At 62.4% G+C, this 56929-nt stretch carries 53 protein-coding genes and 2 pseudogenes (2 of these 55 running past the window's edge); 34 read left to right on the top strand and 21 right to left on the bottom strand.

All coding sequences use genetic code 11. The annotated features are described in order from the left end of the window. Both ACZ5J0_RS14765 and ACZ5J0_RS14760 read left to right on the top strand, forming a co-directional pair. A protein-coding gene (locus tag ACZ5J0_RS14765) for a S8 family serine peptidase (RefSeq protein ID WP_464093376.1) crosses the window boundary here: on the top strand, positions 1-1669 show its 3' portion. The gene continues 1115 nt to the left of window position 1, outside the view; the window shows 1669 of its 2784 coding nt (coding positions 1116-2784); its start codon lies beyond the left edge, outside the window; the stop codon is at positions 1667-1669. Between the two features lie 202 nt (positions 1670-1871). Continuing rightward, complete coding sequence (locus ACZ5J0_RS14760; RefSeq protein ID WP_464093375.1) at positions 1872-4679, top strand: S8 family serine peptidase; 2808 nt, start codon at positions 1872-1874, stop codon at positions 4677-4679. 91 nt (positions 4680-4770) lie between these two features. On the opposite strand, the gene ACZ5J0_RS14755 is transcribed toward ACZ5J0_RS14760, so the two are convergent. After that, positions 4771-6147 (bottom strand): acyltransferase family protein, encoded by a 1377-nt coding sequence (locus tag ACZ5J0_RS14755; protein ID WP_464093374.1) that lies wholly within the window; start codon positions 6145-6147, stop codon positions 4771-4773. A gap of 219 nt (positions 6148-6366) precedes the next feature. Here ACZ5J0_RS14755 and ACZ5J0_RS14750 point away from each other — a divergent pair, with 219 nt between their 5' ends. Continuing rightward, positions 6367-6636: a hypothetical protein gene (locus tag ACZ5J0_RS14750; protein WP_464093373.1), complete on the top strand. Its 270-nt coding sequence runs from the start codon at positions 6367-6369 to the stop codon at positions 6634-6636. Between the two features lie 48 nt (positions 6637-6684). Here the strand turns inward: ACZ5J0_RS14750 and ACZ5J0_RS14745 are convergent, their stop codons facing one another. After that, a complete protein-coding gene (locus ACZ5J0_RS14745) occupies positions 6685-7596 on the bottom strand; it encodes a phosphatase PAP2 family protein (protein WP_464093372.1) in 912 nt (303 codons plus the stop codon). A 155-nt stretch (positions 7597-7751) separates the two neighbouring features. Between ACZ5J0_RS14745 and ACZ5J0_RS14740 the strand changes: the two genes are divergently transcribed. The 4 genes from ACZ5J0_RS14740 to ACZ5J0_RS14725 are packed head-to-tail and all read left to right on the top strand — an operon-like array spanning position 7752 to position 12420. Next, on the top strand, positions 7752-9170 hold the full coding sequence (locus tag ACZ5J0_RS14740; protein WP_464093371.1) for an ABC transporter substrate-binding protein: 1419 nt from the start codon (positions 7752-7754) through the stop codon (positions 9168-9170). Continuing rightward, positions 9167-10129 (top strand): carbohydrate ABC transporter permease, encoded by a 963-nt coding sequence (locus tag ACZ5J0_RS14735; protein WP_464093370.1) that lies wholly within the window; start codon positions 9167-9169, stop codon positions 10127-10129. Before ACZ5J0_RS14740 ends, ACZ5J0_RS14735 begins: the two co-directional genes overlap by 4 nt. A gap of 8 nt (positions 10130-10137) precedes the next feature. Then, complete coding sequence (locus ACZ5J0_RS14730; protein ID WP_142938230.1) at positions 10138-11010, top strand: carbohydrate ABC transporter permease; 873 nt, start codon at positions 10138-10140, stop codon at positions 11008-11010. A gap of 27 nt (positions 11011-11037) precedes the next feature. Continuing rightward, complete coding sequence (locus ACZ5J0_RS14725) at positions 11038-12420, top strand: glycoside hydrolase family 32 protein (RefSeq protein WP_464093369.1); 1383 nt, start codon at positions 11038-11040, stop codon at positions 12418-12420. A 167-nt stretch (positions 12421-12587) separates the two neighbouring features. Here the strand turns inward: ACZ5J0_RS14725 and ACZ5J0_RS14720 are convergent, their stop codons facing one another. The 4 genes and pseudogenes from ACZ5J0_RS14720 to ACZ5J0_RS14705 all read right to left on the bottom strand — a co-directional run bounded on the left by ACZ5J0_RS14720 (position 12588) and on the right by ACZ5J0_RS14705 (position 14957). Beyond that, entirely contained in the window at positions 12588-13670 is a 1083-nt protein-coding gene (locus ACZ5J0_RS14720; RefSeq protein WP_142938232.1) for a LacI family DNA-binding transcriptional regulator, read from the bottom strand. Between the two features lie 61 nt (positions 13671-13731). Further along, positions 13732-14172, bottom strand: a complete 441-nt coding sequence (locus tag ACZ5J0_RS14715) for a DUF2510 domain-containing protein (RefSeq protein ID WP_464094732.1) — start codon at positions 14170-14172, stop codon at positions 13732-13734. A gap of 87 nt (positions 14173-14259) precedes the next feature. Continuing rightward, positions 14260-14319 (bottom strand): annotated as a pseudogene (locus ACZ5J0_RS14710) (hypothetical protein); the annotation flags it as partial. Continuing rightward, the gene (locus ACZ5J0_RS14705; protein ID WP_166841676.1) at positions 14316-14957 is read right to left on the bottom strand and encodes a DUF2510 domain-containing protein; all 642 of its coding nucleotides are present in this window, start codon (positions 14955-14957) and stop codon (positions 14316-14318) included. The gene ACZ5J0_RS14705 and the pseudogene ACZ5J0_RS14710, both read right to left, overlap by 4 nt. A gap of 101 nt (positions 14958-15058) precedes the next feature. On the opposite strand from ACZ5J0_RS14705, the gene ACZ5J0_RS14700 reads away from it, so the two are divergent. From ACZ5J0_RS14700 to menD, 6 genes are all read left to right on the top strand, one after another. Beyond that, entirely contained in the window at positions 15059-15661 is a 603-nt protein-coding gene (locus ACZ5J0_RS14700) for a hypothetical protein (protein WP_464093368.1), read from the top strand. Between the two features lie 61 nt (positions 15662-15722). Then, positions 15723-16739: an o-succinylbenzoate synthase gene (locus ACZ5J0_RS14695; RefSeq protein ID WP_464093367.1), complete on the top strand. Its 1017-nt coding sequence runs from the start codon at positions 15723-15725 to the stop codon at positions 16737-16739. A gap of 80 nt (positions 16740-16819) precedes the next feature. Next, positions 16820-18907, top strand: coding sequence for a PhoX family protein (locus tag ACZ5J0_RS14690; RefSeq protein WP_464093366.1), 2088 nt, complete (start codon positions 16820-16822; stop codon positions 18905-18907). Between the two features lie 156 nt (positions 18908-19063). Continuing rightward, positions 19064-20280, top strand: a protein-coding gene (locus ACZ5J0_RS14685; protein WP_464094185.1) for an IS3 family transposase whose coding sequence is annotated in 2 segments (ribosomal slippage) — positions 19064-19328 and positions 19328-20280 — 1218 coding nt in all. Because the reading frame shifts where the segments join, the coding sequence is not laid out codon by codon here. Between the two features lie 143 nt (positions 20281-20423). Then, positions 20424-20999: an SOUL family heme-binding protein gene (locus ACZ5J0_RS14680; protein ID WP_464093365.1), complete on the top strand. Its 576-nt coding sequence runs from the start codon at positions 20424-20426 to the stop codon at positions 20997-20999. A 149-nt stretch (positions 21000-21148) separates the two neighbouring features. Further along, the gene (gene menD, locus ACZ5J0_RS14675; RefSeq protein ID WP_464093364.1) at positions 21149-22858 is read left to right on the top strand and encodes a 2-succinyl-5-enolpyruvyl-6-hydroxy-3-cyclohexene-1-carboxylic-acid synthase; all 1710 of its coding nucleotides are present in this window, start codon (positions 21149-21151) and stop codon (positions 22856-22858) included. Between the two features lie 244 nt (positions 22859-23102). On the opposite strand, the gene ACZ5J0_RS14670 is transcribed toward menD, so the two are convergent. From ACZ5J0_RS14670 to ACZ5J0_RS14655, 4 genes are all read right to left on the bottom strand, one after another. Beyond that, positions 23103-23897: an amino acid ABC transporter ATP-binding protein gene (locus tag ACZ5J0_RS14670; protein ID WP_464093363.1), complete on the bottom strand. Its 795-nt coding sequence runs from the start codon at positions 23895-23897 to the stop codon at positions 23103-23105. Between the two features lie 11 nt (positions 23898-23908). Beyond that, positions 23909-24700, bottom strand: coding sequence for an amino acid ABC transporter permease (locus ACZ5J0_RS14665; RefSeq protein ID WP_142938240.1), 792 nt, complete (start codon positions 24698-24700; stop codon positions 23909-23911). 93 nt (positions 24701-24793) lie between these two features. Then, positions 24794-25591 (bottom strand): ABC transporter substrate-binding protein, encoded by a 798-nt coding sequence (locus ACZ5J0_RS14660; RefSeq protein WP_250820072.1) that lies wholly within the window; start codon positions 25589-25591, stop codon positions 24794-24796. A gap of 158 nt (positions 25592-25749) precedes the next feature. Then, positions 25750-27105 carry an isochorismate synthase gene (locus ACZ5J0_RS14655; RefSeq protein WP_464093362.1) on the bottom strand — a complete coding sequence of 452 codons (1356 nt, stop codon included), beginning with the start codon at positions 27103-27105 and terminating at the stop codon, positions 25750-25752. Between the two features lie 91 nt (positions 27106-27196). On the opposite strand from ACZ5J0_RS14655, the gene ACZ5J0_RS14650 reads away from it, so the two are divergent. The 5 genes and pseudogenes from ACZ5J0_RS14650 to ACZ5J0_RS14630 all read left to right on the top strand — a co-directional run bounded on the left by ACZ5J0_RS14650 (position 27197) and on the right by ACZ5J0_RS14630 (position 31863). Next, positions 27197-27958 (top strand): demethylmenaquinone methyltransferase, encoded by a 762-nt coding sequence (locus ACZ5J0_RS14650; protein WP_464093361.1) that lies wholly within the window; start codon positions 27197-27199, stop codon positions 27956-27958. Between the two features lie 27 nt (positions 27959-27985). Next, positions 27986-29329: a geranylgeranyl reductase family protein gene (locus ACZ5J0_RS14645; protein ID WP_464093360.1), complete on the top strand. Its 1344-nt coding sequence runs from the start codon at positions 27986-27988 to the stop codon at positions 29327-29329. Between the two features lie 9 nt (positions 29330-29338). Next, complete coding sequence (locus ACZ5J0_RS14640; RefSeq protein ID WP_250820073.1) at positions 29339-30442, top strand: polyprenyl synthetase family protein; 1104 nt, start codon at positions 29339-29341, stop codon at positions 30440-30442. Between the two features lie 554 nt (positions 30443-30996). Next, a pseudogene (locus tag ACZ5J0_RS14635) lies at positions 30997-31077 on the top strand (hypothetical protein); the annotation flags it as partial. Positions 31078-31401: 324 nt separating this feature from the next. Further along, positions 31402-31863, top strand: coding sequence for an endonuclease domain-containing protein (locus ACZ5J0_RS14630; RefSeq protein WP_464094759.1), 462 nt, complete (start codon positions 31402-31404; stop codon positions 31861-31863). A gap of 183 nt (positions 31864-32046) precedes the next feature. On the opposite strand, the gene ACZ5J0_RS14625 is transcribed toward ACZ5J0_RS14630, so the two are convergent. Both ACZ5J0_RS14625 and ACZ5J0_RS14620 read right to left on the bottom strand, forming a co-directional pair. Continuing rightward, entirely contained in the window at positions 32047-32472 is a 426-nt protein-coding gene (locus ACZ5J0_RS14625) for a hypothetical protein (RefSeq protein WP_062073394.1), read from the bottom strand. A gap of 13 nt (positions 32473-32485) precedes the next feature. After that, on the bottom strand, positions 32486-33157 hold the full coding sequence (locus ACZ5J0_RS14620) for a trimeric intracellular cation channel family protein (RefSeq protein WP_024817735.1): 672 nt from the start codon (positions 33155-33157) through the stop codon (positions 32486-32488). Here ACZ5J0_RS14620 and ACZ5J0_RS14615 point away from each other — a divergent pair, their 5' ends adjacent. Then, positions 33158-33922, top strand: coding sequence for a sirohydrochlorin chelatase (locus ACZ5J0_RS14615; RefSeq protein ID WP_464093359.1), 765 nt, complete (start codon positions 33158-33160; stop codon positions 33920-33922). On the opposite strand, the gene ACZ5J0_RS14610 is transcribed toward ACZ5J0_RS14615, so the two are convergent. From ACZ5J0_RS14610 to ACZ5J0_RS14590, 5 genes are all read right to left on the bottom strand, one after another. After that, positions 33912-34337, bottom strand: coding sequence for a hypothetical protein (locus ACZ5J0_RS14610; RefSeq protein ID WP_464093358.1), 426 nt, complete (start codon positions 34335-34337; stop codon positions 33912-33914). The genes ACZ5J0_RS14615 and ACZ5J0_RS14610 overlap by 11 nt on opposite strands. A 36-nt stretch (positions 34338-34373) precedes the next feature. After that, complete coding sequence (locus ACZ5J0_RS14605; protein ID WP_464093357.1) at positions 34374-35078, bottom strand: hypothetical protein; 705 nt, start codon at positions 35076-35078, stop codon at positions 34374-34376. Positions 35079-35199: 121 nt separating this feature from the next. Continuing rightward, the gene (locus ACZ5J0_RS14600) at positions 35200-35484 is read right to left on the bottom strand and encodes a hypothetical protein (protein WP_250820078.1); all 285 of its coding nucleotides are present in this window, start codon (positions 35482-35484) and stop codon (positions 35200-35202) included. A 163-nt stretch (positions 35485-35647) separates the two neighbouring features. Then, on the bottom strand, positions 35648-36205 hold the full coding sequence (locus tag ACZ5J0_RS14595; RefSeq protein ID WP_464093356.1) for a hypothetical protein: 558 nt from the start codon (positions 36203-36205) through the stop codon (positions 35648-35650). A gap of 7 nt (positions 36206-36212) precedes the next feature. Then, on the bottom strand, positions 36213-36617 hold the full coding sequence (locus ACZ5J0_RS14590; RefSeq protein ID WP_464093355.1) for a DUF6507 family protein: 405 nt from the start codon (positions 36615-36617) through the stop codon (positions 36213-36215). Positions 36618-36876: 259 nt separating this feature from the next. On the opposite strand from ACZ5J0_RS14590, the gene ACZ5J0_RS14585 reads away from it, so the two are divergent. The 9 genes from ACZ5J0_RS14585 to ACZ5J0_RS14545 all read left to right on the top strand — a co-directional run bounded on the left by ACZ5J0_RS14585 (position 36877) and on the right by ACZ5J0_RS14545 (position 46535). Then, positions 36877-38613, top strand: coding sequence for a nitrite/sulfite reductase (locus tag ACZ5J0_RS14585; RefSeq protein ID WP_464093354.1), 1737 nt, complete (start codon positions 36877-36879; stop codon positions 38611-38613). Then, a complete protein-coding gene (locus ACZ5J0_RS14580; protein ID WP_142938254.1) occupies positions 38610-39362 on the top strand; it encodes a phosphoadenylyl-sulfate reductase in 753 nt (250 codons plus the stop codon). Before ACZ5J0_RS14585 ends, ACZ5J0_RS14580 begins: the two co-directional genes overlap by 4 nt. Continuing rightward, positions 39359-40318: a sulfate adenylyltransferase subunit CysD gene (gene cysD / locus ACZ5J0_RS14575; protein WP_464093353.1), complete on the top strand. Its 960-nt coding sequence runs from the start codon at positions 39359-39361 to the stop codon at positions 40316-40318. The genes ACZ5J0_RS14580 and cysD overlap by 4 nt, the downstream gene beginning before the upstream one ends. Continuing rightward, positions 40319-41722, top strand: a complete 1404-nt coding sequence (locus tag ACZ5J0_RS14570; protein WP_464093352.1) for a sulfate adenylyltransferase subunit 1 — start codon at positions 40319-40321, stop codon at positions 41720-41722. Between the two features lie 98 nt (positions 41723-41820). Next, complete coding sequence (mmuM, locus tag ACZ5J0_RS14565) at positions 41821-42774, top strand: homocysteine S-methyltransferase (RefSeq protein ID WP_464093351.1); 954 nt, start codon at positions 41821-41823, stop codon at positions 42772-42774. A gap of 155 nt (positions 42775-42929) precedes the next feature. Then, positions 42930-44075, top strand: coding sequence for an ABC transporter substrate-binding protein (locus ACZ5J0_RS14560; RefSeq protein WP_142938258.1), 1146 nt, complete (start codon positions 42930-42932; stop codon positions 44073-44075). A gap of 93 nt (positions 44076-44168) precedes the next feature. Beyond that, positions 44169-44900 (top strand): ABC transporter ATP-binding protein, encoded by a 732-nt coding sequence (locus tag ACZ5J0_RS14555; RefSeq protein WP_166839796.1) that lies wholly within the window; start codon positions 44169-44171, stop codon positions 44898-44900. Next, positions 44890-45834 (top strand): ABC transporter permease, encoded by a 945-nt coding sequence (locus ACZ5J0_RS14550; protein WP_011775722.1) that lies wholly within the window; start codon positions 44890-44892, stop codon positions 45832-45834. Before ACZ5J0_RS14555 ends, ACZ5J0_RS14550 begins: the two co-directional genes overlap by 11 nt. Before the next feature lie 143 nt (positions 45835-45977). Beyond that, positions 45978-46535, top strand: a complete 558-nt coding sequence (locus ACZ5J0_RS14545) for a dihydrofolate reductase family protein (RefSeq protein ID WP_464093350.1) — start codon at positions 45978-45980, stop codon at positions 46533-46535. 213 nt (positions 46536-46748) lie between these two features. Here ACZ5J0_RS14545 and ACZ5J0_RS14540 read toward each other — a convergent pair whose 3' ends face one another. Then, complete coding sequence (locus ACZ5J0_RS14540) at positions 46749-47360, bottom strand: DUF305 domain-containing protein (protein ID WP_464093349.1); 612 nt, start codon at positions 47358-47360, stop codon at positions 46749-46751. Between the two features lie 716 nt (positions 47361-48076). Between ACZ5J0_RS14540 and ACZ5J0_RS14535 the strand changes: the two genes are divergently transcribed. The 6 genes from ACZ5J0_RS14535 to ACZ5J0_RS14510 all read left to right on the top strand — a co-directional run bounded on the left by ACZ5J0_RS14535 (position 48077) and on the right by ACZ5J0_RS14510 (position 55371). Beyond that, entirely contained in the window at positions 48077-49120 is a 1044-nt protein-coding gene (locus ACZ5J0_RS14535) for an LLM class flavin-dependent oxidoreductase (RefSeq protein WP_464094731.1), read from the top strand. A 163-nt stretch (positions 49121-49283) separates the two neighbouring features. Then, a complete protein-coding gene (locus ACZ5J0_RS14530) occupies positions 49284-50195 on the top strand; it encodes a glutaminase (RefSeq protein ID WP_166839800.1) in 912 nt (303 codons plus the stop codon). A gap of 15 nt (positions 50196-50210) precedes the next feature. Then, entirely contained in the window at positions 50211-51062 is an 852-nt protein-coding gene (locus ACZ5J0_RS14525) for a DNA alkylation repair protein (protein WP_464093348.1), read from the top strand. A gap of 90 nt (positions 51063-51152) precedes the next feature. Further along, entirely contained in the window at positions 51153-52430 is a 1278-nt protein-coding gene (gene cobA, locus ACZ5J0_RS14520) for a uroporphyrinogen-III C-methyltransferase (protein ID WP_166839802.1), read from the top strand. Between the two features lie 20 nt (positions 52431-52450). Then, the gene (locus ACZ5J0_RS14515) at positions 52451-53917 is read left to right on the top strand and encodes an FAD-dependent oxidoreductase (RefSeq protein ID WP_464093347.1); all 1467 of its coding nucleotides are present in this window, start codon (positions 52451-52453) and stop codon (positions 53915-53917) included. Between the two features lie 89 nt (positions 53918-54006). Next, positions 54007-55371 (top strand): MBL fold metallo-hydrolase, encoded by a 1365-nt coding sequence (locus ACZ5J0_RS14510; protein ID WP_464093346.1) that lies wholly within the window; start codon positions 54007-54009, stop codon positions 55369-55371. Positions 55372-55468: 97 nt separating this feature from the next. On the opposite strand, the gene ACZ5J0_RS14505 is transcribed toward ACZ5J0_RS14510, so the two are convergent. From ACZ5J0_RS14505 to ACZ5J0_RS14495, 3 genes are all read right to left on the bottom strand, one after another. Beyond that, positions 55469-55846 (bottom strand): nuclear transport factor 2-like protein, encoded by a 378-nt coding sequence (locus tag ACZ5J0_RS14505; RefSeq protein ID WP_142938269.1) that lies wholly within the window; start codon positions 55844-55846, stop codon positions 55469-55471. A 103-nt stretch (positions 55847-55949) separates the two neighbouring features. Further along, positions 55950-56630, bottom strand: coding sequence for a FadR/GntR family transcriptional regulator (locus ACZ5J0_RS14500; protein ID WP_464093345.1), 681 nt, complete (start codon positions 56628-56630; stop codon positions 55950-55952). Beyond that, positions 56627-56929, bottom strand: partial view of an MFS transporter gene (locus tag ACZ5J0_RS14495; RefSeq protein ID WP_464093344.1) — the 3' end only. The gene runs 984 nt beyond the window's last position; 303 of the gene's 1287 nt are visible here — the last part of the coding sequence; its start codon lies beyond the right edge, outside the window — the gene reads right to left on this strand; it ends in the stop codon at positions 56627-56629. The genes ACZ5J0_RS14500 and ACZ5J0_RS14495 overlap by 4 nt, the downstream gene beginning before the upstream one ends.

Here is a 56929-nt window from a genome sequence, read left to right as displayed (position 1 = left end):
TGATCTTTCAGCCCCGGGAGGTGACATGAGATACCAGGTTACGGATGGCGTGGTATCTACGCTCAACAATGGTCGGGACGTTGCAACCGGGGAAGAGTATTACATCAAGGCCGGAACCTCCATGGCGGCGCCACACGTTTCAGCCGTGGCCGCCATGATCACTGTGATGAAGCCATCTGCTACGCCATTCGAAGTGGAACAGAGACTTCGCGCCAATATTTCTCTGATGAGCTACTGTGCTGTCTGCGGTACGGGATTGCTGAACGCTGCGGCGGCCTTGAAGGATGTATGGATGGACGTGACTCCCATCGTTCCGAGCAAACCGACCATTGAAGGCAAGCCGAAAGTCGGCGAAACTCTGTCTGCCTATACGAGCCCATGGGTTCCAGTCGGACGGCTAGCAATGTACTACCAGTGGAATCGGAACGGCGTTCCCATTCCCGATGGTTACCCTTTTTCCTACACTCTGACACCTGAGGACCTGGGTGCCATCATCACCATTACTCAAACCGGGGTTCGAGCGGACGGGGCATCAGCCTCGGCGGTGTCTTTGCCGACCGCTCCCATCGGCCCGGGGCCGCTGGCTGCCTTAGAGCCGACCATCAGCGGCAGTGCCTACGTGGGCAGTGTTCTTACTGCGGAGACAGGTACCTGGGAACCTTCCCCTGTGGTCCACTCCTATCAGTGGAATCTAGGCGGTATTCCCATTGACGGTGCAGTGAACAGGGACTACACAGTGGTCAACGGGGACGCCGGTAAGCCCATCAGTGTCACAGTGACGGGGGACAAGCTGGGCTACACAACACAGTCACTAAGCAGTAAGCCGACTGTTGCCGTGGTGCCGGCGGACAAGGTGGTTTCTCCGCTGCCGGTTACCTTCGCCGAAGCCCCTTATATGGAAGACGATAGGTACACGATTCCAACATCTCCGGGTGTTAAGTACCAGGTGGACGGCGTAACGGTAGCCGCGGGATTGCACCTTGCCAGAGGGCAGGTGAGAGTTGTTGCAACCGCCGAAGATGGATACATGCTCCGAACGGGAGCACCAGCCCTGTGGACCGCTTACTTCAGCATGAGGGGGCCAAACTTCACCGCTCCAGCGGTTTCACCCTTCAAGGATGTTCTGACAACGCAACAGTTTTACAAAGAGATGTCCTGGTTGGCCGATCGGAAGATCTCCGCGGGTTGGACGGACGTAAATCAGAACGTCACCTACCGTCCGTTGACGGCGATCAACCGCGACGCCATGGCAGCATTCCTATATCGCATGGCTGGCTCGCCAGAGTACACCCCGCCCGTCCAGTCGCCCTTCAAAGACGTGCTGACAACCCAGCAGTTTTACAAGGAGATGGCGTGGTTGGCGGAGACCGGGATTTCGTCGGGGTGGACGGAGAACGGTGCGCGTTTGTACAAGCCATTGACACCCATCAACCGCGACGCCATGGCAGCCTTCCTCTACCGCCTGGCTAACAAGCCTGACTACGTGGCCCCTCCGTGGCTGCCCTTCAACGACGTAAGCGCGAGTCAGCAGTTCTACAAGGAGATGGCTTGGATGTATGAGTCCGGTATTTCTTCCGGCTGGACTGATGCATACGGATCACGCACGTATCAGCCGCTGGCGCCCATCAACCGTGATGCCATGGCTGCTTTCCTGTACCGGATGCCTTAGCGCACCATAAAGAGGAACAAGCGAAAATCAACCGGGGCCGGTTGCAGGAATTTCTGCAACTGGCCCCGGCCCTTTTGGGGTGACCATCAAGACTCACAGGGAATTCGCAGGAAAGTCCAAACTATGGCTAAACTCATGCAGGCCGCACTCTCGCGGCCATTTTTCCGCGCTCTTGGGGGCGTACGAGTAGAGGGCGCTGTTCATGCAGATCCGACGGAGAGCCAGTGTGCGCTCTCAAGTTATTATTGCGGGCGTTATTGCCCTGGTTGGAGCCGCCCTTCCGGCGTTTCCGGCCGTAGCCGATGAGACCCCGGTGCCAATGCCGAGTGCCGCGCCTCAGACGATGTCCACCTTTTCCGAAGAAATCCCCACGGATCAGTTCATTGTGAAGTTCAAGGAACGTGCCGGCATCCAATCGGCGGACAGAAAGTCATCTTTCGGTCGGGCTGCCAGTGCAGTGGGCGTGCCTGTTGAATCCGTGCGCACCATGGCCACAGGTGAAGAAGTGGTCAGGACTGATCGGAAACTCGGCGCGGCAGAAGCCAGCGAACTCGTTTCAAACCTTGCGTCTGACCCGAGTGTTGAGTACGCCGAGCCGGACTCCATTATGCGGCCGTTTGCTACTTCGCCTAACGACAACTACTACGACCTCCAGTGGGCCCACGGCACAGGTAACGGTGGAATGGGCGTTCTTGGTGCCTGGGATGTCAGCCAAGGTGAGGGGAGCGTGGTTGCGGTTATCGACAGCGGCATCCTGAACCACAGCGACCTGAATGCGAACATCCTTCCCGGCTACGACATGATCAGCGAGCCGGAAATCGCCCGCGACGGCAACGGCCGTGACTCAAACCCGCGTGATGAAGGTGATGGGACCTACTACGGCCAGTGCGGCACCGGATGGCCCGCGGAGTACTCCTCGTGGCACGGAACGCATGTAGCAGGAATTATTGGTGCGGTTGCCGGGAACGGTAAGGGCGTTGCTGGCGTAGCCCCCAAAGCAAAGATTGTTCCGGTTCGCGCACTGGGTATCTGCGGTGGCTACGTTTCGGACATCGCTGACGCGATCGTCTGGGCCGCTGGTGGAACTGTTGCCGGGGTCCCTGCAAACCAGAATCCCGCACGCGTCATCAACCTCAGTCTTGGGGGCCCCGGAGCTTGCCCCGCTTCCTACCAAAATGCAGCAGATTTTGCCCGTGGCAAGGGCGCTTCTGTAGTAGTCGCTGCAGGCAATGAAAACATTGACGCATCTCAGGTCAGTCCCGCAAACTGCAAGAATGTTTTGGTTGTTGGAGCCACCAAGAAGGACGGCAACAGGGCCTATTACTCCAACTTTGGCGTGAACGTAGATGTTGCTGCGCCGGGCGGCGACATGAGGTTTTCCGGTGCCGATGGAATCGTCTCAACGCTAAATGCTGGTTTGGACGTAGCCACCACGGAGGACTACTACCTTAAGGAAGGCACCTCCATGGCTGCCCCGCATGTAGCTGCGGTGGCCGCAATGATGTACTCCAAGCTGCCCGCGCTGACCCCCGCCGACATCGAGTACCGTTTGAAGGAGACGGCCCGGCCCGTCTACAACTGTAACTGTGGTGCGGGTTTGGTGGACGCCGGCAAAGCCCTCAAAATGCTCGCTGAAGATGTAGCGCCCATCGTTCCAGGAACGCCCACTATCTATGGTCAGACCAAGGTGGGCGCGATGCTGACCGCCAATCCGGGATACTGGAGTCCAGGCCGGGTAGTCAACAGCTATCAGTGGCTGCGCAACGGGGAGCCCATTCCTTACCAGAGGCTTGACCAGTACGTGCTTGCCCCCGAAGACGCAAACGCAGTCATCTCGGTACGGGTGACCGGAGCAAAGACGTATGCCACGAGTGTGTCGGCAACCTCGGCCCCTACTTCCCCCATCACCCCTGCGGACATTTACTCGGTCGCCCCGAAGATCACCGGCCCAGCCTATGTTGGCAGCGTTCTCAAGGCAGACGTGCAGCCTTGGGGACCGGCTCCGGTAGCGCTCGCATACGAATGGAAGCGCAACGACGATCCGATAACCGGAGCCACTGGTTCGGAGTACAGCGTCACCGAGACTGATATCGGTGCGACGATCACCGTTACAGTGACAGGTACCAAATTTGGCCACACCACGGTGTCCTTGACCAGTGATGCGACTGCTGCAGTACTGCCAGCTGACAAGGCTGTGACCCCGGGAAGCGTCGCATTCGTGGACGCCCCGCTTACCGACCAGGACACGTACACCATCCCCGACACGGAGGGTGTTGAGTATCGCGTCGCAGGTGAAGTAGTAGCTGCAGGGACGCATCCGGCCACTGGTCGGATCACGGTCACGGCAGCGGCGAAGGACGGTTTCGTGCTCAGAGCCGGTTCTACGGTGGAGTGGACGGAACGCTTTAGTGCCAAGGGCCCGGACTTCGTGCCTCCCGCTGTATCGCCTTTCAAGGACGTGCTGACAACTCAGCAGTTCTACCGGGAAATGGCGTGGATGGCTGATGCAGGAATCTCCAAGGGATGGGTTGAGGCGGACAACTCAGTTACTTACCGCCCGCTGACTCCGATCAACCGCGACGCCATGGCAGCATTCCTGTACCGCATTGCCGGTTCACCGGAGTACACCGCGCCGGCCCAGTCCCCCTTCAAGGACGTATCCACTACCCAGCAGTTCTACAAAGAGATGGCCTGGCTGGCGGAAAAGGGAATCTCCTCAGGCTGGACCGAGGGCGATGGATCCAAAACCTACAGGCCCTTGACGCCAATCAACCGCGACGCGATGGCGGCATTCCTTTACCGCTTGGCTGAGAAGCCGGACTTCCAGGAGCCCGCTACGTCACCCTTCCACGATGTGCTGACCACTCAGCAGTTCTACAAGGAAATGGCTTGGATGCTGGAGATGGAAATTTCCACGGGCTGGCTGGAAGCTAACGGCTCACGTAGCTATAAGCCACTTTCTCCCATCAACCGCGACGCCATGGCGGCATTCCTTTACCGCATGCCATAGCTGTTCGCGGGGGTCGCGACTTACCGACCTCTTTTGAACAAAGAACGGCCGCAGAACAACCCCATTAGGTTGTTCTGCGGCCCTTCGTCTTTCAAAGCAGGTCAGGAAGCCACGGCCCGGACGAAACAGTTCGCGGGGTCTTCCATGCCCGGTCCGGCAGCTTCCCGGACACCAGAGCTACGGCGAGCACCAGCAGCACCAGCCCCCAGCCAGCATTCGAAACGTCCAGCGCAGACCTCATCACCACGAACGGCGGGATGATCGCCAGCACGGTTCCGAGGGCGATGCGCCACATCGCCGGCCGCGATGCACCCGGTGCCAGCGCTGTGCTGGCAAGTTCCAGCCGGACCAGTGGGGTGGAAACGAGCAGCACCAGGGCCCAAGCAGCTACGTAGAACAGCGGCCGGGTGAGCCACCATTCGGTGCCGGCCGGTTCGGGGAACGGCAGTCGCAGGACCAGAGCAATGCCAAACATGGCGATGATCAACGGCAGGTGCCACAAGTAGATGGTCATGGCCCGACTACCCACCACGAACATCACCTTCTGCACCCAACCGATGTGGACGCATCGCTGCAGCGCCGGGTAGACGGCCTTCACCAACAGAATGTGTGCCAGCCCTACCAGGATCAGGGGAAACATGGGCGGGTTCTGGCTGGTCAGCATGTCCACCGGATACGGCCCGGCATGCGTGAGTGGAACCATCACGGCGTAGCAGCCGGCAGCAGCAAGAACCAGCTTCCACGTGGCGAAACGGTCAAAGAAGCCGTCGGCGTAGAAGAACCCAAGCTGTTGAAGGAGGCCCCACACGAACACCATGTTCAGCAGGCCGATCGGGTTCGAGTCGAAACCCCAAGGGTTGCGTTCCAGGCCCAGACGAAAGACATCGACGACGACGGCGCCCGCGGCCAGCGCTGCGATGGTCCGGTAAGGCGCTGCCTCGTGGAATTTTGCCATGGTGGGGACCATGGCTTGGCAGATAAGATACGCGGCCAGGAACCACAACTGCACTCCGGCGCCCGCAGCGATAACGGTGAGCAAATCGACGGGGACACCAGCCGCCGTCGCACTCCACAAAGCAATGGCGAGGAAGATGTATAAGGCGACCGTAGGCCGAACCAACCGCAGCACCCTGTTCCTGAGGTAATCGCCGGCATCGCCGCCTCTACGATTCAGGCTGCGCCACGACGTGAGCGAGGCGAAGCCGCCCACAATAAAGAACAGGGGCATGACCTGGCCGAACCACGTACCTTGCGCAAACCAGCTCAGCGACGTCAGGGGATTGCCCACGCCGATGCCGGACTCGTCCACGCTGATCCCCATCATGAGCAAATGAACCGCAACAACAGCAAACATGCAGGCAACGCGGATGAAGTCCACCACCAAATCGCGGGATGCGGGAACGGTGCCAGCCGGGGTGCTCCGGCGCGGGGCGGATTTGCGGGAGTCGGGCCTGAGGGTGGATGACATGCGAGCTCCTGTGCTTAGCAGTTGTTTGTCCATCGATTGGACTAACTGTAACTCATGAGGAGTAAGTAGTCGACGTCATCCCCGAAAATGTTGGTGATTGCAGGGTGGAATCGGCGCGGGTCGGCGTAGCCTAGAAGAGCACCTCCGTCCCTGATCAACCGAGTGTTCCACCGCCGCGCATGGCGCAGTTTGCGAATCTACCCCCACCAATGAAGGGCAGTGCTGATCGTTGTGCACATCAAAGAATTTTGGGACCAGCTTTCTCCCGAAACACAGCAATGGCTCGTCGACAATCCGGGAACCATGATCGTGCCAAGGACCGTCACCGCGATCATCAATGCGGAAACGGGGGAGGGGGACACCATGGATGCCCATGGTGGCACGGTGCTCACCGATGAGGATCGGCACTTCATCCAGGAGCAGGCCCGGAACCGCGTTTCGCCTTCTCCGGAGCCCATATTTTTCGACTCGGTCCGTCCAGAGGACTAAGCGCCGGGTGCGGCGCACCCCTTAGCGCCGATCGCCCCTCAAAGAGCGTCAGCCCTTGCGCGCCGCCATACCAAAAAGCCATGTGCCACCAAGGGCGGACAGGTATCCGGCGATCACGATGAAGGCGGTGCCGGCCCAGAAGTAGTCGATGGTGCTGTCTGTGCTGAGGCCGGGCATGACCTGGAGCAGCGAGTAGGCGGCAACAAAAGTAGCGATCGCCAGGGCCGCAACGGTAAGCCACACCCACAGCCGGGAAGCGGCCCAGTGTTCGCCGTAACCCGCCCAGACGTTCCAGCTGTTGCCGGTGCGGAGGATGAGCCATCCTGCCGGGAGCATGACGACGGCCACTACCAGGAATGCGGCCACGACGTCGGCCGGGCGGTGCCACTGGTTGATGAGCGTGGAGACGCCTGTTGCTACAGCGAAGGTGCTGCCCAGGAAGCCTGCCAGGGGGCGCCAGCGGGGCGAGACCATGAGGAACACGGCGGCTGCGGCGGACGCGGCCAGTGTGGTGTGTCCGGAGGGGAGTGAGTTCAGTACGAGTGTTTGTACGCCGCGGTCGGGCCGGTCCGGGATGAGGAGCTTGAGAATTTGTGTGGCTGCGTTGGCGGCGATGCAGGCTGCCACTGCGATTACGGCGGCGGTCCATCGCCTGCGCGCCACGGTCACGAAGAGAACCATGATGGCTGCAATTGCCAGCGAAAGCATGGGGAGCATATCCAGGAATTCGGTGGAAGCCCTGCCGGCTGTTCCGCCCAGAACGGTAGCTTCAACCAGTGCGGACTCGTCGATGAACTGGCCGGCGGTGGTGCGCACAAAGAAGTAGTACGTCGCGGCCAGGCCAACGGCGCTGGCAATCGTGGCGAGGCAGAAGAGAAATCCTGTGCCCGCGCCGGCGGGGCGTCCTTGAAGCGGCCGTTTGTTCGACCTCCCGCTGGTGCGGAATTGCTGGGAACTCATTCAGACTAGACTGCCACAGTTCTCTGGATAGCTCGTGTGAGCCGCCCCCGAGCGTGGCGGCCGAAGGTGAGCCCTTGGCAACATTCCTGTGATGCTTGACACGTGTTAGGTGACAGGAATAGGCTTCCTAACACGTGTTAGGGAAGGAAATCTACATGTCGGGAACCAATGGGGCTTTGCGTGAATTCACACGTAGGAGTGCCCTCACAGCCCTCGGCGCAGGAATTGTTGGAGTCACAGCGGCGTCGTGGCCGCGCTTGACCGGGGCCGACATTCCAGGCCGCGGAGACAATAGCCTCAGCATCGCCATCATGGGTACCGCCGCGGACGCTGAAGCCCGCCAGAAGGTCATCGACGCTTTCGCCAAGGTCCACCCCGAAATCAAGGTCAAGGTCCAGGCAATCCAAGCGGTGGACTGGAAGGACTTCTTCACCAAGATCCTCACCATGGTTGCAGCAGGCACCCCGCCGGACGTCGTGTACGTGGCCACGGAAGGCGCCCAGCTCTTCGCCGAGAAACTGGCCCACCCCTTGGATGAGTACCTGCGCCGCGACGCCGACCATATGCGTGAGTACTTCGAGGACGTTCACCCCAGCCTGGTGGAAGCGTTCATGTACAAGGGCAGCCTGTTCCAGCTCCCCATCGACTGGAACGCCGCCAATATGTACTACAACACCACGGCACTGACCAAAGCAGGTCTGGAACGGCCGTCCGACAACTGGACGCAGACGGACTTCCGCAGCACCCTCGCCGCCATGAAGAAGGCCAACCCCAAGGACTTCACCCCGTACTACTGGACCAACCGGCTCTTCGGTGGAGTGGTGCCGTGGCTCTACGCCAATGACACCAGCTTCCTCAAGGAGACCAAGTCCCCGGGTGGCGAATGGCTGTGGGACGGCTTCTATGCCAACGACCCCTCGCGCAGCCTCCGCTCCGGCGGCTACCAGTGGCTTGAGCCCAACGCCGATGATCCCAGGGTCTTCGAATCCTTCGATTACCTCCGCGGACTCGTGAAGGACGGATTGGGTGTGCGGCCGGAGGAAGGCGGCGGTAACTCGCTGATCGGCCTCTTCGCCTCCAACAGGATAGGTACGACGCCGGCGGGCGGCTATTGGGTGCAAGGCCTCCACGAGGCGGGGATGACGGAGAACGACTTCGACGTCCAGTTCTTCCCCAAGTGGCGGACCCAGCGGCATCAGTTCGGCACGGCGGGCTACGCGATTATGAAGACCGCCAAGGACAAGGACGCCGCCTGGGAATGGGTGAAATTCAGCTCCAGCCGTGAAGCCATGCAAATCGTGTTCCCCACACCGAACACCACCCCTGCGCGTCGTTCAATGGCCAACCAACAGCTCTACGCAGGAACAGGTCCGCGGAACTGGAAGGTCTTCTACGACACCCTGGACAGGTTCCCCACCACAGGTCCCATTCCAGCGCCACCCCAGCAGGCTTCCGTGGAAACAGCCCTCATGAAAAACGTAAGCCTGGCTGTCAGTGGAGACGAGCGTCAACTCAAGGACGCCCTCAGTTCCATGCAGCGCGATCTTGAACTGGCCCTGAGGAGGCAGCCATGAGCACCGCAACCAGTACGCCCACGGGGACGGGGAGCGAGTCGGGGCGGAAGCCGACCCATAAACACGCGCAGCCGTCCAAGCGCGGCCGGATGCAGCAACGCTGGCTGCCCTGGGCTTTCCTGGCGCCCACCATCGTGGGCATGGGCATCTTCACCTTGCTGCCAATCGTCGCTTCGATCGCGCTCGCGTTCTTCCGCTGGGACATCATCTCGGCACCAACGTTCGTGGGCTTCAACAACTTCGCTGAGGTGGTACAGGACCCCACCGTCAGGGTGTCATTCCTGAACACCATCGTCTTCGTGGTGGTGGCTGTGGCCCTCCAGCTCGGACTGGCACTTGGCCTGGCCATCATGGTGCAGGAGAAGCTCCCATCCTGGCTTAGGGTGTTCTTCCGATCGGCATTCTTCTTCCCGCTGATCCTCTCCGCGGCATCAGTATCGATTTTCATGCGGTACCTCTTCAACGAGCAATTCGGCGTCGTGAACTGGTTGCTGTCCATCGTTGGCATCCCCGCGGTCCCGTGGCTGACAACGCCAACCGGGTCAGCCGCCGTCGTAATTCTTGTCTATGTGTGGCAGAACTTCGGCTTCTCGTTCCTGCTGTTCATTGGCGGGCTGGCCTCCATTCCGGTGGAGACGTACGAGGCCGCATCGATCGATGGCGCCACCGGTTGGCGCAAGCATTGGTTCGTCACCCTGCCCCTGCTGAGCCCCACCACCTTGGTGGCCTCGGTGATGGCGATCATCAACGCGCTGCAAGTGTTCGATCAGCCCTACGTGCTCACCCGCGGCGGACCCGGTGACTCAACACGAACAGCCGTGATGGTGATCTTCGAGTCCGCGTTCCAGCGCCTTGAGTTCGGCCAGGCATCGGCGATCGGCGTGATCCTGACCCTGATCATCATGGCCATCACCGCCGCGCAATTCCGGCTCAGCAAACGATTCGTCTTCTACCAGTAAGGCCCGCCATGACCACCATTCAAGAACGTGTCACCACTACGGCGCCTGTAGTGAAGCGGAAGAAGCGCGACTGGTCCGTAGCCATCCGCGTGGTTGTCTTGCTAATAGCGTCCGTCTTTGTCCTGGGCCCGGTGATGTGGACGCTGTCCACTTCGCTGCGACCGCCGTCGGAATCCTTCCAGCTGCCGCCCGCGTTCCTTCCGCTGAACCCGGACCTGACCTCTTATGAGCAAGTGTTCAAGCAGCTCAACATCGTGGCCCTGGTCATTAACAGTGCCCTGGTGACCGGTTTGATCGCGGTGGGGCAGATGATCACCGCAGCGCTGGCAGGCTACGCGTTTGCGCACTTGAAGTTCCGGGGGCGCGGCGCGCTGTTCTCGATCGTGCTGGCCACCATGATGGTGCCTGCGCAGGTCACCATTGTGCCCGTCTTCATGCTGATCCGTGGCGTCGGACTCTCCGACACACTGCTCGCGCTGATCATTCCGGCCATCCCGACGGCGTTCGGCACCTTCCTGATGCGCCAGTACTTCATGGGGTTGCCGGGCGAGCTCGCTGAAGCGGCCGCGATCGACGGTGCCTCGCCGTGGCGGACGTTCCGCTCCGTGTACGCACCGCTGGCCATGCCTGGCCTGGCCATTGTGGGCATCCTGGCGTTCAACTTCCACTGGAACGAGTTCTTCAGGCCACTGATTATGACCATCTCCGAGCAGAACTTCACCCTGCCCCTGGGCTTGGTCTCGCTCCAAGGCAACCTCGGCACCGGAAGCATCTCCGTGGTCCTGGCCGGCGTTGTCCTCTCCATGATTCCCGCGCTGGTGGTGTTCATGTTCGGCCAGCGCGCGCTGCAGGACGGGCTCACCGCAGGCACGGGCAAGTAATTACCGATCTTTTTGAAAGGGGTTCCGTTGACGGACCTTGCACTCTCTTCCTCTCTTTCCATGGCGGCGACGCACCCGGATCCCGCCTTCCCGCGCTTCCACCCGCGGCCTGCGCAGGGATGGATCAACGATCCCAACGGTGTCAGCTACATCAACGGCCGCTACCACGTGTTCTTCCAGTACAACCCGCTGTCCGCGCGGCACTCCCAGATCAACTGGGGGCATGTGAGCTCCACTGATTTAGTGCGCTGGGAAGAGCACCCCGTAGCGCTTTCGCCGCAGGCGGGCGGCCCTGACTCCGCTGGATGCTGGACCGGTGTGGTGACCGACGACGACGGCGTGCCAACCGCTTGTTATTCCGGTATCAAGGACCACGGGGGTCATTCCCAGGTGGTCATTGCCCGCGGATCAGCCGACCTGGTTACGTGGAACCAGGACGGGCACGTTGCGGCGTCCATGCCCTCGGATCCGCTGGTCACCGCAGTGCGGGACCCTTTTATTTTTTGGTTTGGCGGTGCGCGTTACGCCATGCAAGGGGCAGGTCTGTCCGACGGCCGCGCCGCTTTGCTGCTGTACACGGTGTCTGACATGGACGCGTGGGAGTACCAGGGCATCTGGCTCACCAGCGACCACCCCGTGGCCGCTGCCCATACGCCCGCCGAGATCTGGGAATGCCCGCAGCTGGTGGAAGTGCCTTCTTCTTCCGGTGGGTCCAGCTGGGTCATGATGTTCTCCCTGTGGCTCTCCGGCGACGACCACGAGCACGCCAACGGGGTAGGGCACTTGATCGGGTCCCTGTCCTTGGACCCTGTGTCCGGGCTGCCGGTGTTTGCGCCTTCCTCCGGGGGGAAGTCCGATTTCGGCCGCGACTTCTACGCCCCTCAGATTGTGCAGCTCGCCCATGGGTCCTCACCCGCGGCACTGCTGTGGGGGTGGGCCAACGAGGGGCCAGGACGTGATGGTCGCCGGGGCCGCATGCAAGAAGAAGTCGACGACGCCGGGTGGTCGGGTGTGTTGACGCACCCCCGGGTTTTGTCCGTAGTTGGCGGGGCGCTCGCTGTTTCTCCTGCGCCCGAGGTTGAGGCGTATCGGGGTACTGCTGTGGTTACAGGTGCTGCCGGTGCCGTTGCGGTTCCCGAATTCGCCGAAGTGCTGGTGCGCGGTGCTGCAGGTGCCGGTTCCGTGGAACTGGTGCTTGGGTCCGGGGCCGCCGCTCAAGTGGTTTACTCAGGCTCCCTGACTCTGGACGAGGAGTTGCGCATCTTCATCGATGCGTCCCTCGTGGAGGTTTACCGCACCGGTTCCGTGGCCACCACCGTCCGGGCTTACCCGGCTCCGGGGGAGGAATGGCAGCTCACCTTGCCCGATGGCGCGACTGCCGACGTCTGGGTGTTGACGCTGCCCGAGTAGGCGGCAGGCCGCCGTCGTACGTCCGTTGTGAGGCCTGCTTTGCAGGCTTTCCGCTCGTCTTAGGGTGTAGAGCGGGCCTCGCAACGAGGGGGCTGCGTGTTGTGAGGCCTGCTTTGCAGGCTTTGGGTGTGTCGAGGGGTGCAGAGCGGGCCTCGCAACGGGCGGTGTTAGCGGGTGGGGGCGGGGCCTGTGGACTCGCGCACCACTAAGCGGCAGGGAACCATCGTTTCGACCGTGGTTCCCTTTCCTGCTGTGGGGGTGCCCGCGCCTACGCCCGCGCTTTCGCCCGTGCCCTCGATCGCGTCCAGCAGCGTGGTCATGGCGGCACGGCCGATCTCCCGCAGGGGCAACGCCATGGTGGTGAGTGAAGGCACCATGGTGTCGGCGATCCGGGTTTCGTCGTCGTAGCCCATGATGGACAGGTCCCCGGGAACACTGAGTCCCAAACGCGCGGCAGCAAGGGTCACACCCACCGCCAGGCGATCGTTCGCGCACATGATGGCCGTGGGCCGATCAGCCGGGGACACGCCGTCGAGCAGTTTCATGGCGCCGCGGAAACCGGCGTCGATATCCCAGCCGGCCATGAAGATCCGGTCTGCATGGACCGGGATATCGGCCGCTGCGTGTGCATCCCGGTAGCCCTGAACACGCAACGGGGCCGCGGGCGAGTCCTCCAACCCGGCAAGCAGCGCAATGTCCCGGTGGCCAAGTTCCAACAAGTGCTCCGTGGCCATCCTGCCACCGGATACCTCGTCAGGAATGACGTGATGCAGCTGCTGTTGAGGGTGGTTGTCATAGCAGTTGGCAAGGACCGAGGGGACGCGGAGCATGCCGTGCGGAATCTCAATGGGTTTCAAGCCAACTGTCACGTACATGAGCCCATCAACCTGCCGATCCAGGAGCGTTTCAATGGCGCTCGCATCCCTGGCGGTATCACTTTCGGTGTCCATCACTACGGTCACAAAGCCGCGGCTGCGGGCGACGTCGTCGGCGCCACCGATGATGTTGCCGTCAAAGGGGCTGACCACTACTTCGTCGGACAGGATGCCGATCACACGAGAACGCTGGTTCCGCAGGCTCAGGGCAATAGCGTTGGGGGAGTAGTTCAATTCAAGGGCGGCCTGCCGGATCCGGTCCTGGCTCTCCTTGGCCACGTTCCCGTCGCCACGCCCATTTAGAACCAGCGAGACCGCGCTCCTGGACACACCCGCCCTCTTGGCGACGTCCAGTGCAGTGGCCTTGCGGTTCATGGAAGTCCTTCCGTCCTTTATTGTCAGCAGTCTACCTAACGCGTGTGAGGATCCGGTGGGGTCAGGCTGGGTAACCCAATTCACGCAACGCGGCCTCCATGAAGTCCAAGGCCTTGATAGTCCCCGCCACGAAATAAAGTCCCCACGCCGCGAGGATGACCACCAGTGGCCACAAGCCCCGCCGTGGAGCCACCTTGTGGATTACCACCGACCGTCCAATGACATAGGGAATCCCTCCCAGAAAGGACCATGCCCAGTGGAATGGTCGCGTGACGCCCGTTTTCAGCAAGCGTCGGGTATCAAGCAGGGCCAGCACCACTGTGGAGCAATAGGTTAAGACCAATCCGCCCCAGATCAGGAAGTAGCCAGTGCTGATGATCGTGGCGGGGTCCAGGGTGAGGGCGCCGTTCCGGGTGTAGGTACGGATCTCGATATGCCACGTCAACATGAGTAGGCCCGGAAGGAAAGGCAGGACGGCAATAAGCCAGAAGTACGGATTCACAACGCTCTGGCCTTGGCGAAGCATCGGGCGCTGAATCGCTGGAAGTGGGACCCCTGCAGGTACCACGTAGTCTACCCACTCAGTACCGTTCCACCATCGGAGGCTGTGGGGGTCCCGAGCATCTGCATACCACCCGGGAACTGTCACGTCTGGACCGAATACCCCAACTGGGAATACACGGACTGCATGAAATTGGACATCCAGATGCCGGTGATCACCATGCTGATAACAAACACGGCGATTGTTGCCCAGACAGGCCACAGCCCACGATTAGGCGCCACTTTCCTAACGATCACAGAGCGGCCGATCACGTACACCAGCGCGCTAAGGAACGCCCACGCCCAGTGAAATGGACGGACGACGCCGGACTTGAGGAGGCGCTGACGGTCCAGGAAAGCGAAAAACACCGAAAGCCCGTAGGACAGGAAACTAGCGCCCATCAGCAGGAAATAGCCAGGGGTGTACATGGAGAAAGGATCCATGGTGGTGACCCCCTGCCGGGTGGTGATCATCCTGAACTCCGGCTGCCACGTGAGTAGAAGCAGGATGGACAGCAGCGGCAACAAGGTGATCGCCCAGATAAACGGGTTGTACACCGGAGTCTCCGGGCTGAGCTGCGGACGTGGCTGCTGGACGGGAACCTGGAACTGTCCTGGCGCCTGGAACTGAGCCGGCGCCTGGTTGGCTGTCCACGCGCGTCCGTCCCACCATCGGACGAGCCGCGGGTCTGAAGGGTCCGGGTACCAGCCGGGAGGCGTCGCGGAACCGGGCGTTGATTGAGTCATATCTCCCCCACTTTGAGTCGTATTCCGAGAATATCGCGATTGCTGCCTCTCGGTTGCCACACACCTCTCCCGGTCCCGTTGCGGCGGTGTAAGGATGGATCATGAGCTTCTTCGATGACGTCTCCGAGCAGCCCGCCCGGCCGCGGGAACCGCAGCCTGCCCAGCCGGGGTGGCTCGGCCCGCCGTCGGACGAGCTGCCCGGTATTGCCCGCGTCGGAGGGTTCGTTCACAAGGACAGCCGCACCGTGGTGGTCCTGAAACTTGTGGAGGTGTACTCCACCGGTTGCCTGTTTGACCTGGTCTGGTCGGTGCAGCGGGGCAGCGAATCGGACCAGGAGTGGCGGGAGATGGTGGAGGAGAGCTACAACCGCCCGCGATCAAGCCTGGACACCCGGACGGGACTGGAACTGGGTGTAGCTGTTGCGGACGGACGCAAGGCTGTTGCGGCCATCCACGGACCGGCGGCCTTCGAAGATGCAGCCGTCACTGGCCCTGTGCTGACAACCTTGGGAGGTGGCGGAGGAAGCAACAACTCCGAGTTCGTTCAATTCACCGGCAGGTACTGGTTATGGCCGTTGCCAATGGAAGACATCACGCTCGTACTGCGATGGGAAGCGCTGGGGATACCGGAAAGCTCACTTGTCCTGTCCGGTGAGCAGTTGGCTGAAGCCTTGGCGGATGCGCAGAAATACTGGGACCAGTAGCTTTTCCACATAGCCGAATTGGCCTGCCTCTTGGGTGGGAAGCCGCCGGTACAGTGGCAATATGCCTGCATTTCCCTCGCTCGAAGAACTCCTCGATTCCGCCCACGTAGTCTCGCTACCCATGCGCGTGAAATTCCGCGGCATCATGGAGCGCGAGACCCTCCTCCTGCGAGGACCTCTTGGATGGGGTGAGTTCTGCCCCTTCCCCGAATACGACGACGACGAATCCTCCCGCTGGCTGGCCGCAGCTTTGGAAGCGGGCTGGCTTGGTTTCCCCCCGCCTTTGCGGGACAGGATCCCGGTCAATGCTACAGTTCCCGCCGTCGCGGCCGAACGTGTGCCTGAGGTGCTTGCGCGCTTCGGCAGGGTTGACGCCGTCAAGATCAAAGTCGCGGAGCGGGGCCAGGAACTGGCGGACGACGTCGCGCGGGTACACGCAGTCCGTGACGCCCTTCCTGATGCTGCCATCCGGGTGGATGCCAACGGGGGATGGGACACAGATCAGGCCGTGGAAGCCCTTGGCAAACTATCCGCAGTAGGCCTCGAATATGCTGAACAACCCGTCCCCACCATTGACGGCCTGGCGGAGGTCCGGCGTCGGCTGACTGCAGCCGGTACGCCGGTCCTCGTCGCCGCAGACGAGAGCGTCCGGAAGGAAGACGACCCCCTTCGTGTTGCCCGGGCCGGTGCTGCCGACCTGATCGTGGTCAAGGTCGCGCCACTTGGGGGAGTCGCACGCGCACTGCACATCGTGGAGCAGGCTGGACTGCCCGCCGTCGTAAGCTCGGCACTGGACACCTCGGTGGGAATACGTGCCGGCCTGGCGCTCGCAGCCGCGCTCCCGTCCCTTCCCTATGCCTGCGGCCTTGGCACCGTTTCGCTGTTCGCTTCGGACATCACGCTGGACCCGCTGGTGGCCGACGACGGCGCCATCCAGTTACGTGAGACCCTGGCCGATGCCGGGCTGCTTGAGCAGTACGCGGCACCGGGGGAGCGCCGGGACTGGTGGCTGGACCGGCTCCGCCGCGTGCACTCAACGTTGGCGCGAAACCAGCACGGTTTGTTCACCGGGTCTTAACCAGAGGGACCTCTCAGCTTTGGATTCCGCTGAAAGGCTCAGCGGGAACCTCGTACATCCTCTGGAAGGTCTATACCCCCATGTCTGAAACCACCGGACGCACGTTTCCGCTGCTCCCCATGCTCGGCCACACAAAAGGCAAGCGCAGCCCCGTCACGTGTGCCTTGAAATGCGACAACGCCTGCTCAGGCGATGTTTGCAACACCAGCGCCAATGGATACTTCCGCGACATCGCCTCAACCGCTATGTCCCGCCGCGCTGCGCTGGGGCTCGGGGCCGCCGGAGCGCTTGCAATCGTGCTCGGTGGTGCCGTAACCGGTGGTGACACCGCTGTGGCCGACTCCGGTCAAGGGCTCTCCGATGCCGCAAAGAAGGGCTTCGACAAGTCCAAGCTGAAGTTCACCGCCATCAAGCCCGTAGACGCAGCAGTGGATGCCTTCACTGTCCCCGAGGGCTTTGACTGGAAACCGATCATCCGCTGGGGCGATCCCCTCTTCGCCGACTCGCCGGCCTTCGACCTCAACGCGCAGACCGCGGCAGCACAGGCCCGCCAGTTCGGCTACAACAACGACTACACGGACATCCTGCCGATCCCCGGATCCAAAGACCGCCGGGCCGTGCTGTTCAGCAACCACGAGTACACCAACGAGAACATCATGCTGCCCGTAGGCTTCGACCCCGCCGAAGCACGGGCAATCGGTCGCGCAGGGCACGGACTGGCCGTGGTGGAGCTCGAGCGCAAGAACAAAAACAAGCCGTGGAGCTACGTCCAGGGCGCACCGTTGAACCGGCGCTTCCTCACAGACACTGTCTACGAGCTGACCGGACCCGCGGCTGGCACCAACCTTGTCAAGACCATTGATGACCCCGCCGGCCGCTGGATCAAGGGCACGCTGGGCAACTGTGCCGGTGGGACCACCCCGTGGGGAACCATCCTCTCCGGTGAGGAGAACTTCAACGGATACTTCGCAGCTCCGGGCACCAGCGACGGCGACAAGCGCTATGGGATTTCCGCGAAGGCAACCACACGCCAGTGGGAGCTCGACGAGCCTCGTTTCGACACCCGTAACTCCGGCTACGCCAACGAGACCAATCGCTTCGGCTGGATCGTGGAAGTGGACCCGTTCGATCCCACCTCTACCCCCAAGAAGCACTCCGCCATGGGCCGCTTCAAGCACGAGGGCGCCAACGTCATCGTCGCTCCTTCCGGTCACGTAGTGGCGTACATGGGCGACGACGAGCGTTTTGATTACCTTTACAAGTTCGTCTCCAAGGGGAAGTACCAGGCTGGTGACTCCAAGGAAGCCCGCAAGAACAACATGAGCTTGCTTTCTGAGGGCGACCTCTACGTGGCTCGTTTCACGGGTGACTCTCCTGCCGACATTGACGGCACGGGCAAACTCCCTGCCGACGGTGCGTTCGATGGCACTGGTGAATGGCTTCCGCTGGTGGTCAACGGCACCTCCGCTGTGCCGGGCATGACCGTCCCCGAAGTTCTCGTCTACACCCGCCTCGCTGCCGACAAGGTTGGCCCCACCAAGATGGACCGTTGTGAGGACGTGGAGCCCAACCCGCGTACGGGCAAGGTCTACGTCGCCTGCACCAACAACACGGACCGTGGCAAGCCGGGCAAGGAAGGCGCCACCGAGGTCAACCCGCGCACCCTGAACCGTGACGGCCACGTCGTGGAGATCACCGAAGGACGCGAGCAAACAGGCACCAAGTTCAACTGGAGCCTCCTGTTGGTAGCTGGCGATCCCTCCAAGAACACCTCCACGTACTTCTCCGGATTCCCGGCCAACAAGGTCTCGCCCATTTCATGCCCGGACAATGTGGCCTTCGATTCCGTGGGCAACCTCTGGATCTCCACCGACGGCGCCCCCGGCACCATCGGCTACGCGGACGGGCTCTTCAAGGTCACCCTCGAAGGACCTGAGCGCGGCAAGGTTGAGCAGTTCCTCGCTGTCCCGCGCGACGCCGAAACATGCGGACCTATCATTCACGATGAAGAACGCACCGTCTTCGTCGCCGTTCAGCACCCTGGCGAGGACGGCTCATTCGCAGCCCAGAACTCCTTCTTCCCGGACTACGTTCCGGCCGGAGCCACACCTCCCGCCGGTGCAGTGCGCGCCCCTCGCCCCTCGGTGGTGCAGGTCTTCCGCAAGTAACGCCTGCTTCTTTCGACACTGACAAATGCTCCCTCTCCCGCTGTCATGGGTGGGGGAGCATTTTCGTCATCCGACGCTCGCTCACATCACGCGTGCCTGAACCAAACTGCGGCCGTATGGTTTTCTGAGACAGGTTGATGGGAGATCGACTTCAGAATGACTGGTCCTAGAAGAAAATATGATGCGGCTTTCCGTAAGGAAGCTGTGCAGCTGGTGTTGTCCTCGGATCGTTCAGTGAAGCAAGTCGCTGACGAGCTCGGGGTTAAGGAGAGCACGTTGGGGAACTGGCTTCATCGGCACCGGGGAAAACATCAGGACGGTCCTGCTCTAGAGCCTGTGGACCCGGGCCCGGTGTCCTGGGATGAACACCGGAAAGCCTTGGCTGAGAACGAGAGATTGAAGGCCGAGGTCGAGTTCTTGGGAAAAGTCAGCGCCTTCTTTGCCGCGAAGCAAAAGTAGAGGACTTCTACGAGTTCATCGAAGCGGAGAAGGCCAACCATTCCGTGGCCTGGCTATGCCGGGCGTTGAAGGTTTCCAGGGCCTCGTTCTACCGATGGCGCAACCCGGCCGGGCCATCCCCGCGGGCAGTACGGCATCAGGATCTCGCCGCCGCGGTTACCGAGCTGTATAAGGAGGAGAAGGGCCGTGCCGGCCGGGACCAACTGACCCTGCTTTTGAACGAGAAGGGAGTGCGGGTCTCGGCCCCCACTGTCGGGGCGATCATGCGTGAGCACGGGCTGCGGGCCGTCCGCACCCAGGCCTGGAAGGCAACTACCGTCCAGGATCCGCAGGCCAAAACAGCCCACATCGAGAACCACATGCTCGATGCAGAGGGCAAGCGGGACTTCACCTCAACAGTGCCCGGAACCCGCCTGGTCGGTGACATCACCTACCTGCGCACGGGTGAGGGCTGGCTCTACCTGGCTACGGTGATCGATCTTTTCTCCGGCATGGTCATCGGCTGGTCCATGGCCGGGCACATGCGCGCGAGCCTGTGCACCGCGGCGCTGCAAATGGCCCGCAACCACGGCCACCTGACCGGGGCCTCGGTGGTGTTCCATTCGGACCGGGGCACCCAATACACCTCGGATGAATTCCAGAAATGGTGCGGCGATAACTCGGTGACGCAGTCCATGGGGAAAGTCGGGGTCTGCTGGGACAACGCCGTCGCGGAGAACTTCTTCTCCCACCTCAAAACCGAGTTCTACCACCACCAACGCTACGGCTCCCGACTCGCCGCCCGAACCGGTGTCATGGAATACATCGAGGGCTGGTACAACCGCCGCCGGCCCAACCGCCGAGCCGGCGGCATACCACCAGCCAAAGCCCACACCAACTACCAAACCCGCGCCCAGCAACCCCTGGCCGCCTAACCAAAAACAACAACGAGACCTGTCTCAAAAACTTGACGACCGCACACCCTCTATCACGTCCCGCGTGCTTGCGGCGGGACCTTCTCTCACATTCCACTGCTCTCTGGCGGCTAGTGCCGCGGCGGCGTAGGGTCGATTGGACCATGACTGAACAGCAGCCGTACGATCTGGTCCAGCAGTATCCGCACTTCGAGCTTCGTCGCTACCCCGCGCATGTCCTCGCGGAGGTGCAAGTCCACTCGGCGTTCGATCGCGCCGGGAACGAGGCCTTCCGTTACCTTTTCAACTACATCAGCGGCAACAACACCAGCAGGCAGAAGCTGTCCATGACCGCGCCTGTCATTCAAGAAAGCGGAACGTCGGAGGAACTGGTCATGACGGCGCCGGTCTTGCAAAGCGGACCGATCTCTGGGGCTGCAGATGATGACTACGTTGTTGCTTTCGTCCTGCCAGCAGGACTGACAGCAGAGACTGCTCCAAAACCTGAAGAGCCCAGGGTCAAAATCCGTGAGGTACCGGGGGCGTTATCTGCTGTAGCACGATTCACAGGCAATGGCTCAGCCGCGGCCTTTCAACGCCATACTGTAGCGCTGATGGAGGCCCTTCAACTGGCTGATCTGACTCCCATCGGTTCGCCCAGGTTCGCGCGCTTCGACCCACCTTTCAAACCTTGGTTCCTCCGCCACAACGAGGTAGTCCTTGACGTTAAGGAACCCTAACCTGACCGATGTGAGAGATGGTTGGCCGGGAGGGCTCGGGATGTGAGAGACGGTTGGCCGGGAGGGCTCGGGATGTGAGAGACGGTTGGCCGGGAGGGCTCGGGATGTGAGCGAGCGTTTGGGTCCGGACGCCCCAATAGACTGGAACGGTGACTTCCCAGGACTCTCTGACATCCATAGGCGCCGCCCGGATCGCCGTTACGGCACTGCTCGACGGCGGTGTGCGGCACGTGGTGGTGGCGCCTGGTTCGCGTTCGGCGCCCATGGCCTACGCGCTCGCGGAAGCTGAAGCTGAAGGCCGGGTTCGGATCCACGTCCGCATCGATGAGCGGGATGCAGGGTTCACCGCGCTGGGCCTTGCCCTCTCCACAGAGGCTCCCGTGGCGGTGGTGACAACCTCCGGGACGGCGGTCGGCAACCTCCTGCCCTCGGTCATGGAAGCCAATCATTCGGCTGTCCCCGTGGTGGTGATCTCAGCTGACCGTCCCCAGGAACTTCACGGCACCGGGGCGAACCAAACCACCACCCAACTGGACCTTTTCGGCGATCACGTGAGATTCGCCGTCGACGTCCCGGCAGGTGATCACCCTCAAAAGGCGGTTGCCACAGCACTTTACGCCGCCACGGGGGCCCTTGAAGACACCCCGCCCGGCCCTGTCCAGGTGAACCTCGCGTTCCGGGATCCGCTGGTTCCGGACGCAGGCGACGCTCTTCCCGAGACCGCCGGTCGCGGGGTGTTCCATTACGACGCCGGTCCGCAGGCACTGGATCTTCCGGCAGCTTCCCGGCAACTCGCCGAAAGACGAACCGTGGTCCTTGCCGGGCATGACGCCGGCCCCGTAGCTGAAGCCTTTGCCCGCGCCCACGGTCTGCCACTGTTGGCGGAACCTTCGTCCAACGCACGCTTCGGGCCGAACGCTATTGGACCTTACCGGGTCTTGCTGGCCCACTTTGGTCCGGATTCACCCACGCCGATCGAACGCGTTGTCCTGTTCGGACGGGCAACGCTCTCCCGTCCTGTGGCTGCCCTGCTGGCGCGTGAGTCTGTTGAATCCGCCATCTACCAGCCCGTCCCGGTTGCCTGGTATGAAGCAGGGCGGCGCCGCGAAACACCCATCGAAACTCTTCCCGAGCTCGCCGACTTTGCCGGACGTGGGTCTGCCGAATGGCTCGATTCCTGGCTGCTCGCCGGCGCGGCCGCCCAGCATGGCCTCGACGGCGTGCTCGCGGGGGAGAGCCTTGCAACCGGTCCCTCGGTTGGCGCTACCGTCTGGGAGCACTCCCGCGGACAGTTGGTGCTGGGTTCTTCCAACGGCATCCGCGACGTCGACCTCGCGGGAGCACCTCACCCTGAACCCATTGCTACGGTTCACGCCAACCGCGGCCTCGCCGGCATCGATGGAACCATCGCCACAGCCACCGGAATCGCGCTGGGCAGTGGCCGCGAGACCACGGTTCTGCTGGGCGACGTCACCTTCCTTCACGACGCCGGTGGGCTCCTCCTCGGCCACGGAGAACCCGCGCCGGATCTCAGGATCGTGGTGCTCAACGACTCCGGCGGCGCCATTTTCGGCCTTCTCGAACACGGTGCTGTGGAGGATTCGGGAGCCTACGGCACCGCCGTCGAGCGCCTTTTCGCTACCCCGCACTCAGTGGACATCTTCGCACTCGCGGCGGCTTACGGCGTCGGGCACCAAGCGGTAAGCACGACGGCGGAACTCGCCGCGGCCCTCAAGTCGCCTGTGAAGGGCCGCACCATAGTGGAGGTGCGCGTGGACCGGGCGGGTTTGAGGGCACTCCATGCGCGGATCAAAGAAGCCATATCGGCTGCGGTGGGCCAAGTCCTGACGGCGGGCTAACCCGCTCCGCCCCACCTCGCTACCGTTACCGCCGATCGCACCCGTAACCGCTGGTGCGAATGGCGCGAAGGGGTGCGCCGCGGGTGAAGGAGTGGTGCGCCGAGCGCGAAGGGGTGAGCCGCCCGCCGTCGTACTTCACTAGGGACAGACACCCACAATTCGACGGTGACGCAAAACGGGAGGGCGACACCCAAATGTGGGTGTCGCCCTCCCGTTTGGGTGGTGCTAACGACTATGCGCGGGGTTAGTCCTCCACCACGTCAATGTGTGTAGGGTCCAGGACGCGGCGCAGGAATTCCTTGGTGCGCGGCTGGGTGGGAGCACTGATGACGTTCTCCGCCGGCCCTTCTTCCACCACAACACCGGCGTCCATGAACACCACGCGGTCTGCCACTTCGCGGGCGAAGCCCATCTCGTGGGTGACCACCAGCATGGTCATGCCTTCCTGGGCCAGCTTGCGCATGACGGCCAGGACGTCGCCCACTGTTTCCGGGTCCAGGGCTGACGTGGGCTCATCGAAAAGCATGAGCTGCGGGTCCATGGAGAGGGCCCGGGCAATGGCCACACGCTGCTGCTGGCCACCGGAGAGCTGGTCCGGGAAACGGTCGGCAAGGTGACCCAGGCCGACGCGCTCGAGGTTGTGGCGCGCTACTTCGCCAGCCTCGGACTTGGACCGTTTGAGAACCTTCACCTGCGAGATGGTGCAGTTGTCCAGCACGCTCAAGTGCGGGAACAGGTTGAAGTGCTGGAACACCATCCCAACGTTCCGGCGCATCCTGTTGAGGTCCACGTCCGGGTCTGTTGCCTCGAACTCACCCACGTTGATGGTGCCGCCGTTGGGCTGTTCGAGCAGGTTGACGCAGCGCAGGAGGGTGGATTTACCCGAACCCGAAGGCCCAATCAGGCAAACAACCTGGCCTGGTTCAACGGTCAGCGAGATGCCTTTGAGGACCTCGTTGCTGCCGTAGGACTTGCGCAGATCCTTGATGTTTACACCGGCGGCTTGAACGGTGGACGTGCTCCCAGTGGAGTTATTCATGACTGTCCTGCCTATCGCTTAGTCCGCGCGGAGCGGCTTTCGAACTTCCGTGCCAGGAGGCTCAACGGGATGGTGATGACCAGGTAGAAAGCACCGGCTACGAGCAGCGGCGTGAGGCCGGCGCCGAGGCTGGAGATGCCGTCACGGCCAAACTTGGTGAGCTCGTACTGGGACGCGGTGAGACCCAGAACGTAGATCAGCGAGGAGTCCTTGGTGAGCAGGATGATCTCGTTGGTCAGCGGCGGCAGGACGATTTTGAATGCCTGGGGGATGACGATTGAGATCATGGCCCGCCAGTGCGGCATGCCCAGTGAGCGGGCTGCTTCCATCTGGCCCTTGGGCACAGCCTGAAGGCCGGCGCGGAGTGTTTCAGCGATATAGGCCGAGGCCACCATGCCCAACGAAACCATGACCACGATGTTGACGTCCCACTGCACGCCGAACGCCAGCGGAACGCCGTAGCCGAACGCGATGAAGACCAGCAGGGCGGGAACGCCGCGGAAAAACTCGATGTAGCCGGTGGCCAGCCAGCGGTACAGAGGGAAGGAGGAGAGCTTCATCAGGGCAAGCAGAAGGCCGCCGGACAAGCCCACTATGAAAGCTAGTGCCGTGTAAATGAGGGTGTTCTTGAGGCCCACCAGGAAGATGTCCGGGAACATCGGCCCGATCTTGGCGAAGTTGAAGACGCTGGTACCAATGGTCTTCCAGTCCACAGCAAGGATCACTGCGACCACGGCCACTACGAAGATTCCGGCCTGGACGTACAGACTGACTTTGGCGCGTTGACGTGCAGTCATTGCCATGGTGTTCTCACATTCGTGTTGCGCAGGTGGGGCCCCGAAACAACATATGGTTTCGGGGCCCGCCTGCGTGGATCTCGGGAGCCGGGGCTCGGACTACTTGGTGGCTTCGCCGAACCAGGTGGTCTCGAACTTCTTCAGGGAACCGTCATCGGTGATGCGCTTCAGGGTGGAGTTCACGGCGTCGGCCATGGCGGTGTTGCCCTTCTTGATGGCAATGCCAAGCTTCTCGCCCGTGGCGTAGTCTTCAACGCGCTTGAGGTTGGAGTCGTCCTTGATGGCGTAGCCCAGAACGGACTGGTTGCCGATTGCGGCGTCAATGGTTCCGGCCTTGAGGGCCTGGACCAGGAGGCCGGAATCCTCGAACTGCTGTGCGTCGATGCCCTTGTCCTTGGCGTACTGGGCGCCGGTGGTTGCCTGCTGGACGCCCACCTTCTTGCCCTTGGCGCCGTCAATGTTGTTGATGCCGGAGGAGGACGTGGCCACGAGGGTCAGGTCGTCGTCCAGGTACGGGGTGGAGAAGTCCATGACGCTCTTGCGGACGTCCGTGATGGAGATCGAGGAAATGGAGACGTCGCAACCGGTCAGGGCGGTGCCGGTCTCGATTGCTTCGAAGGAGCTGTCCACCACATTGAGTTCGGTCTTGGTGTCCTTGGCAATTTCGGCCGCGATGTCCATATCGAAGCCAACGATCTTGCCGTCCTTCTGGAATTCGAAGGGCTCGTAAGGCACGTCCGAGCAAACGGTCAGCTTGCCGGCGTTGATGAGCTTAAGGCCGGAGTCCGAGGACGCAGCCGGGGTGGAGGAACCACCGCAGGCGGTGAGGGCCAGGGCGCCGGCGGCGAGCACGGCGGCAATCTTGGTGCCGGACAGAACCGAACGGGAGATCTGCATGTTGTTTACCTTTTGTTGCAGTGGATGCTGAACTGAGTCGGTTTTAGTGTAGCGCCGAACGTGAGATGTGCATCACAGGAAACGAAGTTTCACTATTGGATAACAAGTTTACGCACTAATCAACCACTGCAGAAGTGATGGTGTCTGAAATCCCAGATTCAGCGCTTGATGCCCAGGGCTTCCAGCATCGGCCGGAATTTGGCCCACGTTTCGGCCAGTTCGGCCTCCGGCACGGAGCCTTCCACGATCCCGCAGCCCGCATACAGGCGCACGGTATTGGCGTCCTCAATCACAGCGCCACGGAGGGCGATGCCCCATTCACCATTCCCGGCAGCGTCCAGCCAACCTACGGGGCCGGCGTAAGGGCCGCGGTCCAAATGCTCCAGTTTGCGGATCAGGGCACCGGCTACCAACGTGGGTGTTCCGCAGACTGCGGCGGTCGGATGCAGTGCATTGATCAAGGCCAGGCAGGTAGGAACGTGTCCCTCAATGTCCGCCAGTTCAGCTTTCACATCCGAGGCCAGGTGCCACACATTTGGCAGTTCCAGGATGAAAGGCTCGCTATGGGAATTCATTGCCTCGGAGAAAGGAGCGAGCTGCCGCGTCAATGAATCAATGGCGATCTCGTGTTCGTGGCGTTGCTTTTCTGAACCGGCCAGGACCCGCTCGGCGTACTCCATGGGGGAGCCGTCCATGCCATCCGCGTCGCGGCGATCCAGTGTTCCTGCCAGCACCCGCGCCTGCGCAGTCCGGCCCTCCACTTGAATCAGCATCTCCGGCGTAGCACCAACCAGGCCGTCCACGCCGTACGTCCAGCATTCGCGGTATCTCGCAGCAAGCTGGCGAAGAACCTCGGCAGCGTTGACGCCCTCCGGAAGGTTGGCGACGACGTCGCGCGCCAGCACCAGCTTCTCCAGTTTTCCGGCTCGGATCTCCTCCACACCGTTGGAAACGGCCTGCATCCAAGCGGCCTCACTCAGGGACCCGCGGCTGAGGTGACCGGCGGAACCGTCCGCATCAACAGCCTCCGGTGAGAGCCCGACGTCGGGCCCTCCGGTGGCTGAAGCGTCGCCGTTGGGCTCCGGCTGAGTAAGCCAGCGGTCCACGGAGGCGAGGACGCCGGCCTCGGTGAGGGGGCCGTCGTCGAACGTCAACTGGGTGGCCCAGGCGCTACCGTCGCGGATTCCAATCACGAGTTCGGGAAGGATCAGGCGGGAGACGTGGGGTGAGGTTTTGGAGAAAGCGAAGGATCCAAAAGCCACCGGACCGGTGCCCGGAACCTCCACCAGATCCGTGATTTCCGCCTCAATAATGAGGTGTCGCCACCAGATATCGGCCTCAAGGAATCTCTCGGGCCCGGTGGCGTTGAAGCGGGTCAGCTCGCCATAGCCAACCAGGCCGGCCTCCCTGCGGGACCAGCACAGGACGTCGTCCCGCACCAGAAACGACGGCAGCCCCCCGGAGGATGATTCAACATTCAGGGGGACTGTCAAGGTGCGGAGCGTGCTCGTCATGATGGAACAACAGTACTCCCGTGCCCAGCCAGAATCTGAGCCGACTTCTACAGCGCAGCAAAGTCGGTTGAATGTCTGAGACAATTACAGGGTGAACCGAGCATCCTTGGAAAAGCGTCCGGACGAAGTTGCGACGATGTTTGATGATGTCGCCCCAAAATACGACGTCGTCAACGATGTCCTGTCCATGGGACAGACCCGGCGTTGGCGCCGGATCGTGGTGGACGCCATGGATGTGAAAAAAGGCCAGAAGGTCCTGGACCTCGCCGCCGGAACGGGAACATCCAGCGAACCCTACGCCGACGCAGGCGTGGACGTTGTGGCCTGCGACTTTTCCCTGGGCATGCTCAAAGTAGGCAAGCGCCGCCGCCCGGACATCGACTTCATTGCCGGCGACGCCACTAACCTGCCGTTCGCTGACAACAGCTTCGACGCTTCCACCATCTCCTTCGGCCTCCGCAATGTGGTGGAACCGCGCAAGGCTCTTGAAGAGATGCTGCGCGTCACCAAGCCTGGCGGCCGCCTGGTCATCGCCGAGTTCTCGCACCCCGTGGTTCCCTTGTGGCGCAACCTCTACACCGAGTACCTGATGCGTGCGCTTCCGGCCATCGCCACCAAGGTCTCCTCCAACCCGGACGCCTACGTGTACCTCGCCGAATCCATCCGCGCCTGGCCGGACCAGGACCACCTGGCCCAGTGGCTCAGCGACGCCGGCTGGACGGGCGTTACTTACCGGAACCTTAGCGGCGGCATTGTTGCCGTGCACCGTGCGCAGAAGCCCGCCGAGCACCGCGAAAGTGTTCCCGTGGCCAAGCTCCGCCGCCAGATTAAGCCGCGCCACCAAGCCGGCTAACAAGCACAGCCTGTTGATTAGGACGTCGTGAAAGTACTGATTGTTGGCGCGGGCCCGGCCGGGTCCACCGCTGCGTATTACCTCGCCCAGCAGGGCATCGATGTCACGGTGCTGGAAAAGACCTCGTTTCCCCGTGAAAAAGTCTGCGGCGATGGGCTCACTCCACGCGCCGTCCGCGAGATCCAGAAGCTTGGGCTGCCCCATGCTGTCTCGGAGGGTTGGCGCCGGAACAAGGGCCTTCGCCTTATTGCCGGTGGCCGCACCATCGAATTGCCGTGGCCCGAGGTTGCCGACTTCCCCACCTACGGCCTGATCCGGACCCGACTCGGTTTTGACGAGGACCTGGCCCGCCACGCCGAGTCCGCGGGCGCCGTCGTGCTTGAACGCCACAGCGTCACCTCCGCGTTGACAACAGAGGATGGCCGCGTGATCGGCGTCCAGGCTTCCGTCCTTGACGAGTCCGGACGCAAGACGGGCGAAACGCGCGACTTCCACGCCGACGTCGTACTCGCCGCGGACGGCAACTCAACGCGAACTGCGGTGTCGTTGGGTATGCACAAACGCGACGACCGTCCGCTGGGCGTCGCAGTGCGCACCTATTTCACTTCGCCCAGGCATAACGATGACTGGATGGAGGGCTGGCTGGAACTCCCCGGCAAGTCCGGTAAACCGCTGCCCGGATACGGTTGGGTGTTCGGGGTTGGCGACGGAACCTCCAACGTGGGCCTGGGGATACTGAACTCGTCCAAGGAATTCGGCAAACTCGACTACAAGCAGGTCCTGCGCGAATGGACCGCCGGCATGCCGTCCGATTGGGGCTTCACACCGGAAAACCAGGTGGGGGAGATCCGCGGTGCCGCGCTGCCCATGGGCTTCAACCGCACCCCGCACTACTCACCCGGGCTTCTCCTGTTGGGTGACGCCGGCGGAATGGTGTCCCCGTTCAACGGAGAGGGCATTTCCTACGCCATGGAGTCGGCCCGGTTCGCGGCTGAGTTCCTGATTGACGCGTCGTCGCGCTCGGCTTCCGCCGGTTGGTCCACGCACGACGCCGATGCTCACCTTTCGCGGTACGCGGACTATGTGCGTGACCAGTGGGGTTCACACTTCACCCTGGGCCGCATGTTCGCCTCTCTGATCGGGAAGCCTGCCGTGATGAAGCTGGCATTGCGCACGGGTATGCCCATCCCTGTGCTCATGCGCTTTGTGGTTCGAATGCTCGCGAACCTCACGGATCCGTCCGCGAAGGGCTTCGAAGACCGGGTTATCCGGGTCCTCGAAATGCTGGTTCCGGCCACCTCCAACACTTCGCCTGCCCGCGCCCTTACGCCGGCAGGCTCCAACACCGCGGTTTCCGCAACAACTAGTTAGGGTTAACCCGTGACGAACTCTGCCGAACACAGCTGGACTCATGCCGGGCACGGCTTGCCGCAGGCCGTTGAGCCTGCTCCCAACACCACCGCAATAGCAACGGGACTCCAGCTGCCCGCCGGATTCGCCGCCATTGCCGGCGATGCCGAGCTCGGACCGGCCATCACCACCAACCTTGCCCGGGTTGAGAAAAAGCTCCGCGAAGCCATTTCCAACTCGGACCCCCTGGCTGACGCGACGTCGCGCCACCTGGTGGAAGCCGGCGGCAAGCGCATTCGTCCGCTGTTGACTTTGCTGTGCGCCCACCTTGGCGATGCTTCCCGCCCCGAGGTTGTCCAAGCTGCTGTTGTGGTGGAACTGACACACCTCGCCACGCTGTACCACGACGACGTCATGGACTCCGCACCCTTCCGCCGCGGTGCTCCCACGGCCCACGAAGTATGGGGCAACTCCGTCGCCATCCTCACCGGTGACCTCATCTTTGCCCGTGCCTCCATCCTGGTGTCCGAGCTCGGTTCCCGCGCGTTGGGCATCCAAGCGCGGACCTTCGAGCGCTTGTGCCTCGGCCAGCTCCACGAAACCGTGGGCCCGCGCGAAGACGAAGATCCCGTGGAGCACTACCTGTCCGTCATCGCAGACAAGACCGGCTCACTGGTGGCAGCGTCCGGCCAGCTCGGGGCGATCTTCGCCGGCGCCGATGAGTCCTACGAGGACCTGCTGGTGGAATACGGCGAGAAAGTTGGCGTAGCTTTCCAGCTTGCCGACGACGTCATTGATGTCACCGGTGTGAAGGTCAAGTCCGGTAAGTCCCCGGGCACCGACCTCCGCGAAGGTGTTCCCACTTTGCCTGTCCTGCTGCTTCGCCGGGATGCTGGTGCAGGGGATGCCTCCGCTACTGCCCTCCTTGAACTGATCGACGGCGACCTGTCTTCCGACGCGGCTTTGGCTGAAGCCGTTGCTGGCCTGCGCGAGCACCCGGTCACCAACGAGTCCTGGAAGATCGCCCGCCAGTGGTCCGCCGAAGCCGTTGCGGCTCTGGACCCGCTGCCGGAGGGCGTCGTGAAGGCGTCGCTGACCAACTTCGCCCATGCTGTGGTGGACCGCAGTAGCTAGGTTTCTCTTTGCTTGCGGCAGGCGTCCGGCCCTTAAGGGGCTGGGCGCCTGTTTTGTTGGCTGCCCGTGTACCGCTGCCACCTACTTTGGGTGTAATGAGGACTGCATGGCCCTCGTTTTACGGCAAGTCCGGCTTTCTTGGCTTCAAAGTAAGTGGTGGCCGCACAGCCGTTTCGGCGCAGCCCCTGGTTTAAGAAGGAATGGCCCCGGTTCGTTGCAACGTTACGAGTCATACGCTGCACCGAACCGGGACCACAATCTCCGTTCGCATCAGACCCACCGGAGGCATTTAGTGGATCCGTGAAAAGCTTATGACAATCCTGTCACATATGCAACTTTCCAGGTCAACGGTTTTTTCGTTCACGCAGCGTGATTTACAGGACGGCGTTGGTCCTCCACCACCTACTTTGATCCTGGGAAACCCGGGACACGCCTACTGCGGGGTGTGTCGCAGCCTTCGAGCCCTCAAAGTAGGTGGTGGCGGCCCGCGAGAGTTGTCCACATAAGGAACTTCTCAACAACTGCAGGCTCTCCGCCGAAGTCAGCATGGCCTTATGAACATCGAGAACTTCCTCCATAGCCGCCACGGAGCAGCGACCACTCGGACCCTGCTGACCGCAGGCTTTACTCGCCGCGTGCTCGCGAATGCAGTCAGGGACGGCCGAGTGACCCGCCTTCATCGTGGCGTCTACACGTCCAGAAAAGCGGACCCCGACATCGTTGCCGCCTTTCGAGCCGATGGCTTACTTACCTGCGTTTCAGCAGCTCGCTTCTATCGGCTTTGGACTCTTGGCGACCCCGGCTCTCTCCATTTGAGCTGCAGTACGGGCCAAGCGAGACGGGGCGTAGTCCACCACGGAGACTGCCTACACCCGGCACACTCGGATCTACCAGTTGCAGGGGTGGCCGATGTCCTGATCCACTCCCTCAGGTGCCTACCGGAACTTGAATCACTGGTCATGGTGCAGAGCGCAGTTAGCCAAGCACTCCTGTCTACGGATTTCCTGAGATCCAAGCTTCCCGGCAACCGGAATGGCAAGGTCCGCGGGATCTTGGGTTTGGTTCTCCCTCGTGCCGACTCCCTCTTGGAGGTGCTGGCCCATACACACTTCACCCGGGCAGGTCTCCGAGTCCGTATGCATGTGGACGTACCAGGCGTGGGAGAAGTGGACTGTCTGGTCAATGAATGCCTGATCGTAGAACTCGACGGCGGGACTCACCTTGAGGGAAAACAGGCCAAGAAGGACCAATACAGGAACAACGCGGGCATCCGGGGAGGCCTTTTGACGCTCCACTATTACTACGTGGACGTCGTACACCATCCGGAGAGAATGGTCGCCGAAGTCCTGACAGTCCTGCTCAATAGGGAAGCCGGCCGTTTCGGCCCGTTCCGATACATCGCCGGCCGCCCGCCGTCGTAATCCTTCGCGAGAGGTGTACCGCCACCACCAACTTTGACTCCGAAATGCCCCAACAACGCCCTCCGAAGGTGTGTCGCCGTTGGAGTTGGCTCAAAGTGGGTGGTGGCGGTTTGGGGAGGGGAAACAAAACAGCCCCTTCCCAACCCGGAATGGGTGAGAAGAGGCTGCTCGAAAACTTCAAACTTAGTCTTCGTCGTCGTTGAATGCCCACTCGAACATGTCGAACACGAACTCGGAGAACGTACCTTCTTCGCTCTTCCACTGGCCGCGGGCGTTATTGCGGCGCCAGACGATGGGGTCCGGGATGCTGAGATCCGCGGTGCGGAAGCCCCACGTGAATTGCTCGTCCTCGTCTTCGAGGAACATGAGGAAGCCTTCGTCATCCACCTCGAGTTCCTCAGGGTCCCAGAAATAGTGGTAGGCCTCCATGAGGTCCTCGCAGCCGCCGATGGCAAGGTAGAACTCGCGCAGAACCAGCGGGATGGTGAAGGAATGATCGGCCAGGGCGTCGTCCAGCTCGGCCGGCGTGAGGCCGTCTTCTTCCTGCCATTCATCCTCGAGATACTTTGGGACCAGCGCGCGGAACTTCTCGAGGAACATGTCAGTCATGCTCTTATCCTAGCTAATCCCGGGGGCCCGAAATTGCGCCCCCACCGGTGGCTGCTCGATGCCATCCGCGCACAGCCAACGGCACATACCAACTGCGCCGCCACGCGGTCACCCGGAAAGCGAAAACAACGCCAGCGATGACACAAGCGGTAACCCCATTGAACAGGCCAAGGTTCCACAACAAGGTGGTCAAGCCGGCACCCGCGAAGGCCGGCAGCGCATAGATGTCGCGGTTGTTGAACAGGGTAGGGATTTCGTTCGCGGTGATGTCACGGAGCAGGCCTCCGCCCACGGCAGTGGTGACCCCCAGCAGGATCGCAGCCACCGGATTCATGCCCGCGCCGATTGCCTTCAGCGTGCCCGTGATGCAGAACAAGGCCAGCCCGCCGGCGTCGAACAGGGTCAGCAGAGAGGTGAAGCGCTGCACGGAGGAAAACAAGTAGTAAACCAGCAGCGCAGCCAACAACGGCGGGGCCAGGTACGCGGGGTTGGTGAAAGCGATAGGGGGACCGGCGTTGATCACGATGTCACGGATTACGCCACCGCCCAGTGCCGCGATGGACGCGAGAAGTATGGAGCCCACGAAGTCGAACTGCTTCCGGGCCGCCAACAACGAGCCTGACACAGCAAAAAAGAACACGCCGATGAGGTCAAGCCAAAGAAGAACAATGTCAAAGGAAATCAAGTGGACGGGTTCTTTCTTAACGCGCTTAACAACAGGTGCTGGCTCAACGTTACGCTAGCTCCCATGAACAGCCCCGTTTTGATCGCTTGCGCCCACGGCACCCGGAACGCCGAAGGCCAGGCAGCCATTCGCCAGGTCATGGCCGAAATCGAAGCACTCCGCCCCGGTTTGCGTGTTGTTGAGGCGTACGTTGACGTTCAGGAACCCGAGTTGGGCGGCGTGGTGGAGGGCCTGCCGGAGGGGACTCCCGCCGTCGTCGTACCGCTTTTGCTCTCTACCGGCTTCCACATCAAAGTGGACGTGCCCAAAGCCATCAAGAGCCGCCCTGAGGTAATTGCCGCCAGGCCCCTGGGTCCGGACCCTCGGCTGGCAGAGCTGTTGGCCACCCACCTGCGCGCGGCCGGGCTGACTGAGAACGACGGCGTGCTGCTGGCCGCCGCTGGATCGTCCCTTCCGGACGGCTCGGTTGACTCGGAAGAGCAGGGGAGGCTGCTCGGCGAGCTGCTGCCGAACAAAGTGCGCGTCGCCTATGGCGCCAGTGCCCAGCCAACAGTGCCCGACGGCGTCGCCTCCTTGCGTGCCGAACTCGCCGCAGACGGTGGGACAGGCAGGGTTTTCATTGCCTCATACCTGCTGGCAACCGGCTATTTCCACGACCAGTTGGCCAAAGCGGGCGCGGACGTTGTGGCGGCACCTTTGCTGCCTTCTCCTGTGTTGGCAGAGATCGCGCTGGAACGGTATGACGCAGTGGTGGCTAGCCGCTGACGACAGGTTTGCGGCGAGGGTTGTTGAGTAGTTCGGGGGGTAACTGCCGCAGTTTGTCGGCGACTTCCGAGCGGGCTTCTGCCCCTCCTTGACTGATGTAGGCCGTCTCTTTAGGGTGCAGCAGGGCAACGCCGACCAAGGCCACATCACCATTTGGGGTGGTGACTACTGACGGTATGCGCGGATGATTGATGCCCATGATGAGATCGGCTTTGCCGGCCGCGTTGAGCCACCGCCGGGGAGTTCTTGCTGGCACAATGTTGTGCAGAATCAGGGCCTCGTAGTGCCTCAGCGCGGCGATAATGCCCGGGTTATCTGCACATACCTGCGCAGCCATGTAGAGCAGTTTGAACTGCCAGACCTTATCAAGGTTGAGAATGTCTTTGCCGACGAGGCCGGTGCTGGCCAGATACACCTCGAGACCGTCGCCAATGGGGGAATTGCCTTCCAGTCAGGGGTCGGAGAGCCCGTCGGACGCAACGACCGATACACGCCCGACATTGTCAATTTTCTGGAAAGCTTGCCGAAGGCCGGGCCACCTGGGGCCGCCGAAGAAGACTGGATTCAGTATGTGCGTATAAAGAATCGGGTCAAGAGTACCGACTTCCGACCACAGCGCATCCAGGGCCTCGGCTGTCTGCTCAAGAACGCGGTCATGGGCTTCCCGGCGTGCATTGTCCAGTTCTTCTTGGGAAGGGGTCTTGATGCCCTTGAGTTCGTCCCTGAACCAGTCGGGGATGTGCTCGTCATCCCGGGGGAAGATCCGTAATTCGTCGGCGTAATCTGCGGTTCCCTGTTCTTCGGACTCCCAAGAGGGCTTTTTCGAGTGGTTGTAGATGGACGACTTCCCGCTTCCATCCGCCCAAACCTCAAACTGCATCGACAGCCACGTTCCGTGGTCAGGCTGGCTCATGTGTTCGCGGATTCTCAGTGCGGCAGCACGAACTGCCCCGTCCGGCTCAATGCGGCCCACTTCCTTGTCTTCAACGCAGAGCCGTACGATGCAACATTGCTTTGATCCGGTCGCCGATATGTCCAGTCTGATGCTGTCCCATTTCGAGTTCCGAGGTCCCAGGTCCAAAAGTCGATCGGCCAGGACCTGACTCCGAGCGTCGTTTTCCTTCGTCCATTCCGGATTGGAAAGCTGCTCCGACATGCGTTACTCCTTTTGCGCCGCCGAGTAGACCGTGCGTTTGCGGGAGTCTGGGTCTCCAAATGGGTGTGACTTTCGCCTCGGGGAAGGGGAATTTCTAGGGTGCGGGCGGGAGGCTGGAGATCTAATCAGTCTCCGGGGTCCAGGTGGAGTTCTTTATTTTCTCCTTGAACCAGTCGGGGATGTGTTCCTCGTGGCGGGGGAAAAGGTAGAGCTCCTGGGCGTAGGTGTCGTCGACTGGGTCTCCGAGTTCCCATACGGGCTTCTCGGTGTAGTTGTAGTCCGCTTCCCAGCCGTCGCCTTTCGGTGTGATCTTCAGGGTCATGGAAATCCATGTTCCCTTGCCCGGTTTGTACATGACTTCCCTGAGTGTCCGGGCTGCAATGAGAACGTTATCGTTCACGTGCACGCGTTTCACCTCGTGATCGGTTAGGTAGGCCTTTGCGTTTGAGCTCGCTCTGCTTCCAATATCGGCGCGAATATACACAAAGGAATCCCACTGGATGTCCTGGGGACAGCCCAGAGTCCTTCCGCAATGGTTCTCTCCAATTCTCTGGCTTCCGCAAAATCGTTCAATTAAGTTGCTCCCTGGTGGCGCTGACGTAGCGGGTTCCGCCGTACACTCCGCGGATCTTGTTCGCGCAGTCCTGCTCGGCTTCTGCGAACCGGGCTTTGATCTTGTTGAGTTCGGCGAGGAGCCGGTGCTGTTCGTCCACGATCGCCGGGACGGTCCCCCAGTCATCACCTTTGAGGTCGATGCGACTACTGAGCTTCGAGGCGTCCTCCGTGAGATTCCCGGACAGGGTCTTCACGGCTTGGCAGGCAGTGGCAAATTCGGACAAAGCCGCGGCGGCCACGGACGTGCCGTCGTTGACTGTGCCGGCCATGACTCTCACCGGGGTGAAAGCGGCCAGGAGGTCAGGGAGTTCCGGGGTGTGGAACCGGACGGCCAGAGCGTTCCAGTTCGTTGCGGTTGTGGTGACAGCATCCCGGAGTCCGGCTCCTGCGGCGTGTAGGTCCTTTGCCGCCAAATCGAGTGCGGCGGGATCCGGGACCATCGGCAACGCCGCTAAGTCCAGGCCCGGGACGCCGCCCTGCGGGGCGATACACCTGCCAAAGTTGTCTGCCATGCCGTACTCAGCCGCGCTCGGGCGAACGGCGACCGCCCCACGACAGCGAGCCGCCGCCGTCGAGCCCCGAGACACGACCCAACCCTGACCCGTCGGCTGCCAGGGTGGATGCCGAGGCCTGCGCCTGTCGTGCCATGTCGGCGTCGGCCCGTACATAAGCCGTCAACGCGACCGCTGCGCCTTCGATGATGCGGTTGGACCGTCCGGCGATGGCTGTGAGGTGGGGGAGTACGGAGATCTCGGCGTGCTCATGAAGGGCCTTGCCCACCAGACCACCGCCCACCACAGTGCCTGCGTCATCGAGCGAGGCGCCCAACCGTGCGGCAGCTTGGTTCTGCCCGTCCGCATCCGCCGCCGCGGTAGCCAGCACAGCCCGCGTACCGGCAGGGTCGATATCCCAGCTGATCGTCACCACATCCCCCCAAAACGGCTCCTCCGGGACCGGAAAAGCAGGACTTGAGAGGATGCTACTAATTCGTAGGGCCGGCATCGCAGCCCAGAAAAAACCCAAAAAAAGCGTCACGAAGAGGGCCACCGCGCCACAATATGAACCTGCATAAGAAGCCCGCTGCAACAAGGCCGATGAAGCCTTCGTGACGAAATGTTTCCCTAGGTGACTTCGCGTTTCCGGACCTTTGCTGGCGAAAACTGGCCAGACCTACAGTCGATGTATGACAGATACAGCTGTAGCCGGTGCGTCGGCTGAGACCACCAAGCGTCCGGCACGCACCCGCCCTGCCGCCAAGCCCCACGGCCAGTGGAAGGTTGACGGCACCGCGCCCCTCAATGCCAACGAAACTTGGAAGCAGGAAGACAACGGGCTGAACGTCCGTGAGCGCATTGAGTCTGTCTACTCCAAAGAAGGCTTTGATTCGATCGACGGCACGGACCTTCACGGCCGCTTCCGTTGGTGGGGCCTCTACACCCAGCGCAAGCCCGGGATCGACGGCGGCAAGACCGCAACGCTTGAACCGCACGAGCTCGAAGACAAGTACTTCATGCTGCGCGTGCGCATCGACGGCGGCGCGCTGACCACCGAGCAGCTTCGCGTTATTGGCCAGATTTCCGTGGACTTCGCCCGCGGCTCAGCGGACCTCACGGACCGCCAGAACATCCAGCTGCACTGGATCCGTGTTGAGGACGTGCCGGAAATCTGGCGCCGCCTCGAAGGTATCGGGCTGTCTACTACTGAGGCTTGTGGCGACGTTCCCCGCGTCATCCTCGGCTCCCCGGTTGCGGGCATTGCCAAGGACGAGATCATCGATCCCACGCCGCTGATCCACGAGCTCGCCGAGCGTTTCATCGGCGATCCCGAGCTGGCTAACCTGCCGCGCAAATACAAGACCGCCATCACGGGCCACCCGTCCCAGGACGTGGTGCATGAGATCAACGACTTCGCCTTGGTGGGCGTCGTCCACCCCGAACTCGGTGCGGGCTACGACCTCTGGGTTGGCGGCGGCCTGTCAACCAACCCGCGTCTGGCCGAACGCCTGGGTGTGTTCGTTTCCGCCGACGTTGCCGCTGAAGTGTGGCTCGGCGTCACCAGCATCTTCCGCGATTACGGTTACCGCCGCATGCGCACCAAGGCCCGCCTGAAGTTCCTCATGAACGACTGGGGACCGGCCAAGTTCCGCCAGATCCTTGAGGACGAATACCTCGGCTTCAAGCTCCCGGACGGCCCTGCAGCTCCCAAGCCCACGGCTCCCGGTGACCACATTGGTGTTCATGAGCAGAAGGACGGCAAGTTCTTCATCGGCGTGACCCCGACTGTGGGACGCACGTCCGGCGAGGCACTCGTTACGCTGGCGGACACTTTGGAGAAGCACGGCAGCTACCGCCTGCGCACTACTCCTCACCAGAAGCTCGTGATCCTGGACGTGGCCAAGGAACAGGTTGAACCGCTCATCGCCGAACTGGACACTTTGGGCCTCTCGGCTCGTCCGTCCGTGTTCCGCCGCGGCACCATCGCCTGCACGGGCATCGAGTTCTGCAAGCTGGCCATCGTGGAAACCAAGGTCACAGCTGCTACGGCCATCGCTGAGCTGGAGCGCCGCTTGGCCGACCTCGTGGAATCCAAGCAACTGCCGTCGGCACTGTCCCTCCACATCAACGGCTGCCCGAACTCCTGCGCACGTATCCAGACGGCCGATATCGGCCTGAAGGGCATGATGCTGCCAACGCCCGACGGCGACCCCACCCCGGGTTTCCAGGTCCACCTCGGTGGCGGGCTGGCCAACAACGAGCGCGAGGAAGCCGGTTTGGGACGTACCGTCCGCGGCCTCAAGGTCACGGTGGAAGACCTGCCCGACTATGTGGAGCGCGTGGTCCGTAAGTTCGTCGCTGTTGGCGCCGAGGGCCAGACCTTCGCAGAGTGGGCACACTCGGCAGATGAAGGAGATCTCCAATGACAGATCCCGTCACCATTACCAACCTCGCCAGCGCACCAGCCCGTCCGGCGCTGCGTTCCCATGAGGAACTTAAGGCCCTGGCCGAATCCGGCGCCGCTGAGCTCGGCTGGAACGCTCCTGCTAGGGATGTCATCGCCTGGGTGGCCCGCAACTTCGAGCTGCCTACGGTCACGGTCGCCTGCTCCATGGCCGACGCGGTCCTGCCGGCTTTGGTCGCGGACCAGCTTCCCGGCGTCGATGTCTTGTTCCTGGAAACCGGCTACCACTTCAAGGAAACGTACGAGACGCGCGACGAAGTCGCGGCGAATCTCCGCGTCAACGTGGTGGACGTCCTTCCCGAAACCACTGTGGAACAGCAGGACCGGCTCCTGGGCAAGGACCTGTTCGCCCGCGACCCCGCCCAGTGCTGCGCGCTGCGCAAGGTCCAGCCGTTGCGCCGCTCGCTGGCCGGCTACGAGGTGTGGTTCACCGGTGTCCGCCGAGACGAAGCACCCACCCGCACCAACACGCCCGTGGTCACCTGGGATGAAGGCTTCGGCCTGGTCAAGGTGAACCCGATGGTCGACTGGACCTTCGATCAGCTGATCGAGTACTCCGAGGACAACATCCTTCCCGTCAACCCCCTCCTGAGCCAGGGCTACCCGTCCATCGGCTGCCAGCCCTGCACCCGCAAAGTGGCCCCGGGTGAAGACCCCCGCGCCGGCCGCTGGGCAGGTTCCGACAAGACAGAATGCGGACTACACACATGAGCACGTACACAACAGAGGAGTCCACGGTGGAAGTTGCAGCGGCAGTCGACGCCCCCTCAGCCGAGCGACTCTCCAGCTTGGACACCCTCGAGTCCGAAGCAATCCACATCATCCGCGAGGTTGTTGCCGAGTTCGAGAAGCCTGCGCTGCTGTTCTCCGGCGGCAAGGATTCCGTGGTCATGCTGCACCTGGCCACCAAGGCGTTCTGGCCGGGCAAGGTTCCCTTCCCTGTCCTTCACGTGGACACCGGCCACAACTTCCCGGAGGTCATCGACTTTCGCGATCGCACCGTTGAGCGCCTGGGCCTGAAGCTGGTTGTTGGCTCAGTCCAGGAATTCATCGACCGCGGCGAGTTGGCTGAGCGTGCCGATGGGACCCGGAACCCGCTGCAGACCGTTCCGCTGTTGGATGCGATCCAGCGCAACAAGTTCGACGCCGTGTTCGGCGGCGGCCGTCGCGACGAGGACAAGGCCCGCGCCAAAGAACGCATCCTGAGCCTCCGTGACGAGTTCGGCCAGTGGGACCCGCGCAACCAGCGCCCCGAACTGTGGAACCTGTACAACGGCCGCCACACTGTGGGCCAGCACGTCCGTGCGTTCCCCATCAGCAACTGGACCGAGCTGGACATTTGGCGCTACATCGAACGCGAGAACATCGAACTGCCCAGCCTCTACTACGCTCACGAGCGCGAAGTTTTCGCCCGCGAAGGCATGTGGCGCGCTGTGGGCGAGGTTTCCCAGCCGCTGCCGCACGAGGAAGTCATCACCAAGCTGGTGCGCTACCGCACGGTGGGCGACATGTCCTGCACAGGTGCCGTCGAGTCAGACGCCCGCACCGTGGCCGACGTCGTTGTTGAAGTCGCTGCCTCCACCCTGACCGAACGTGGCGCCACCCGAGCAGATGACCGCATCTCCGAGGCAGCCATGGAAGACCGCAAGAAGGACGGCTACTTCTAAATGACCACCGAAACTTTGGCTGCCGGGCTGGAAACAGCCCTGCCCACAACCCTCTTCCGCTTCGCTACCGCCGGCTCGGTGGACGACGGCAAGTCCACTTTGGTGGGCCGCCTCCTCCACGATTCCAAGGCCATTCTTGCTGACACGCTCGACGCCGTTGCCCGCACCTCTGCGGACCGCGGCTTCGGCGGGGAAAAAGGTGGGATTGACCTGGCCCTCCTGACCGACGGCCTGCGTGCCGAGCGCGAGCAGGGCATCACCATCGACGTCGCTTACCGCTACTTCGCCACGGACCGCCGCAGCTTCATCCTGGCGGACTGCCCCGGGCACGTTCAGTACACCAAGAACACGGTGACCGGCGCGTCCACTGCGGATGCCGTCGTCGTACTCATTGACGCCCGCAAGGGTGTGCTGGAGCAGACCCGCCGGCACCTGTCCGTGCTGCAACTGCTTCGGGTTGCCCACGTCATTGTGGCCGTGAACAAGATCGACTTGGTGGACTTCAGCGAGCAGGTGTTCCGCGACATCGAAGCGGACGTGCAGAAGGTTGCCCGAGAACTTGGCCTTGGATCCGATGGTGTTGCTGACCTGCTGGTGGTGCCGGTGTCGGCCCTTGATGGCGACAACGTGGTGGACCGCTCCGAGCGCACCCCTTGGTACACGGGCCCGGCACTGCTGGAGGTCCTCGAAACCCTCCCTGCTGCTGACGAGCTTGAGGCCGAACTGGAGAGCTTCCGCTTCCCGGTCCAGCTGGTGATCCGTCCGCAGGGCGCCCTCGCTCCCGACGCTGTAGCTGGTGGGCTCGATGTGGAGGCGTACCGCGATTACCGCGCCTACGCAGGCCAGATCACCGAAGGCTCCGTGAAAGTTGGCGACGAAGTTTCCGTGATCAGCCCGGGCCACGAGCCGCGCACCACCACGGTGATCGGCATCGACTTCGCCGGCCAATCGCTGGACGAGGCAGCTGCTCCGCAGTCTGTGGCTGTCCGTTTGGCCGACGAGATCGACATTGCCCGCGGAGACACCATCGCCGCCGCCGGAACGGTCCGCGAAAGCACTGCTGACCTGTATGCGTCGCTCGCATGGCTTTCACCGAAGCCGCTCCGCGAAGGCCAGAAGGTCCTGGTGAAGCACGGTACGCGCACCGTCCAGGCACTGGTCCGCAACGTCACGGGCAAGCTTGACCTGGCCACGTTCAACGTGGAGCCCGCGACCAATCTGGAGCTCAACGACATCGGACACGCACAGCTGCGCCTGTCCGCTCCGTTGCCGCTGGAGAACTACCTGCACCACCGCCGCACCGGCGCTTTCCTGGTGATCGACCCCATCGACGGCAACACCCTTGCCGCTGGTCTGGTGAAGGACCACCCCGGCGACCACGAAGACGAACGTTACGTCATTTAGGGTCACACGTAGTCACAAAACCGCAGCTTGTTCGCGACTCCTCACGTTGTACGGCGGGAATTTCGAACAAGTTGCGGTTTTCTTTTTGGGAAGGACCCATGCCACAGAACACCACGCTCAGCACGCTCCTCAACGCCGGCACGGACCTGGTCCTGGACGGTGCTTTGGCCACGGAACTGGAGGCCCACGGATGCGATCTGGAAGACGCTTTGTGGTCCGCCAAGGTGCTGCTGGAACAGCCGCATCTGATCAAGCAGGTTCACCGGGATTACTTCGACGCCGGTGCCTCCGTGGCCATCACGGCCAGCTACCAGGCGACCCCGCAGGGTTTCGCCAGGCGCGGGTTGTCCGTTGAAGAGTCGTTGGAGTTGGTGGCGTTGAGCTTCCGGCTGGCCGATGAAGCCCGCCAGGAAGCCTTGGCGGAAGGTTCAGCGAGTGGGCCTTTATTGGTGGCCGGATCCGTTGGCCCGTACGGCGCCTACCTCGCTGATGGCTCTGAATACCGCGGCGATTACACGCTTTCCGCCGCGGAATTCCGGGACTTCCACCGCCCGCGCATCTCTGCGCTCGTGGAGGCCGGCGTGGATTTCCTGGCATGCGAGACCCTGCCGTCGTACGCCGAAGCAGAGGCGCTGTTGGCGCTCGTGGCGGAGTTCGACGTCGAATCCTGGTTTACGTTCACGCTGCGGGACAGCGGCCACATCAGTGACGGAACGCCGATTGCTGACGTGACTGCGCTGCTCAGCGCGGAACCGCGGGTGGCCGCCGTCGGCGTCAATTGCGTGCCGCTGGAACTGGTGACCGAAGCGCTTGGCAACCTTCAGAAGTCCTCGACCAAGCCGCTGGCGGCGTACCCGAATTCGGGGGAGACCTACGATGCTGTCACCAAGACGTGGGGTCCTTCGGAGGGCGTTCAAGGTAACGGAACTTTGGCGGGCAACGCAGCTTTTTGGCTTGACCGGGGCGCCCATCTCATAGGTGGATGCTGCCGCACAACTCCACGCGACATTGAAGGCCTGGCAACGAATATGACGCCACGTGAACCTGCGTGAACCTTGATTTCTACGGGATTGAAGCCGAAATATGACAGTCCCTACTGTGAAGGCATGACCTCTCCGGAATGGTCCTTGCTTGCCCTCGACGGGCGATGTCACGGGGCCTGATCTTCGCCCCTCTCGCATCCCACATCTCCTAAGGACCCACCCCCATGGCTAACACACCCGAGTCGCCCAACACGGGCACCACCCGCATCGTCGCCGGTGAATCCGCATCCAAGCCCAAGCGCCGCCGCACACTGGAAATCGGCCTCGCCGTCGGCCTCGTGCTGCTGATCGGTGCAGGCGCTGCAGTTGCTTCCGCTGTCTCGCAAAACAACCAAGCTGCACCGGCACCCACCACCACGCCTGCAGCCGAACTCAAACTCGGATACTTCAGCAACGTCACGCACGGCCCCGCGCTGGTAGGCACCAGCCAGGGCCTCATTGCCAAGGAACTTGGCGAAACCAAGCTCAGCACCCAGGTCTTCAACGCCGGCCCCGCCGCAATCGAAGCCTTGAACGCCGGCGCCATCGACGCCACGTACATCGGCCCGAACCCGGCCATCAACTCCTTCGTCAAGAGCAAGGGCGAGTCCATCAGCATCATCGCCGGTGCCGCTTCAGGCGGTGCCCAGCTGGTGGTCAAGCCGGAGATCACCTCCGCAGCCGACCTCAAAGGCAAGATCCTCAGTTCCCCGCAGCTCGGCGGAACCCAGGATGTGGCCCTCCGGGCCTGGTTGGGCGATCAAGGCTTCAAGACCAACACCGATGGCAGCGGCGACGTCAACATTAACCCGACAGAAAACGCCCAGTCGCTGAAGCTCTTCCAAGACGGAAAGCTCGACGGCGCGTGGTTGCCTGAGCCGTGGGCCTCCCGCCTGGTGCTCGAAGCCGGTGCGAAGGTCCTGGTTGATGAGAAGGATCTGTGGGAGAACGGTGACTTCACCACCACCATCCTGATCGTGAACAAGAAGTTCGCTGCCGAACACCCGGAAACCGTGAAGGCGCTCCTGAAGGGCCACGTTGAATCCGTGAACTGGCTCAACTCGGCCTCGGCTGAGGAGAAGGCGACCACCATCAACGCGGTTCTCAAGGACACGGCAGGCAAGCCGCTTCCCGCGAACGTGATTGAACGCGCTCTGCAGAACATCAAGTTCACCACCGATCCGCTGGCTGGAACCTACAACAAGCTCCTGGAAGACGGCGTCAAAGCCGGAACCACTCAGAAGGCCGATATCAACGGCATCTTCGACCTTCGCACATTGAACGAGGTTGAAGGCAAGAAGACCTCAGCTGCAGGTCTTGGCCAGGACTAAGCAGTAACAGGCTGGTCCGCTTCCCTCTACCCGGGGGGAGCGGGCCGGCCTTTATCCACATCAGCTCTACCAATCAACACGAAGGACGGGACCATGCCAGTCGTACTCGAGAACCTGGGCAAGCGCTTCGGCGACGGCGCCCCGGTGCTGGACGACGTCAACGCCACCATCGCGCAGGGCGAGTTCGTCGCCCTCCTCGGTGCGTCCGGCTGCGGCAAGTCCACCCTGCTAAACATCATGGCGGGACTGGAAAGGCCGACGTCGGGCGCTCTTGAAGTACCCAGCGACGGTGCCGCCTTCATGTTCCAGGACGCGTCCCTGTTCCCTTGGCTGACCGCGCGCGGAAACATTGAGTTGGCGTTGCAGCTTGCAGACAAGTCCAGCACCAAGGCCAGCCGGCGTGCCCGCGCCACGGAACTCTTGGAACTGGTGCATTTGGGCGGCGCGGGGGATAAGCGTCCCCACGAACTGTCAGGCGGCATGAGGCAGCGCGTTGCCTTGGCCCGCTCCTTGGCTCAGGACCGTCAGTTGCTGCTGATGGACGAGCCGTTTGCTGCCCTTGACGCCATCACCCGCGACCTTCTGCACGATGAACTTGAGCGTATTTGGAAGGAAACGGGCCGGACCATCGTGTTCGTTACCCACAACGTCCGCGAGGCCGTTCGCCTGGGCCAACGCGTACTGCTGCTTTCCTCGCGTCCCGGCCGTGTGGTGGCCGAATGGGACGTCACCGAAGAGCACCGCACCGATGCCGGTCGCGCCGGGGAGCTCACCGGAACCATCACGCGCCGCCTTCGCGAGGAGATCCGCCGCCATGCCAAGTAACCCCATCACCACCGAAGAGCGGACCCTTCCAGTGACAGATTCCAAAGAGCACATCACCTCGCCGTCGCTGAAGGGCAACGCCTCGGAACTCCGGGACCTTGAAGCAGGCCTGGACAACCTCCAGTCGGACAGCGGACGCAAAGCCGGCATCGAATGGAAACGGGTACTGCTGCCTGTTGCCGCCTTGGTAGTCCTGATTCTTGCGTGGCAGTTCTACGTATCCCTCGAGTTCAAACGACGTGACCTGGTTCCCGGGCCCCTGGACGTTCTCACCCAGTTCGTCACCATGTGGGGCGAAGGTAAAGTCCAGGAAGCAGTGTGGACATCGCTGCAGCGTGGTGTGATCGGCTTCCTGATTTCGGTAGTCATCGCTACCCCCGTGGGGTTGATCCTGGCTCAAGTGGCTCCCTTGCGCCGTGCATTCGGGCCGCTCATTTCCGGTTTGCAGGTGCTCCCTTCCGTGGCATGGGTTCCCGCTGCCATCATCTGGTTTGGCCTCACTGACGCCACCGTCTACTTCGTGGTGTTCATGGGCGCTATCCCGTCCATCATCAACGGGCTCATCTCCGGTGTGGACCAGATCCCGCCGCAGTACCGCAGCGTGGGCACAGTTCTCGGAGCGAACCGTCTCCAGATGGCACTGCAGATTGTCCTGCCAGCAGCTCTTCCCGGGTACATCGGCGGCTTGAAGCAGGGCTGGGCTTTCTCCTGGCGTTCACTCATGGCCGCAGAGATCATCGCAGTGGGCGGAACGATTGGGTTCGGCCTGGGCTCGCTGCTGGATCAGGGGCGTTTGCTCTCCGACATGACAATCGTGATGTCCGCGATCCTGCTGATCCTGTTTGTGGGAATCCTGATCGAACTGCTTGTGTTCGGGCCCATTGAGAAGCGTTTGCTGCAGCGTCGGGGTTTGCTGGCGGGAAGCAGCCGCTAACCCTCCGGAGTTTTCGTACACATAATGCCCTTAAGAGCCCTTCTTAGGGGCATTATGTGTACACAAACTCCTGTTCGCGGGTTCACACCCATCGGCTTCTGGCTCCCCTTCCTCCGCTCTCTGCGCGCACCTAGAATCGTCGAATGGGCCTTCTAACGTTCAGTATCAACGTCACTCTTGATGGTTGCGTCGACCACCGGGAGGGAATCGCGGACGACGAGACTCATGCCCTCTTCACCCGTCTTCTGGAGCAGGGGGGTGCAATGCTCTGGGGCCGTACTACCTACGAAATGATGGAGAGCTATTGGCCCTTGGTGGCAAGCGGTGAAGTAGACGCACCGCCAGCGTTGCGGGAGTGGGCGCTGACCCTGGAGACAATACCCAAGTACGTCGTATCGTCCACTCGGTCAAAATTCCCCTGGACCAATAGCCACCATCTTGTTGGCGATCTGCAGACTGCGGTGCAGGAACTCAAGGACAGGACCCCCGAGGGCGTGCTGGTCGGCAGCGGCAAACTAGCCACAGAACTGGACCGTCTTGATTTGATCGACGAATACAAGTTCCTTATCCATCCCATGATCGCTGGCCACGGGCCCACCCTGTATCAGGGCGGACTGCCCAGCACCCGGCACCTCAAGCTTGTCTCATCGGAGCCGCTCAGCAACGGCGCGGTCTACATGCACTATCGACGAGCCGATTGAGTGCCGGGCCCGCACCGCGCGCCCGTTTCCGCCTACCGCACCCGTTTCCGCCTACCGCACCTTTTCGGCGTGGGGACCGCTCCCTTTCGCGCCTTCCGCGCCAGAGGTTACGGGGGCGCCAGGCGGTAGAGACTGCGGTGCCTGGCGGAAAACCCGACGCGAACGCACGACGGCGACCTGCCGCCGTCGTGTGTTCGCCGTGCAACAGGCCTGCTAGAGGGTGGCCAGCAGGGCTTTCATCTCCTGAATCTCCTTCTCCTGCGAGGTCACGATGTCCTTGCTCAACTGGATGGCCTCCGGGAACTTGCCTTGGCTGGTCTCCGTCTTAGCCATGCTGATGGCGCCTTCATGGTGGGCAATCATCTGTGAGAGGAAGAGCTTGGACGCTTCCGTGCCCTGGGCTTCACTGAGTTTCTGGAGGTCGCTTTCGCTGACCATGCCGTCCATGCCGTGGCCGCCATGACCTGAGGAACCCATGACCGGCATGTTCCAGCTCTGGAGCCAGCCCGTCATCTTGTCAATTTCGGGTGCCTGAGCCGCTTTGATCTTATTGGCCAACTCCGTTATCGCGGCAGGAATGTTGGCCTTTGCGAGCATGGCATCGGACATCTCCACCGCTTGGGCATGATGGGGAATCATCATCTGGGCAAACATGACGTCCGCCGCGTTGTGCTCTGCAGAAGTGATATTGGTGGGCGCGCTGGTATTGGAGTTTCCGTGGTCCATTCCCGGCATGGAGCCAGGGTTCGCGGGAGAGGCACAGCCCGCCACAGCAAGGAGACCTGCAAAAGTGGCGGCGCTAAGGGTGAGCTGGGTTTTGTTCATCAGGGTTGTGGTCTTTCGATAGTGGGGCGGCCCGGGGCGCGAGCCATCCTGGTGATAAGCACGATGATTGCCTCGTGGTCCTACGTGGAGGGATGCGAGGCCTTGCGAAGGCGGCAAAACTTGGGGCCGCCAAGGCAAAACGCTTACGTCCTACTGATCGAAAGTTGACTCAGGGACGGCTTGGGAGGGACATAGGTCCACGCTCGCGGTGCTTCGACTGTGGCCCACGGACCATCAGCCAAGCCGCCAGCTCCGCTGCCCGGAAGCGGAGCGACCAAGGAGCCAGTCTTCAACGAGGGGGTGCAGTGCTCAGCGGTTGATTCTGCACATGAGCAGCTACCCGAGGAGCAGGACTGTGCATCAATGCTGGAACCCAGCGGGTGGTGGAGCGTGCTGGCTGCTTGGGAGCCGGGCGTTGAATGCCCGAGATGAGCACTGTGCAGCGCTAAAGCCTGAGTAGAGGGAGCGGAATGGGTCGCATGGGAGTCCGTCACCACATGCATGCCGAAAATTCCGGCAATGACGCCAAACACCAGTACGAGCAGGGAAGCCCGACGAAGGGGTTGTAGAAGTGCTGATGGGCTCACGTTGGGCCTCCTTCCGCCGACTATCCACTGGGGTTACGTTCACCTCTACCATACCCCTGGAGGGTATGGATGCAAACGAGGAATCAGCGTATGTGGAATTCCCTCGCCCCCCGCACGGTTGTCCTGAGCATGCACAAGAAACGGATCGGCTTCCTCTCCTTCGGACACTGGGCGCGTGTACCTGGCTCATTGGTTCCCACGGCTGGGGAGGCCCTGAAGCAGGGGATTGAACTCGCTGTCGCGGCGGAGGAACTGGGCATAGACGGGGCTTTCTTCCGGGTCCACCACTTCGCCCGGCAGCAGGCTTCTCCCTTCCCGCTCCTCAGCGCGATCGCGGCCAGGACCAGCCGGATCGAAATCGGCACAGGCGTGATCGACATGCGCTACGAAAACCCGCTCTACATGGCCGAGGAAGCCGCCGCCACGGACCTCATCAGCGATGGGCGTCTGCAGCTCGGCGTGAGCCGCGGTTCACCTGAGCCCGCCCGGAACGGCGCCGCGAACTTTGGCTACGTCCCCGCCGACGGCGAGGACGGCGGCGACATGGCACGCCGTCACACGGCGCTGTTCCGGAAAGCCATCGCCGGGCACGGTGTTGCCGAAGCCGATCCGCACTACGCTGGCGGAGCCACGGGGCTGCTACCCATCCAACCCCAGTCACCGGGCCTCTCACAGGGGATCTGGTGGGGAGCCGGCACCCGGAAAACTGCCGTGTGGGCCGCAGAGCAGGGCATGAACCTTATGAGCTCCACACTCCTCACCGAGGACACAGGCGTGCCGTTTGATGAGTTGCAGGCCGAACAGATCCACATGTTCCGTGAGGCCTGGGCCGCAGCCGGGCACGGCCTTGAGCCGAGGATCTCAGTCAGCCGCAGCGTGATCCCGATTGTGGACGAGGTAGACAACCACTACTTCGGCCTCCGCGCCCAAGCCGACAGCAAGGACCAGGTGGGCGTCCTCGACGGCGCGCTGTCCCGCTTCGGCAAAAGCTACATCGGGGAGCCGGATCAGTTGGCGGAGGAACTTGCCAAGGACGCTGCGGTTCAAGCGGCTGACACCGTCCTGCTCACTGTGCCCAACCAGCTGGGAGTGGATTACAACGCCAAGCTCCTGAGGAACGTAGCAAAGCACGTAGCCCCTGCCATCGGATGGAGTCCACACCTGGCCACATAACCTATGGCTGTGCGTAACGTCCCTGCGTGTACGCCAGCGGTCCACACGGAGCCGCTTTAAGGCAGGTAGTGTTGCTGGCTGTGTGTTGTTGCGCCAAGAGCGCGCGAACACTTGTCAGTCCCTTCAACGGCGAGGGGACTACGCAGAAAGCAAAGGTTATCCCGTGGACATTCAAAACCTTCTCGAAGATATTGTCGGGGCGGTTCAACCGCACATCGGCCAAGGCAAGGTAGCGGACTACATCCCGCAACTCGGCGCAGTAGACCCGCATCAATTCGGGATCTCGGTAGTCACCCGGGAAGGCGATGTCTTCTCCGCAGGGGACGCCCATGTGGAATTCTCCATTCAAAGCATCTCGAAGGTCTTCGCCCTCGCCCTGGTGTTGGCTGCCGACGGTGACCACATCTGGAAGCGCGTGTTCCGGGAACCTTCGGGAAACCCCTTCAACTCGCTGGTTCAGCTCGAGAGCGAGGACGGCATTCCCCGGAACCCGTTCATCAACGCCGGAGCCATTGTGGTGACGGACAGGCTCCTTAGCCTGACGGGCAACGCCGCCCACGCCGTCCGGGACCTGATGCGCCAAGAGACCGGCAATGCCGGCGTCGACACGGATCACCGCGTGGCGTCCTCCGAATTGGGCAAAGGGCACCGCAACGCCTCGCTGGCGCATTTCCTGGCGAGCTGCGGCAACTTGGAAAACCCCGTGGAGGAGGTCCTGAACTCCTACGCCGAGCAATGCGCCCTGGCCATGACGTGCGAAGACCTGGCGCTCGCAACCCGGTTCCTTGCATCCAACGGTTTGGGTGCAGATGGGACACTGGTGCTTTCCCCCGCGCAGACCAAAAGAATCAACGCTGTCATGCTCACCTGCGGTACCTACGATGCTGCGGGCGAATTCGCGTACAGGGTGGGGCTGCCGGGCAAGAGTGGCGTCGGCGGAGGGATAGTGGCCGTGGTGCCGAACAAGTGCTCCATCAGTGTGTGGAGTCCCGGCCTGGGAAGGTCGGGCAACTCGGTGGCTGGTGTGGCCGCGCTGGACGAATTCACTACGCGTACTGGCTGGTCGGTCTTTTAGGCGCATTATTGAGTGATGACCCCCAAGTCCGGAAAGACCCCAGACACCGGTAAGAAACTCAACACCGGGAAGACGGCCACCGCTGCCAAGGCCCCCAAGGCGGGCAAGTCCCCAAGAGCCGCGCTGGCGCCGGGCACCCAGCCCACCGCCGTCGAGTTTCTGGCACGGCTGCAAGTGCGGCAGTCCGACGTCGAACAGGCCAAATACCAGCGGTATTTCAAGACGGGCCAGGGAGACTATGCCGAGGGTGACTTTTTCCTGGGCGTCCGCATGGGCGAGGTTTTCACTCTCGGCAAGGAGTTCGCAGCCATGCCCCCGAAGGAGATTGAGGAACTCCTGGAGCAGGACATCCACGAGGCAAGGGCCGGGGCCGTGAAGATCATGGCCCTGCAAATGCAGAAAAAGAAGACCACTGAAGATCGGCGCAGGGAACTTTACGAGCTGTATCTGCGCAGGCACGACCGCATCAACAACTGGGACCTTGTTGACCTGGGTGCCGGACGGGTTGTGGGTGGGTGGCTGATGGCTAAGCCGCGCGATCCCCTCTATCACTTGGCCCGTTCGGAGGACATGTGGGAGCGCCGGACAGCCATCGTGGCGACGTCGGCGTTCATCCGCGAAGGCCAGCTGGACGACACTTTCGCCATCGCCGAGATCCTGCTCCATGACACTGAAGACCTCATTAACAAAGCCGTGGGTGGTTGGGTCCGGGATGCCGGGCGCAGTAGCCGCGAGCGCCTCCTGGCTTTCTTGGATGAACACGCTGCCACCATGCCGCGGACGGCGCTTCGTTACGCGATCGAGCACCTCGGCAAGGAGCAGCGGGCCTATTACCTGAGGCTCAGGGACAGTGTTTCTCCGACTTGAGCGGGGAATTATGTGACGTTGGATTACCCAGCGTTACCGGGTGTTTCCGAGCCTTTGAAGCATGTTACGGAGCCGCCCTACAGTTTTTTCATGGCAATACAGGACATTTACCCCACCGCCCTGCGGCTGCTCGGCCGCCCGGTGCTGGTGGTTGGCGGCGGCCCCGTTGCGCAGCGTCGCGCCAAGGGACTGCTCGACGCCGGTGCTGAAGTCACCGTGGTCGCACCCGTTGCCACCGAAACACTTCGCGGTCAGGCAGCATCCGGGCTTCTCACCTGGGAGCCGCGCGAGTACCGCACCTCGGACCTCGACGGCGTCTGGTTCGTCCAGACCGCCACTGGCGCAGCCGCTGTGGACACCCGGGTTGCCGCCGACGCCGAGGCTCAGCGCATCTGGTGCGTCAACGCCTCTGATCACGAAGCATCCGCTGCATGGACGCCGGCCGTTGCCGTGGTGGACGACGTCAAGATCGCCATCAATGCCGGGGGAGACCCTCGCCGCGCCATGGCCCTTCGCAACGCTGTTGCCACCGCACTGGAAACGGGTGATCTTCCGCTCCGCCGGCACCGTAAGCTGGACGCCGCCGGCAGGACACCCCTTGGCTCTGTGGCTTTGGTGGGTGGCGGCCCCGGCGACTCGGGACTCATCACCGTCCGCGGCCGACGCCTGCTGGGCCAGGCCGACGTCGTGGTTGCAGACCGTCTTGGCCCCCGTGAGCTGCTGAATGAACTCGCTCCGGATGTCCGCGTGATCGAGGTAGGCAAGACGCCCGGCCATCATCCCGTGCCGCAGCTGGAGATCAACCGCATCCTGGTGGAGGAAGCCCTGAAGGGCAACCGCGTGGTCCGCCTCAAAGGCGGCGACCCCTACGTCCTGGGGCGCGGAGGCGAGGAAGCAGAATTTTGCCGGCAGAACGGCGTCGAGGTTGAAGTAGTGTCCGGCGTGACGTCGGCAATCTCGGTTCCGGCCGCCGCCGGTATCCCGGTGACGCACCGTGGCCTCGCCAAAGGCTTCAGCGTGGTGACCGGCCACGAAGAGCTGTCCGAAGTCCCCGCACGCCCCGATCACACTGTGGTTTTGCTCATGGGAGTGGCGCAATTGCGTGATTCCGCGGCTGCGCTGGCAGGCTCGGGTCTGCCTTTGGACACGCCAGTAGGTATCGTAGAGAACGGGTATTTGCCGGATCAGCGCGTCACCATCGGCACTCTGGGCACCATTGCGGACCAGGCGGAAGCCGTCGGCGTGGCCAACCCGGCGGTCATTGTGATCGGCGATGTGGTCCGTGTCAGCCCCTTTGCCCCGCAACATTTCAAGACCGCTGACTACAGCACTATTACCCCCAACCGTCCCCGCGTCCGCAGTAACTGAGAAGAAGAAGGAACACAGCCGTGTCAATTAGCACCCCCGTAGGTTCTGCGGACCGTCCGCTTCGCGTCGCCGTCATCGGCTCCGGCCCGGCCGGCGTGTACGCAGCGGACATCCTGACCAAGAGCGAGGCCGTCAAGAGAGGCGAACTCACGGTCAGCATCGACCTCTTCGATCGCTACCCGGCACCGTACGGCCTGATCCGCTACGGCGTCGCACCGGACCACCCCCGCATCAAGGGCATCGTCAACGCCTTGCACAAGGTTCTGGACCGCGGCGACATCCGCTTCTTCGGCAACGTGGACTACGGCACGGACATCTCCATTGAGGACCTCCGCAAGCACTACGACGCCATTATCTTCGCCACCGGCGCCATCAAGGACGCGGACCTGAACATCCCGGGCATCGAACTTGAGGGTTCTTTCGGCGGCGCGGACTTCGTTTCCTGGTTCGATGGACACCCGGACGTTCCCCGCGAATGGCCGCTGGAGGCCACCGAAATCGCTGTCCTCGGCAACGGCAACGTGGCCTTGGACGTAGCGCGCGTTCTGTCCAAGCACGCCGATGACCTGCTGGTCACCGAAATCCCGGACAACGTCTACGCCGGTCTGAAGGCCTCACCCGTTACGGACGTGCACGTCTTCGGTCGCCGCGGCCCGGCACAGGTGAAGTTCACCCCGCTGGAACTCCGCGAACTCTCGCACTCCAAGGACGTAGACATCATCCTCTACGCCGAGGACTTCGAATTCGACGAAGAGTCCGACCGCCAGGTCCAGACGAACAACCAGATCAAGACCATGGTTGGCACGCTCACCAACTGGATCGCCGAGCAGCCCGAGGACCTCTCCGAGCTGAAGGCTTCCCGCCGCCTGCACCTTCACTTCCTGCACAGCCCGGTGGAGATCGTTGACTCCGCCGAAACCCCGGGCAAGGTTGCGGGCATCAAGTTCGAGCGCACTGAACTGGACGGCACGGGCAACGCCCGCGGCACCGGCGAGTTCGTCGACTACCCGGTCCAGGCCGTGTACCGCGCAATCGGCTACTTCGGTTCGGCCCTGCCGGACGTCGAGTTCGACCACAAGAAGGGCGTCATCACCAACGACGGCGGCCGCGTCCTGGACGCCGACGGCCAGCACGTCCCGGGCCTCTACGCCACGGGCTGGATCAAGCGTGGTCCCGTAGGCCTGATCGGCCACACCAAGGGCGACGCCCTGGAAACCGTCACGTACCTGCTGGAAGACCGCGAGAACCTACCGGTTGCCGAGGTTCCCGCAGCTGATGCAGTGGTTGATCTCCTGGACTCCCGCGGCGTGAAGTTCACCAGCTGGGAGGGCTGGCTGGCACTGGACGCCCACGAGCTCGCGCTCGGCGCCGCAGCAACCGAGGCCGGCACCTCCCACGGTGTTGAGGTCAAGCGCGAGCGCATCAAGGTTGTACCGCGCGAGGACATGGTCAACATCTCCCGTGATGGCGTAGCCGCACAGGTCTAGTCGTTCCATGCAGGGCGGGGTCACTCATTTCGGGTGGCCCCGCTTCTGTTTAAACCCAGCGGTTTTGGGCCTCAGCGGTACCCTGAAGCATGGATGTCGTCGTCATCGAAACTCCTCCGTTGGGCGACCGCAGCTACCTTGTGCACGACGGCGATGTGGCTCTGGTAGTTGATCCCCAACGAGACATTGACCGGGTGGAAGCCGCTGCGAGGGACGCGGGCGTCCGTATTACGCACGTTGCCGAAACCCACCTCCATAACGACTACGTCACCGGCGGGTTGGTGCTGGCCGAAAAACACGGGGCTGCCTATCTGGTGAACGCCGAGGACCACGTCACGTTCACCCGTGTCCCCGTTTCCGATGGCCAGGTCCTCCGCGTCGGCCGCCTTGTAGTCACCGTGGTGGCGACCCCCGGGCACACCCATACCCACCTGTCATATGTGGTGCGGGATGAAGCGCACGACGGCGGCCCGGCGGCTGTGTTTTCCGGCGGCAGCTTGCTCTACGGCTCGGTGGGGCGGACGGACCTGGTCTCGCCCCATGACACCGCGACGCTGGCACACCATCAGTATTCATCGGTCCGTCGATTGGTGTCCTCGGCTCATCCAGACGCTCCGCTCTACCCGACCCACGGCTTCGGATCCTTCTGCTCGACCGGGCCTGCCAGCCGCCAGGAATCGTCAACCATTGGCGAGCAAGCTCTCTCCAACCACGCACTGACGGACCCTGATGAGGACCACTTCGTTGCAGAGTTGCTGGAGAATCTCACGGCGTACCCCGCGTATTACGCCCACATGAGCCCTCTCAACGCCGCCGGTCCGGGCGCAGCGGACCTGTCCGTGCCGGATTCCGTGGAAGCCGGTGAGCTGGGCCGGCGGTTGAGGGCCGGGGAGTGGGTGGTGGATTTGCGGCACCGCGTAGCCTTCGCGGACAGCCATCTCCAGGGCAGCGTGTGTTTTGAGTACGGCCGCGGAGAGAATTTCACCAGCTACCTCGGCTGGGTGATCCCGTGGAACCAGCCCCTCACACTATTGGGACCTTTCGACGAGGTTGAGAAGGCGATCCGCGACCTGGCGAGAATCGGCATCGATAGTCCGGATGCCGCCGTCGGGCCCCACCCTGGTGAGTGGGCGCCGGGGTACCCGCAGGCAAGCTACCCGCACGGGGACTGGACGTTGCTGTTGGAAGAGCGGAACCCGGAGGACGTGGTCCTGGATGTTCGCCGACCGGATGAGTTTGGGACCTCGCACGTGGCGGGCGCGCTGAACATCCCCGTCTACGAGCTCTTGGGGAGGATCACGGAGGTACCGGATGCCCGGATCTGGGTGCACTGCGCCACTGGATACCGGGCCAGTGTTGCCGCGAGCCTGCTGGACCGGGCCGGGCGCGACGTGGTGCTGGTCAATGCGAGGTTCAGGGACGCGGCCGGGGCGGGGATCGAGGTGGCAACCTGATGCGTTGCGGTCCTGTCCTGACTGGGGCCAGGCTATTCCAAGCCATCAAGGCGGCGCAGCGCACCGATCCGGTGCAGAGGTACCAGCAGGGTACGCCTTATGGCGTTGCCTCATAGGTCCGGATTTTTGTGATCGCTGCGGTCTTTGCGGTGTTCGCGAAACGAAGCACATGGCAGAAGTTCACCACCTGACCGTCTTTGAACAGCGTCACGCCGTCAATGCTTGCTTCCCTGCCGTGGGTGATGACCGAGAGAACACGTAGCTCGACGGCCGGGCTCCTCGGCTCGGCATTGGCAAGAATTGCAGGTAGGCCCCGGGATGCTGCCTTTCCCAGAACGTCCCACTCGGCATCGGGAGAGAGCAGCGATTCCAGTTCTGTTGAATCAGCGCCTGCGAGAGCTACGGCTAAGCGGCGGGCAACCTCATGCCGAGGCGCGTTACCGCAGTTGGGTTCGGTGTGAACGCGGATGACCATACGACCAGTTTGGACTTTTCCTGAGGGCACGTGTCAACCGGACACGCCCTGAGTCGTTCCTCAGCATCACCTTCATCGTCTTCGTCGCCTTCATCGCCGAAAGTTACCGAGGCGCTGGGTCCGAGCAGTAATCCAGGTTCCGGTACACGCTCTGCACGGCGGCATCGGGATCGTGCGCTTCGAGGGCATCAACCAATTCGTCGTGGCCTTCGCGGGGGATGCCATTGAAGCCACCCTTGCGCTGCTGACGCAGGAGATCGTTGTGGAAGACACCGCCAAAGGAAGCGTAGAGCTGGTGCAGTAGCGGATTGCCGGAGGCCAGGGCTACGCGCTCGTGGAATTCCCAGTCGGCGCTGGCCCAGGTGGGGTAGTCCCCGGCCTGCCAGGCATCGTGCCGCAAGGCAAGGAGGCGCCGCATCTCGGCCAGGTCCTCGGTGGTGGCATGCTTGGTGGCCAGACGGGCTGCCTGGGTGTCCAGGCCCAGGCGGACTTCCACGATATGTTCCTGGGTGTGCTCCAGGTACATGCGCTGGGCTGCGCCGGACATCTCGCTGTTGGCCCTGACGTAGGTGCCATCGCCGCGGCGGACTTCCAGCATGCCGGAGTGGGCCAGCGCCTTGATGGCTTCGCGGAGGGTGCCGCGCGAAACGCCCAGTGTGGACATGAGCTCGGGCTCGGCAGGAATTCGCTCCTGCAGCGGCCATTCACCGGACTTGATCATGTCCCGCAGCTTGGCGGTGATCTCCTCGGCAAGGGCCGGGCGATGCGAAGGCGTAAGGGTCATGCTGTCCTCGGTCCGGTCTTGGTGGCAGTGCGCTTACTGGTGAGCATGTGGCAAGTAACCATGAGCGCCACGGCAACCACCGACAGCAGGCTCAGGGGCAACACCCAGCCGCCCGTGGCGCTGTGGAGAAGTCCCATGCCGAAGGGACCAATTGCCGCAATCAAGTATCCCAGCGATTGGGCGATGGTGGAGAGCGCGGTGGTTTCCGCCGTCGAGCGTCCGCTGCGGCTGATGATCACCAGAACCAGCGGGAAAATGCCCAAGCCGAACCCGAACAGAACAGCAGGGACAACGGCCAA

This window comes from Arthrobacter sp. DualSoilB13 (assembly GCF_055389195.1).
The sequence above is the reverse complement of the archived record's forward strand: the minus strand, read 5'-3'. Positions and strand labels throughout refer to the sequence as shown.

Excerpts from the sequence above, each read along its gene's own strand:
- ACZ5J0_RS14595 (WP_464093356.1), bottom strand. The coding sequence starts at position 36,205 with ATGGCAGACAACTTTGGCAGGTGTATCGCCCCGCAGGGCGGCGTCCCG.
- ACZ5J0_RS14665 (WP_142938240.1), bottom strand. The coding sequence starts at position 24,700 with ATGGCAATGACTGCACGTCAACGCGCCAAAGTCAGTCTGTACGTCCAG.
- ACZ5J0_RS14745 (WP_464093372.1), bottom strand. The coding sequence starts at position 7,596 with ATGAGTTCCCAGCAATTCCGCACCAGCGGGAGGTCGAACAAACGGCCG.
- ACZ5J0_RS14505 (WP_142938269.1), bottom strand. The coding sequence starts at position 55,846 with ATGGTCATCCGCGTTCACACCGAACCCAACTGCGGTAACGCGCCTCGG.
- ACZ5J0_RS14525 (WP_464093348.1), top strand. The coding sequence starts at position 50,211 with ATGACCCCCAAGTCCGGAAAGACCCCAGACACCGGTAAGAAACTCAAC.
- ACZ5J0_RS14625 (WP_062073394.1), bottom strand. The coding sequence starts at position 32,472 with ATGACTGACATGTTCCTCGAGAAGTTCCGCGCGCTGGTCCCAAAGTAT.
- ACZ5J0_RS14705 (WP_166841676.1), bottom strand. The coding sequence starts at position 14,957 with ATGACTCAATCAACGCCCGGTTCCGCGACGCCTCCCGGCTGGTACCCG.
- ACZ5J0_RS14545 (WP_464093350.1), top strand. The coding sequence starts at position 45,978 with ATGGGCCTTCTAACGTTCAGTATCAACGTCACTCTTGATGGTTGCGTC.
- ACZ5J0_RS14500 (WP_464093345.1), bottom strand. The coding sequence starts at position 56,630 with ATGACCCTTACGCCTTCGCATCGCCCGGCCCTTGCCGAGGAGATCACC.
- ACZ5J0_RS14585 (WP_464093354.1), top strand. The coding sequence starts at position 36,877 with ATGACAGATACAGCTGTAGCCGGTGCGTCGGCTGAGACCACCAAGCGT.
- ACZ5J0_RS14540 (WP_464093349.1), bottom strand. The coding sequence starts at position 47,360 with ATGAACAAAACCCAGCTCACCCTTAGCGCCGCCACTTTTGCAGGTCTC.
- ACZ5J0_RS14755 (WP_464093374.1), bottom strand. The coding sequence starts at position 6,147 with ATGTCATCCACCCTCAGGCCCGACTCCCGCAAATCCGCCCCGCGCCGG.
- ACZ5J0_RS14630 (WP_464094759.1), top strand. The coding sequence starts at position 31,402 with ATGGTGCAGAGCGCAGTTAGCCAAGCACTCCTGTCTACGGATTTCCTG.
- cysD (WP_464093353.1), top strand. The coding sequence starts at position 39,359 with ATGAGCACGTACACAACAGAGGAGTCCACGGTGGAAGTTGCAGCGGCA.
- cobA (WP_166839802.1), top strand. The coding sequence starts at position 51,153 with ATGGCAATACAGGACATTTACCCCACCGCCCTGCGGCTGCTCGGCCGC.
- ACZ5J0_RS14660 (WP_250820072.1), bottom strand. The coding sequence starts at position 25,591 with ATGCAGATCTCCCGTTCGGTTCTGTCCGGCACCAAGATTGCCGCCGTG.
- ACZ5J0_RS14720 (WP_142938232.1), bottom strand. The coding sequence starts at position 13,670 with ATGAACCGCAAGGCCACTGCACTGGACGTCGCCAAGAGGGCGGGTGTG.
- ACZ5J0_RS14580 (WP_142938254.1), top strand. The coding sequence starts at position 38,610 with ATGACAGATCCCGTCACCATTACCAACCTCGCCAGCGCACCAGCCCGT.
- ACZ5J0_RS14555 (WP_166839796.1), top strand. The coding sequence starts at position 44,169 with ATGCCAGTCGTACTCGAGAACCTGGGCAAGCGCTTCGGCGACGGCGCC.
- ACZ5J0_RS14570 (WP_464093352.1), top strand. The coding sequence starts at position 40,319 with ATGACCACCGAAACTTTGGCTGCCGGGCTGGAAACAGCCCTGCCCACA.
- ACZ5J0_RS14655 (WP_464093362.1), bottom strand. The coding sequence starts at position 27,105 with ATGACGAGCACGCTCCGCACCTTGACAGTCCCCCTGAATGTTGAATCA.
- ACZ5J0_RS14695 (WP_464093367.1), top strand. The coding sequence starts at position 15,723 with ATGCCTGCATTTCCCTCGCTCGAAGAACTCCTCGATTCCGCCCACGTA.
- mmuM (WP_464093351.1), top strand. The coding sequence starts at position 41,821 with ATGCCACAGAACACCACGCTCAGCACGCTCCTCAACGCCGGCACGGAC.
- ACZ5J0_RS14535 (WP_464094731.1), top strand. The coding sequence starts at position 48,077 with ATGCACAAGAAACGGATCGGCTTCCTCTCCTTCGGACACTGGGCGCGT.
- ACZ5J0_RS14605 (WP_464093357.1), bottom strand. The coding sequence starts at position 35,078 with ATGTCGGAGCAGCTTTCCAATCCGGAATGGACGAAGGAAAACGACGCT.
- ACZ5J0_RS14510 (WP_464093346.1), top strand. The coding sequence starts at position 54,007 with ATGGATGTCGTCGTCATCGAAACTCCTCCGTTGGGCGACCGCAGCTAC.
- ACZ5J0_RS14700 (WP_464093368.1), top strand. The coding sequence starts at position 15,059 with ATGAGCTTCTTCGATGACGTCTCCGAGCAGCCCGCCCGGCCGCGGGAA.
- ACZ5J0_RS14730 (WP_142938230.1), top strand. The coding sequence starts at position 10,138 with ATGACCACCATTCAAGAACGTGTCACCACTACGGCGCCTGTAGTGAAG.
- ACZ5J0_RS14740 (WP_464093371.1), top strand. The coding sequence starts at position 7,752 with ATGTCGGGAACCAATGGGGCTTTGCGTGAATTCACACGTAGGAGTGCC.
- ACZ5J0_RS14560 (WP_142938258.1), top strand. The coding sequence starts at position 42,930 with ATGGCTAACACACCCGAGTCGCCCAACACGGGCACCACCCGCATCGTC.
- ACZ5J0_RS14670 (WP_464093363.1), bottom strand. The coding sequence starts at position 23,897 with ATGAATAACTCCACTGGGAGCACGTCCACCGTTCAAGCCGCCGGTGTA.
- ACZ5J0_RS14550 (WP_011775722.1), top strand. The coding sequence starts at position 44,890 with ATGCCAAGTAACCCCATCACCACCGAAGAGCGGACCCTTCCAGTGACA.
- ACZ5J0_RS14735 (WP_464093370.1), top strand. The coding sequence starts at position 9,167 with ATGAGCACCGCAACCAGTACGCCCACGGGGACGGGGAGCGAGTCGGGG.
- ACZ5J0_RS14680 (WP_464093365.1), top strand. The coding sequence starts at position 20,424 with ATGACTGAACAGCAGCCGTACGATCTGGTCCAGCAGTATCCGCACTTC.
- ACZ5J0_RS14690 (WP_464093366.1), top strand. The coding sequence starts at position 16,820 with ATGTCTGAAACCACCGGACGCACGTTTCCGCTGCTCCCCATGCTCGGC.
- ACZ5J0_RS14760 (WP_464093375.1), top strand. The coding sequence starts at position 1,872 with ATGCAGATCCGACGGAGAGCCAGTGTGCGCTCTCAAGTTATTATTGCG.